General features: G+C 70.4%; 62 protein-coding genes, 2 tRNA genes and 1 pseudogene (2 of these 65 running past the window's edge). 29 read left to right on the forward strand and 36 right to left on the reverse strand.

Features of this window, described 5'->3' with window-relative positions; all coding sequences use genetic code 11:
* From ACMGFI_RS05635 to ACMGFI_RS05660, 6 genes are all read right to left on the reverse strand, one after another.
* Positions 1-163, reverse strand: the beginning of a protein-coding gene (locus ACMGFI_RS05635; RefSeq protein WP_436908027.1) for a cobyrinic acid a,c-diamide synthase. 1,184 nt of this gene lie to the left of the window's left edge; the window shows 163 of its 1,347 coding nt (coding positions 1-163); its start codon is at positions 161-163; its stop codon lies off the left edge, out of view.
* Complete coding sequence (locus tag ACMGFI_RS05640) at positions 160-987, reverse strand: cobalt-precorrin-7 (C(5))-methyltransferase (protein WP_436908028.1); 828 nt, start codon at positions 985-987, stop codon at positions 160-162. Before ACMGFI_RS05640 ends, ACMGFI_RS05635 begins: the two co-directional genes overlap by 4 nt.
* Before the next feature lie 101 nt (positions 988-1,088).
* Positions 1,089-1,238, reverse strand: a complete 150-nt coding sequence (locus ACMGFI_RS05645; RefSeq protein WP_436908030.1) for a hypothetical protein — start codon at positions 1,236-1,238, stop codon at positions 1,089-1,091.
* A gap of 132 nt (positions 1,239-1,370) precedes the next feature.
* Positions 1,371-1,829, reverse strand: a complete 459-nt coding sequence (locus tag ACMGFI_RS05650) for a DUF5518 domain-containing protein (RefSeq protein ID WP_436908032.1) — start codon at positions 1,827-1,829, stop codon at positions 1,371-1,373.
* A gap of 82 nt (positions 1,830-1,911) precedes the next feature.
* The gene (locus tag ACMGFI_RS05655; protein WP_436908033.1) at positions 1,912-3,813 is read right to left on the reverse strand and encodes an excinuclease ABC subunit C; all 1,902 of its coding nucleotides are present in this window, start codon (positions 3,811-3,813) and stop codon (positions 1,912-1,914) included.
* Between the two features lie 66 nt (positions 3,814-3,879).
* On the reverse strand, positions 3,880-4,590 hold the full coding sequence (locus tag ACMGFI_RS05660) for a hypothetical protein (protein WP_436908034.1): 711 nt from the start codon (positions 4,588-4,590) through the stop codon (positions 3,880-3,882).
* Positions 4,591-4,772: 182 nt separating this feature from the next.
* Here ACMGFI_RS05660 and ACMGFI_RS05665 point away from each other — a divergent pair, with 182 nt between their 5' ends.
* From ACMGFI_RS05665 to ACMGFI_RS05685, 5 genes are all read left to right on the forward strand, one after another.
* Positions 4,773-5,447 (forward strand): hypothetical protein, encoded by a 675-nt coding sequence (locus ACMGFI_RS05665; protein ID WP_436908036.1) that lies wholly within the window; start codon positions 4,773-4,775, stop codon positions 5,445-5,447.
* A 70-nt stretch (positions 5,448-5,517) separates the two neighbouring features.
* Positions 5,518-5,784 (forward strand): DUF7967 family protein, encoded by a 267-nt coding sequence (locus ACMGFI_RS05670; protein WP_436908038.1) that lies wholly within the window; start codon positions 5,518-5,520, stop codon positions 5,782-5,784.
* 110 nt (positions 5,785-5,894) lie between these two features.
* Complete coding sequence (locus ACMGFI_RS05675) at positions 5,895-6,929, forward strand: ABC transporter ATP-binding protein (protein WP_436908039.1); 1,035 nt, start codon at positions 5,895-5,897, stop codon at positions 6,927-6,929.
* Positions 6,926-7,975, forward strand: a complete 1,050-nt coding sequence (locus ACMGFI_RS05680) for an ABC transporter permease subunit (RefSeq protein ID WP_436908040.1) — start codon at positions 6,926-6,928, stop codon at positions 7,973-7,975. The genes ACMGFI_RS05675 and ACMGFI_RS05680 overlap by 4 nt, the downstream gene beginning before the upstream one ends.
* A gap of 79 nt (positions 7,976-8,054) precedes the next feature.
* The gene (locus tag ACMGFI_RS05685; protein ID WP_436908041.1) at positions 8,055-8,837 is read left to right on the forward strand and encodes a creatininase family protein; all 783 of its coding nucleotides are present in this window, start codon (positions 8,055-8,057) and stop codon (positions 8,835-8,837) included.
* Positions 8,838-8,864: 27 nt separating this feature from the next.
* On the opposite strand, the gene ACMGFI_RS05690 is transcribed toward ACMGFI_RS05685, so the two are convergent.
* The 3 genes from ACMGFI_RS05690 to ACMGFI_RS05700 all read right to left on the reverse strand — a co-directional run bounded on the left by ACMGFI_RS05690 (position 8,865) and on the right by ACMGFI_RS05700 (position 11,179).
* Positions 8,865-9,356 (reverse strand): DUF5790 family protein, encoded by a 492-nt coding sequence (locus ACMGFI_RS05690; RefSeq protein WP_436908043.1) that lies wholly within the window; start codon positions 9,354-9,356, stop codon positions 8,865-8,867.
* Positions 9,357-9,508: 152 nt separating this feature from the next.
* The gene (locus ACMGFI_RS05695; RefSeq protein ID WP_436908045.1) at positions 9,509-10,732 is read right to left on the reverse strand and encodes a DUF7544 domain-containing protein; all 1,224 of its coding nucleotides are present in this window, start codon (positions 10,730-10,732) and stop codon (positions 9,509-9,511) included.
* A 93-nt stretch (positions 10,733-10,825) separates the two neighbouring features.
* Positions 10,826-11,179 (reverse strand): dihydroneopterin aldolase family protein, encoded by a 354-nt coding sequence (locus ACMGFI_RS05700; RefSeq protein ID WP_436908047.1) that lies wholly within the window; start codon positions 11,177-11,179, stop codon positions 10,826-10,828.
* A gap of 133 nt (positions 11,180-11,312) precedes the next feature.
* Between ACMGFI_RS05700 and azf the strand changes: the two genes are divergently transcribed.
* Positions 11,313-12,092 (forward strand): NAD-dependent glucose-6-phosphate dehydrogenase Azf, encoded by a 780-nt coding sequence (gene azf / locus ACMGFI_RS05705; RefSeq protein WP_436908048.1) that lies wholly within the window; start codon positions 11,313-11,315, stop codon positions 12,090-12,092.
* An 86-nt stretch (positions 12,093-12,178) separates the two neighbouring features.
* Here the strand turns inward: azf and ACMGFI_RS05710 are convergent, their stop codons facing one another.
* The 8 genes from ACMGFI_RS05710 to ACMGFI_RS05745 form a co-directional block, all read right to left on the reverse strand.
* Complete coding sequence (locus tag ACMGFI_RS05710; protein ID WP_167837492.1) at positions 12,179-12,325, reverse strand: DUF7563 family protein; 147 nt, start codon at positions 12,323-12,325, stop codon at positions 12,179-12,181.
* 41 nt (positions 12,326-12,366) lie between these two features.
* Complete coding sequence (locus ACMGFI_RS05715) at positions 12,367-12,573, reverse strand: YgaP-like transmembrane domain (protein ID WP_436908049.1); 207 nt, start codon at positions 12,571-12,573, stop codon at positions 12,367-12,369.
* A gap of 71 nt (positions 12,574-12,644) precedes the next feature.
* On the reverse strand, positions 12,645-13,370 hold the full coding sequence (locus tag ACMGFI_RS05720; RefSeq protein ID WP_436908050.1) for an HVO_2922 family protein: 726 nt from the start codon (positions 13,368-13,370) through the stop codon (positions 12,645-12,647).
* A gap of 81 nt (positions 13,371-13,451) precedes the next feature.
* Positions 13,452-14,072: a DUF309 domain-containing protein gene (locus ACMGFI_RS05725; protein ID WP_436908052.1), complete on the reverse strand. Its 621-nt coding sequence runs from the start codon at positions 14,070-14,072 to the stop codon at positions 13,452-13,454.
* Between the two features lie 32 nt (positions 14,073-14,104).
* Entirely contained in the window at positions 14,105-14,626 is a 522-nt protein-coding gene (locus ACMGFI_RS05730) for a DUF6653 family protein (protein ID WP_436908054.1), read from the reverse strand.
* A 61-nt stretch (positions 14,627-14,687) separates the two neighbouring features.
* Positions 14,688-15,170: a DUF6653 family protein gene (locus ACMGFI_RS05735; protein ID WP_436908055.1), complete on the reverse strand. Its 483-nt coding sequence runs from the start codon at positions 15,168-15,170 to the stop codon at positions 14,688-14,690.
* A 45-nt stretch (positions 15,171-15,215) separates the two neighbouring features.
* Positions 15,216-15,590 (reverse strand): VOC family protein, encoded by a 375-nt coding sequence (locus tag ACMGFI_RS05740; RefSeq protein ID WP_436908057.1) that lies wholly within the window; start codon positions 15,588-15,590, stop codon positions 15,216-15,218.
* Between the two features lie 66 nt (positions 15,591-15,656).
* Positions 15,657-16,004: a cupin domain-containing protein gene (locus ACMGFI_RS05745; RefSeq protein WP_436908058.1), complete on the reverse strand. Its 348-nt coding sequence runs from the start codon at positions 16,002-16,004 to the stop codon at positions 15,657-15,659.
* Between the two features lie 162 nt (positions 16,005-16,166).
* Between ACMGFI_RS05745 and ACMGFI_RS05750 the strand changes: the two genes are divergently transcribed.
* Positions 16,167-16,886, forward strand: coding sequence for a DUF5518 domain-containing protein (locus tag ACMGFI_RS05750; RefSeq protein ID WP_436908060.1), 720 nt, complete (start codon positions 16,167-16,169; stop codon positions 16,884-16,886).
* Between the two features lie 227 nt (positions 16,887-17,113).
* Here the strand turns inward: ACMGFI_RS05750 and ACMGFI_RS05755 are convergent.
* Positions 17,114-17,186, reverse strand: a tRNA-Arg gene (locus tag ACMGFI_RS05755).
* Between the two features lie 113 nt (positions 17,187-17,299).
* Between ACMGFI_RS05755 and ACMGFI_RS05760 the strand changes: the two genes are divergently transcribed.
* Entirely contained in the window at positions 17,300-17,962 is a 663-nt protein-coding gene (locus ACMGFI_RS05760; protein ID WP_436908061.1) for a hypothetical protein, read from the forward strand.
* A 57-nt stretch (positions 17,963-18,019) separates the two neighbouring features.
* Here the strand turns inward: ACMGFI_RS05760 and ligA are convergent, their stop codons facing one another.
* From ligA to ACMGFI_RS05780, 4 genes and pseudogenes are all read right to left on the reverse strand, one after another.
* Positions 18,020-20,113: an NAD-dependent DNA ligase LigA gene (gene ligA / locus ACMGFI_RS05765; RefSeq protein WP_436908064.1), complete on the reverse strand. Its 2,094-nt coding sequence runs from the start codon at positions 20,111-20,113 to the stop codon at positions 18,020-18,022.
* A 64-nt stretch (positions 20,114-20,177) separates the two neighbouring features.
* Positions 20,178-20,438, reverse strand: coding sequence for a DUF7123 family protein (locus ACMGFI_RS05770; protein ID WP_436908065.1), 261 nt, complete (start codon positions 20,436-20,438; stop codon positions 20,178-20,180).
* An 81-nt stretch (positions 20,439-20,519) separates the two neighbouring features.
* Positions 20,520-22,808 carry a nitric-oxide reductase large subunit gene (locus ACMGFI_RS05775; protein ID WP_436908066.1) on the reverse strand — a complete coding sequence of 763 codons (2,289 nt, stop codon included), beginning with the start codon at positions 22,806-22,808 and terminating at the stop codon, positions 20,520-20,522.
* Between the two features lie 159 nt (positions 22,809-22,967).
* Positions 22,968-23,114: pseudogene (locus tag ACMGFI_RS05780) on the reverse strand (alanine--glyoxylate aminotransferase family protein); the annotation flags it as partial.
* Positions 23,115-23,170: 56 nt separating this feature from the next.
* Between ACMGFI_RS05780 and ACMGFI_RS05785 the strand changes: the two are divergent.
* The gene (locus ACMGFI_RS05785) at positions 23,171-23,323 is read left to right on the forward strand and encodes a hypothetical protein (RefSeq protein ID WP_436908068.1); all 153 of its coding nucleotides are present in this window, start codon (positions 23,171-23,173) and stop codon (positions 23,321-23,323) included.
* 53 nt (positions 23,324-23,376) lie between these two features.
* Here ACMGFI_RS05785 and ACMGFI_RS05790 read toward each other — a convergent pair whose 3' ends face one another.
* Genes ACMGFI_RS05790 through ACMGFI_RS05800 form a run of 3 tightly spaced genes read right to left on the reverse strand, consistent with a single transcriptional unit; the run spans position 23,377 to position 25,117 of the window.
* Complete coding sequence (locus ACMGFI_RS05790) at positions 23,377-23,502, reverse strand: hypothetical protein (protein ID WP_436908070.1); 126 nt, start codon at positions 23,500-23,502, stop codon at positions 23,377-23,379.
* A gap of 49 nt (positions 23,503-23,551) precedes the next feature.
* On the reverse strand, positions 23,552-23,983 hold the full coding sequence (locus ACMGFI_RS05795) for a type II toxin-antitoxin system death-on-curing family toxin (protein WP_436908072.1): 432 nt from the start codon (positions 23,981-23,983) through the stop codon (positions 23,552-23,554).
* A 21-nt stretch (positions 23,984-24,004) separates the two neighbouring features.
* Positions 24,005-25,117, reverse strand: coding sequence for a pyridoxal-phosphate-dependent aminotransferase family protein (locus ACMGFI_RS05800; protein WP_436908073.1), 1,113 nt, complete (start codon positions 25,115-25,117; stop codon positions 24,005-24,007).
* A gap of 162 nt (positions 25,118-25,279) precedes the next feature.
* Between ACMGFI_RS05800 and ACMGFI_RS05805 the strand changes: the two genes are divergently transcribed.
* A complete protein-coding gene (locus ACMGFI_RS05805) occupies positions 25,280-25,639 on the forward strand; it encodes a MarR family transcriptional regulator (protein WP_436908075.1) in 360 nt (119 codons plus the stop codon).
* Positions 25,640-25,978 carry a type II toxin-antitoxin system PemK/MazF family toxin gene (locus tag ACMGFI_RS05810; protein WP_436908076.1) on the forward strand — a complete coding sequence of 113 codons (339 nt, stop codon included), beginning with the start codon at positions 25,640-25,642 and terminating at the stop codon, positions 25,976-25,978.
* A 10-nt stretch (positions 25,979-25,988) separates the two neighbouring features.
* On the opposite strand, the gene ACMGFI_RS05815 is transcribed toward ACMGFI_RS05810, so the two are convergent.
* The 4 genes from ACMGFI_RS05815 to ACMGFI_RS05830 form a co-directional block, all read right to left on the reverse strand.
* Positions 25,989-26,387, reverse strand: a complete 399-nt coding sequence (locus ACMGFI_RS05815) for an ArsR/SmtB family transcription factor (protein ID WP_436908077.1) — start codon at positions 26,385-26,387, stop codon at positions 25,989-25,991.
* Between the two features lie 139 nt (positions 26,388-26,526).
* Positions 26,527-26,922 (reverse strand): Hsp20/alpha crystallin family protein, encoded by a 396-nt coding sequence (locus ACMGFI_RS05820; protein ID WP_436908079.1) that lies wholly within the window; start codon positions 26,920-26,922, stop codon positions 26,527-26,529.
* A gap of 154 nt (positions 26,923-27,076) precedes the next feature.
* Positions 27,077-29,059 (reverse strand): MutS-related protein, encoded by a 1,983-nt coding sequence (locus ACMGFI_RS05825; RefSeq protein ID WP_436908080.1) that lies wholly within the window; start codon positions 29,057-29,059, stop codon positions 27,077-27,079.
* A gap of 65 nt (positions 29,060-29,124) precedes the next feature.
* Complete coding sequence (locus ACMGFI_RS05830; RefSeq protein WP_436908082.1) at positions 29,125-30,102, reverse strand: DUF7972 family membrane protein; 978 nt, start codon at positions 30,100-30,102, stop codon at positions 29,125-29,127.
* Between the two features lie 264 nt (positions 30,103-30,366).
* On the opposite strand from ACMGFI_RS05830, the gene larE reads away from it, so the two are divergent.
* From larE to ACMGFI_RS05850, 4 genes are all read left to right on the forward strand, one after another.
* Positions 30,367-31,293: an ATP-dependent sacrificial sulfur transferase LarE gene (gene larE / locus ACMGFI_RS05835; protein ID WP_436908083.1), complete on the forward strand. Its 927-nt coding sequence runs from the start codon at positions 30,367-30,369 to the stop codon at positions 31,291-31,293.
* 637 nt (positions 31,294-31,930) lie between these two features.
* The gene (locus ACMGFI_RS05840) at positions 31,931-32,440 is read left to right on the forward strand and encodes a GNAT family N-acetyltransferase (protein ID WP_436908085.1); all 510 of its coding nucleotides are present in this window, start codon (positions 31,931-31,933) and stop codon (positions 32,438-32,440) included.
* A 57-nt stretch (positions 32,441-32,497) separates the two neighbouring features.
* Positions 32,498-33,409 (forward strand): homing endonuclease associated repeat-containing protein, encoded by a 912-nt coding sequence (locus ACMGFI_RS05845; protein ID WP_436908088.1) that lies wholly within the window; start codon positions 32,498-32,500, stop codon positions 33,407-33,409.
* Positions 33,410-33,482: transfer RNA gene (locus tag ACMGFI_RS05850), tRNA-Gln, on the forward strand.
* A 43-nt stretch (positions 33,483-33,525) separates the two neighbouring features.
* Here the strand turns inward: ACMGFI_RS05850 and ACMGFI_RS05855 are convergent.
* Positions 33,526-34,533 (reverse strand): alcohol dehydrogenase catalytic domain-containing protein, encoded by a 1,008-nt coding sequence (locus tag ACMGFI_RS05855; protein WP_436908090.1) that lies wholly within the window; start codon positions 34,531-34,533, stop codon positions 33,526-33,528.
* A 90-nt stretch (positions 34,534-34,623) separates the two neighbouring features.
* On the reverse strand, positions 34,624-36,828 hold the full coding sequence (locus tag ACMGFI_RS05860; RefSeq protein WP_436908092.1) for a twin-arginine translocase subunit TatC: 2,205 nt from the start codon (positions 36,826-36,828) through the stop codon (positions 34,624-34,626).
* A gap of 159 nt (positions 36,829-36,987) precedes the next feature.
* Between ACMGFI_RS05860 and tatC the strand changes: the two genes are divergently transcribed.
* The 3 genes from tatC (at position 36,988) to ACMGFI_RS05875 (ending at position 39,790) form a co-directional block, all read left to right on the forward strand.
* A complete protein-coding gene (tatC, locus tag ACMGFI_RS05865) occupies positions 36,988-38,742 on the forward strand; it encodes a twin-arginine translocase subunit TatC (RefSeq protein ID WP_436908094.1) in 1,755 nt (584 codons plus the stop codon).
* 79 nt (positions 38,743-38,821) lie between these two features.
* Positions 38,822-39,439 carry a histidine phosphatase family protein gene (locus ACMGFI_RS05870; RefSeq protein ID WP_436908096.1) on the forward strand — a complete coding sequence of 206 codons (618 nt, stop codon included), beginning with the start codon at positions 38,822-38,824 and terminating at the stop codon, positions 39,437-39,439.
* An 87-nt stretch (positions 39,440-39,526) separates the two neighbouring features.
* Entirely contained in the window at positions 39,527-39,790 is a 264-nt protein-coding gene (locus tag ACMGFI_RS05875; protein ID WP_436908097.1) for a hypothetical protein, read from the forward strand.
* Between the two features lie 81 nt (positions 39,791-39,871).
* On the opposite strand, the gene ACMGFI_RS05880 is transcribed toward ACMGFI_RS05875, so the two are convergent.
* Positions 39,872-40,918, reverse strand: coding sequence for a DUF5787 family protein (locus ACMGFI_RS05880; protein WP_436908099.1), 1,047 nt, complete (start codon positions 40,916-40,918; stop codon positions 39,872-39,874).
* 267 nt (positions 40,919-41,185) lie between these two features.
* On the opposite strand from ACMGFI_RS05880, the gene ACMGFI_RS05885 reads away from it, so the two are divergent.
* The 5 genes from ACMGFI_RS05885 to ACMGFI_RS05905 are packed head-to-tail and all read left to right on the forward strand — an operon-like array spanning position 41,186 to position 44,518.
* On the forward strand, positions 41,186-41,806 hold the full coding sequence (locus ACMGFI_RS05885) for a DUF7287 family protein (protein WP_436908100.1): 621 nt from the start codon (positions 41,186-41,188) through the stop codon (positions 41,804-41,806).
* Complete coding sequence (locus tag ACMGFI_RS05890; protein WP_436908102.1) at positions 41,787-42,383, forward strand: DUF7288 family protein; 597 nt, start codon at positions 41,787-41,789, stop codon at positions 42,381-42,383. The genes ACMGFI_RS05885 and ACMGFI_RS05890 overlap by 20 nt, the downstream gene beginning before the upstream one ends.
* A complete protein-coding gene (locus ACMGFI_RS05895; RefSeq protein WP_436908104.1) occupies positions 42,371-43,291 on the forward strand; it encodes a DUF7261 family protein in 921 nt (306 codons plus the stop codon). The genes ACMGFI_RS05890 and ACMGFI_RS05895 overlap by 13 nt, the downstream gene beginning before the upstream one ends.
* Entirely contained in the window at positions 43,288-43,764 is a 477-nt protein-coding gene (locus ACMGFI_RS05900) for a DUF7266 family protein (RefSeq protein WP_436908105.1), read from the forward strand. Before ACMGFI_RS05895 ends, ACMGFI_RS05900 begins: the two co-directional genes overlap by 4 nt.
* Positions 43,757-44,518, forward strand: coding sequence for a DUF7289 family protein (locus tag ACMGFI_RS05905; protein ID WP_436908106.1), 762 nt, complete (start codon positions 43,757-43,759; stop codon positions 44,516-44,518). The genes ACMGFI_RS05900 and ACMGFI_RS05905 overlap by 8 nt, the downstream gene beginning before the upstream one ends.
* A 1-nt stretch (position 44,519) precedes the next feature.
* Here the strand turns inward: ACMGFI_RS05905 and ACMGFI_RS05910 are convergent, their stop codons facing one another.
* Positions 44,520-46,763, reverse strand: coding sequence for a DUF7289 family protein (locus tag ACMGFI_RS05910; RefSeq protein WP_436908108.1), 2,244 nt, complete (start codon positions 46,761-46,763; stop codon positions 44,520-44,522).
* 150 nt (positions 46,764-46,913) lie between these two features.
* Positions 46,914-47,819 carry a DUF7351 domain-containing protein gene (locus tag ACMGFI_RS05915; RefSeq protein WP_436908109.1) on the reverse strand — a complete coding sequence of 302 codons (906 nt, stop codon included), beginning with the start codon at positions 47,817-47,819 and terminating at the stop codon, positions 46,914-46,916.
* 140 nt (positions 47,820-47,959) lie between these two features.
* On the opposite strand from ACMGFI_RS05915, the gene ACMGFI_RS05920 reads away from it, so the two are divergent.
* From ACMGFI_RS05920 to ACMGFI_RS05945, 6 genes are all read left to right on the forward strand, one after another.
* The gene (locus tag ACMGFI_RS05920; protein ID WP_436908112.1) at positions 47,960-48,379 is read left to right on the forward strand and encodes a response regulator; all 420 of its coding nucleotides are present in this window, start codon (positions 47,960-47,962) and stop codon (positions 48,377-48,379) included.
* A 108-nt stretch (positions 48,380-48,487) separates the two neighbouring features.
* A complete protein-coding gene (locus ACMGFI_RS05925) occupies positions 48,488-49,720 on the forward strand; it encodes a translation initiation factor IF-2 subunit gamma (protein ID WP_436908114.1) in 1,233 nt (410 codons plus the stop codon).
* Positions 49,717-50,097 (forward strand): PIN domain-containing protein, encoded by a 381-nt coding sequence (locus tag ACMGFI_RS05930; protein ID WP_436908117.1) that lies wholly within the window; start codon positions 49,717-49,719, stop codon positions 50,095-50,097. Before ACMGFI_RS05925 ends, ACMGFI_RS05930 begins: the two co-directional genes overlap by 4 nt.
* A 1-nt stretch (position 50,098) precedes the next feature.
* Positions 50,099-50,677: a DNA-directed RNA polymerase gene (locus ACMGFI_RS05935; protein WP_436908118.1), complete on the forward strand. Its 579-nt coding sequence runs from the start codon at positions 50,099-50,101 to the stop codon at positions 50,675-50,677.
* Entirely contained in the window at positions 50,674-50,874 is a 201-nt protein-coding gene (gene spt4, locus ACMGFI_RS05940) for a transcription elongation factor subunit Spt4 (RefSeq protein ID WP_436908843.1), read from the forward strand. Before ACMGFI_RS05935 ends, spt4 begins: the two co-directional genes overlap by 4 nt.
* A gap of 1 nt (position 50,875) precedes the next feature.
* The gene (locus ACMGFI_RS05945) at positions 50,876-51,427 is read left to right on the forward strand and encodes a GTP-dependent dephospho-CoA kinase family protein (RefSeq protein WP_436908119.1); all 552 of its coding nucleotides are present in this window, start codon (positions 50,876-50,878) and stop codon (positions 51,425-51,427) included.
* A gap of 93 nt (positions 51,428-51,520) precedes the next feature.
* On the opposite strand, the gene ACMGFI_RS05950 is transcribed toward ACMGFI_RS05945, so the two are convergent.
* Entirely contained in the window at positions 51,521-52,066 is a 546-nt protein-coding gene (locus ACMGFI_RS05950) for a dihydrofolate reductase (RefSeq protein WP_436908120.1), read from the reverse strand.
* A gap of 13 nt (positions 52,067-52,079) precedes the next feature.
* Positions 52,080-52,791: the 3' portion of a thymidylate synthase gene (thyA, locus tag ACMGFI_RS05955; protein WP_436908122.1), read on the reverse strand. 287 nt of this gene lie beyond the right edge of the window; the window shows 712 of its 999 coding nt (coding positions 288-999); its start codon lies off the right edge, out of view; it ends in the stop codon at positions 52,080-52,082.

The following is a 52,791-nucleotide window of genomic DNA, read 5'->3' on the forward strand; positions in this document are numbered from 1 at the left end:
GGCGGCCCGCGACCCGCTCGTGGTGGCTCGGGTCGATGAAGTCGGGGCCGGCCTTGGCGGGCTGCACGTCGAGGCCCTCGCGGTCGAGCGCGCGAATCGCGGCGAGCGTCGCAATCGTCTTCCCGACGCCGGAGCTCGTCCCGCCGAGGACGACCCCCTTCACGCGTTGCTCCCTCCAGTTCGCCTCGAACCGGGACTGTCGGCCCGCACGACCAGCACCGACAGGTCGGAGAACGGCGTGTCGTCGGGGCCGTCCCCGCCCGCGTGGGTCGCCAGTTCGCCGAGCGTGGTCCGGGTCACCGCCTCGTCGTCGTGGGTGAGGTGCTCGTAGACCAGCGCGGTCAGCGACTCGCTCGCGCCGACGTCGAGCAGGTCGGCCGCGATGTCGCCCGGCATCAGGTCGTAGGGCCGCGGGAGGACGAGCAGGTGGCGGTCGCCGGCGTCGGCCCGCAGTCGCTCGCGGTCGGCGGTCAACTCGCCCCGTTTGTGCAGGGTGACGAACGTCGAATCCTCCATCGGGGTGCGGGCGCGGCTCGCCGCCAGCTGGAGCGAGGAGACCCCCGGCACGACGCGGACCGGACGGTCGACGGCCCGCTCGACGCGGCCGAGGAACTGGTAGCCCGAGAAGTTCGGGTCGCCCATCAGCACCGCGGCCCCTGCGACGCCGTCGGCGACCCGGTCGGCGAACGCCGCCAGGGTTTCGTCTTGGTCGTCGTACCCGCAGGCGAAGAGCTCCCCGTCGGTCCGGTCGCGCACGTAGTCGACGACCGTCTCGAAGCCGACCACTGCGTCGGCCTCCCGGAGCGCCCGCTCGCCGCGCGGGGTGAGGTACTCGGGATTACCGGGGCCGATCCCGACGGCGTAGACGGGGGCGGCGGCGTCCGTTCGATCGGCGTCGGCGGGCCGTTCCGGCGCCGCGGCGGCGACGGCTTCGGGCGGGCGGTCGTCGGTGGGCGGGCGGTCGTCGTCGGAAGGTGCGTCGGTCACGATGTCGGATCCCACGGCGGGCGGCCCGTTGACTGTTCCGGACGAGCCGGACGACGCGGTCGGTCGGCCCGGCCGGTCAACCGACTCGCGGAGCGGGACCGTCAGTAGATCCGCCGCGTCACGAAAACGAGGATCCCGAGGGCGAGCAGGCCGATCCCCCAGTAGACGGAGGGGTACGGGAGGTATTCGAGCAGGAGCGTGACGACGCCGGACGTGATGAGCGACCACCCGATGGTCGTTCGGTACGCCATGGGCGGCCGCTCGGCCCTCGCGCCGAAAGTTACCCGGCGGTTTCGAGGGTAGCGCGAGCTTACCGGCCGATCCGGGCTGCCGCGCGGGGGCGGCTACCGCCGACGCGCTCGTCCGCGGACACGATCTCCGGGTCACCCGCTCGCGGCGACGGTCCGTTCCTGTCCGGATTTCCTGCAGAGCCAGGCGCCGAGGAGGCCGCCGAAGAGGCCCGGGATCGCCGCAACACCGAGGACGACGGCACTGAAGACGACGAACAGCAGGCCCGTCGCGGGCGTAAACGACCACGCGTCGGCGAAACTCTCGGCGCTGGTGAGTATCGTGGGGGCGATCCAGACGTAGCCGGCGAGGCCGCCGATCACGCCGGCTCTGAGACTCGCGGCGCTCACGTCGGCCGAGTACCGGCGGGCGAGGAAGCCGGCGATCAGGCCGCCGACGACGACCATGTTGAACGAGAAGTGGTCGTTCGCCCCGGAACGCCAGTAGGCGGCGAGCGTGAGCGGCATCGACAACACGCCGCCGACCAGGGCGTACTGCCAGGTCCGCGGGAGCGAACCGGGGAGGGGACCTGAACCGGGACCAGTTCGGGACATGGGCGTTCGGTTGACAGTATCGTGCGCGCCGTAATAAATCACGTGTCGCCCGACAGTCCGAACGGAGACGGCTCGACGGCGCCTACAACCGCTCGGCGAGCGTCGCGGCGGTCTTGGCGCCCACGCCGTCGACGCGCTCCAGCTCCTCGCGGGAGGCCGAGCGGACGTTCTCGACGCTGCCGAACCGCCGGAGGAGCCGCTTGCGCGTCTCGGGACCGACCCCGTCGATGTCGTCGAGCACCGTCGACACGTCGTCCCGCAGGGTCTGGTGGTACTGGACGGCGAAGCGGTGGGCCTCGTCGCGGGCGCGCTGGAGGAGGTGCAGGTGGCCGGCGTCGTCCGGCCAGTCGTACACGCCCGTCGGCGTCACCACGAGTTCCTCGTCCTTCGCGAGTGCGACCGCGGGCACGTCCCAGCCCGCCGCGTCGAGGGCGTCCCGCGCCGCGCCGAGTTGCCCCTCGCCGCCGTCGATGAGCAGGAGGTCCGGGTCGGGCCGCTCGTCGCGGCCGGAGACCGCCCGGTCCGCGCGCCACCGCACCAGCGACCGCATGTTCGCGTAGTCGTCGTTCTCGTCGTCGAGCTTCTTCCGGCGGTAGTCGGATTTCTCGGGCTCGCCGTCGACGAAGGTCACGTCGCTGCCCACCGCCGACTTGCCCTGTGCGTGGCTCACGTCGAACCCCTCGATGCGCTCGACCCGCGAGTCGAGGCTGAGCGCGTCCGCGAGCGCCCGCCCCTCGTCGTCGCGGCGGTCCCTGCGGCGGGCGTTTTTCAGCGCCAGGTCGACCAGCGTCGCCTCCCGCCCGGCGCCGGGCACCCGCAGTGCGACGCCCTCCCGTTCGAGCCAGCCCTCCAGGTCGGCGTCGTCGGGGTGGTCCGAGCAGAGGACCGCGTCGGGCAGTTCGCGCTCGGCGTAGAACTGCGCGATGAAGGCGGCCAGCACCGCGCCCGCCCGCTCGCCCTCGGGCGCGTCGAGCGTGTGGCGCTCGCGGTCGACCAGCTTGCCGTCCTCGCTGTGGAGCCGCGCGACGGTCGCCCGCTCGCCCTCGACGGCGACGCCGAGCACGTCGACCGCCCGCTCGCGCTCGGAGTCCTCGTGGCTGTCCTCGCTGGCGACGGCGTCGCCCGCCTCGCCGTGGATCGCCTCGACCGCGTCCAGCCGGTCGCGGAGGTTCGCCGCCCGCTCGAAGTGCTGGTCGCCCGCCGCCGCTTCCATCTCCCGGCGGATCGGGTCCGCGAGCGCGCCGGTCTCGCCCTCGAAGAACCGCTCGACCGCCTCCGCGTCGGCCAAATAGCCCTTGCGGTCCACGTCCGTCTCGGGGACGCAGGGCGCCGAGCAGAGGCCGATGTCGTGGTCGAGACAGGGACGGTCGCGGTTTTCGAACTCGTGGTCCGAACACCCCCGCAGCCCGTAGGTCTCGCGGACGGCCTTGACGACCGTCTCCAGCCGTCCCTTGTCGGTAAAGGGGCCGAAGACGGTCGCGCCGGGGTCGGGGTCGCGGGTGATCTCGACCCGGGGGAACTCGTGGGCAGTCAGCTGGACCAGCGGGTAGGACTTGTCGTCTTTCAGCCGGACGTTGTACCGGGGCCGGTGGCGCTTGATGAGGTTCGCTTCGAGCAGCAGGGCCTGGGTCTCCGTGTCGGTGACCGCCACCTCGACGGACTCGGCCTCGGCGACCATCCGCCGGATGCGCTCGCTGCGCGGATCGGCGTACGACCGAACCCGGTCGCGCAGGTCCACCGCCTTCCCGACGTAGAGGACCCGCTCGTAGGAGTCGGTCTCGGCGAGGTCGGTGTCGGCCTCCCCGGAGCCAGCCCCCGTCGAGTCGCCGCCCGCCGGACCGTCGCTGGACGGCGGTCCGCGGTCACCCGCACCGTCGTCACCGCCGCTCGCGCTCCGGCCGCGTGACTCCCGGGCGAGGAACTGGTAGACGCCGGGCTCGGCGGGCAGGTCGCCGGCCCGGTCCCGGACCGCGTCGGGATCCATCTCCAGAGGGTAGCGACTCGGCGGGTTTGAACCCTGCGTCCGCGCGCCGTCGGTCGCCCGTCGCTGTCACTCTCGTCGGTCGCCCGCCGCGGAGTCCCCCGCCAGCGGGTCGTCGCCGGGCGGCGGTCCGCGGTCGTCCGCGCCGGCGTCGCCGCCTCCGAACAGGACGGCTTCCAGATCGGCGACGGCGCCGTCTATCGTGTCGCCGTCGGCCGGCACGCGGATCGGGTCGCCGTCGCCGACCACGGCGACCTCCAGCACGCGGTCGCGGGTCAGCAGGTAGACGGCGAGGACGGAGACGGCGAACAGGACCAGGAGCGCGCCGATCATGCGCGCGAACTCGTCGGTCCTGGCGAGCAGCGAGAGGGCTCGCCGGAGTATGGAGAGCAGCCCCCCCATCCCGAGCCGGCCGGCGCCCGCGCCGGCGAAGGCGTCGGTCGGGACGAACGACCCGAAGTCGACGAAGACGCCGACTGCCAGCAGGACGGCGCCGTAGACGCCGAGGCGGGCGCCGAGCCGGAGGAGGTTGGCCTCGCCCGCGTGGCCGGCGCGCACGTCCGCGACGTTCGGGAGGTCGACCTCGCGGTAGTTCTTCCCGTCGTCCCCCGGGGTGAAGGCCAGCAGCCGGTGGGTGGTGACGACGACGCGGTCGCCGTCGGACAGATCGACCCGCTCGCGAACCGACTCCCCGTCGTACAGCAGGTCCTCGGCCGACCCGGTCCACGCGGACCCACCCGTCCCCCCGAGGCCGCCGAGCAACCCGCGGAGTCGGGACATACCTCCCCGTGTCGCGCGACGGTTCTTGAAACTGTGGCCCGGAGTATCTCGCGTGATATCGGCGGGCTCGCCGACGGCGCCGGACGCGACCGCGCCGAAAGCGCGGGTTTCGAGCCGAAAATCTCTGATTTCGGCCGAACAGGCACGGCATTACTACGTGGGAGACCGCGCGAGCGCGACGTATGTTCGACGCCCTCCGGTCCGAGCGGGCGGCGGCGGCCTGTCGGTGGGCGCTGGTCGGCGCCGTCACCGGCGTCGAGGCGGCGGCGCTGTCGGTGTGGCTGGCGCTGCTCGCCGACGCCAGTCCCGTCTCGCGCGAGGCGGCCGTCGGCGTCGTCGCGCTCGCCGCCGCCCTCCTCGTCGGTCACTTCCTGGTCGACCTGGCGGTCAACGGCCCCGCGGTCGGCTTCCCGCTCGGGCGGACGCTCGCGGTCAGCGTCACCGAGACAGCGCTGTGGACGGGCTGGCTGGCCGCCGTCGCCGCGCTCGGCGGACCCCGCGGCGCGTTCGTCGGCGGCGTCGCCTTCGGCGTCGCGCTCGCCGTCCAGCACACCGCCGAGGTCGACGCCCTGCGCGGCGCGCCGCTGGGCTCGCGGCTGGTCGACGTTCGGGCCGTCGGCTACAGCCTCGTCACCGCCGCCGGGGCGACCGCCTGGCTCGCCCTGGAGACGGGACTCGCGAGCGCCGGCCCGCTCGCCGACCTCGCCGCGGCCGCCGGGCTCGCGCCCGGGACGGTCGGGTTCGCGGCGCTCGTCGCCGCGCTGGTCGTCGAGCACGCCGTCGGCGTCGCGATCGCGCGCCGCGAGTGCGCCGAGCGGACGGCGCCGGCCTGGTTCCGCCGGCGCTCGTGGACCTGACGCCCGCGCGGACGCCGAGCGGGTCGACCGATCCGCTGGGTACAAACCCGCGCGCGCTCCAGTGGGAGGCATGAGCGACGACACGGTCAGGTGCTGGCTGGTCGACCGGGTCTCCCGCGACGAGAACCTCGTCACGCTGGTGTACGCGACCCCCGACGGGGAGCGCCAGCTCACCAAACAGCTGTCCTTCCAGCTGCTGTCGCGCAAGCCCACCACGGCGGCCGTCGACGTCGACCCCGAGAAGCTGGAGCCGACCGCCGACCCCGACGAGCGGGAGCGCTACGCGACCCAGGCCCAGTCGATGGCCGACGAGCACGACCCCGACGACGAGGTCTGAGCGCGGTCGCCGGCGGTCGCGGTCCGACCCGGACCAGGACTGGCGGCTCGCCGGCGGCCCCGGCCCGGTGTGTATGAAAACCTAAATCGGAGGGCGCGAAAGGCCCGCCCATGCCAGCGATCGAACTCGACGGGCTGACCAAGCGGTTCGACGACGTCACCGCCCTGCGGGGGGTCGACATGACCGTCGAGGACGGGGAAGTCTTCGGCTTTCTGGGTCCGAACGGCGCCGGCAAGACGACGACGATCGACATCCTCCTCGATTTCGTCCGGCCGACCGCCGGCTCCGCCGAGGTGCTCGGCCTCGACGCCCGCGAGGAGTCGGAGGCCATCCGGGAGCGACTGGGGGTACTCCCGGAGGGCTACGACCTCTACGACCGGCTGACCGGCCGCCACCACATCGAGTTCGTCGCCGAGGCCAAACGCGCCGACCCCGACCCCGAGGCCATCGCCGAGCGGGTCGGCCTCGACCGCGAGGACCTAGACCGGAAGGTCGAGGGCTACTCCCGCGGGATGGCCCAGCGGCTCGCGCTGGGGATGGCGCTGGTGGGCCAGCCGGACCTGCTGATCCTCGACGAACCGTCCTCGGGGCTGGACCCCAACGGCGCGCGCCTGATGCGCCAGATCGTCCGCGAAGAGAACGAGCGCGGCGCGACCGTCTTCTTCTCCAGTCACATCCTCGGGCAGGTCGAGTCGGTCTGCGACCGCGTCGCCATCCTCCAGGACGGCGCGGTGGTCGCCGTCGACACCGTCGAGGGGCTCCGGGAGGCGACCGACACCGGGACGCGGCTGGTCGTCAGCGTCGACCCCGACGAGGTCGGAGCGGCCGCCGACGCCGCCCGCGAGGTCGACGCCGTCGAGAGCGCGACCGTCGAGGGCGACGACCTCGTCGTGTCCGTCGACAGCGACGCGAAGATGGCGGTCCTGACGGCTATCGAGGACGCCGGCGTCGCGGTCGACGACTTCGAGACCGAGGAGGCGTCGCTGGAGGACCTGTTCGCTGCCTACACCGACGAGGGGCCCGCGCCCGGGGCGACCGCCGGCGAGGAATCGGAGACCGGGGCGGTCGAGGCCGGGACCGCCGACGGCGGCGGTGCCGGGGCCGACGACGGTGCCGGTAGCGACGACGGAGGTGACGAGCGATGAGCACCGATACCGGGGGGAGCGACGCCGCGTCGGGCGACCCGGGCGGGAGCGGCCTCGACGGCGCGCTCCGCGAGGCCTTCGACTGGTACCCCGTCGCGAAGAAGGAGTTCCGCGACGCCATCCGCTCGAAGGGGCTGTGGGTCCTCTCCTTCCTCTTCACCGCTCTGTTCCTGGTCCCCGGGGTGCAGGTGTTGCTGTTCAACGAGAACATCGGCCCGGCCACCCGGGACATCGGGATGCAGTACTTCATCTCCTCGTCGTACCTGAACATCGTCACGCTGCTGGTACCGATCGTCGTCATCTTCGCCGGCTACGCGGCGGTCTCCGACGAACGCACCAGCGGGTCGCTGAAGGTGCTCCTCTCGCTCCCCTTCTCCCGCCGCGACGTGATCGTCGGGAAGGTCGTCGGCCGGAGCGCCGTCGTCGGCGTCCCGCTGCTGGCGGCGCTCGGGCTCACCGGCCTCTTCTTCGCGCTCTCGCAGTTCACCTTCAAGTTCGACGTGTTCGCGTGGTTCGTCCTGTTCACCGTCGCGTTCACCCTGGTCTTCACCGCGTTCGTCGTCTCCATCTCCGGCGCGATGTCGACGAACCTCCGGTCGCTGGCGGGCGCCGGGATCGCCTACTTCTATCTCTCCTTTGGCTGGAACGCGCTCGCGAACTCGCTGGGCGACGTGCTGGCCGACTACGCCGGTATCGAGGGAGCGGTGCGCTGGCAGCTCGTCCTGTTCGTGAAGCTGTTGAGCCCGACCCAGGCGTACAAGACGCTCACCAACTCGATGCTCGGCGAGGGGGCCGGCGCCGCGACGACCGCCCGCTACGGGCTGTTCCAGCAGAGCCCGGAGGCCATGGCGACCATCTGCGGCGACGTGCTCAACGGGAGCCCCTCGGTCCGACAGACGATGTTCGGCAACCGGACCGTCTGCGAGGCGGGCGGCTCCGGAGTCCCCCTGTACTTCTCGGACCCGGCCGTCTTCGCCAGCTTCCTCCTCTGGATCGGGCTGGCCGCCGCGGTCAGCTACTACACGTTCGACCGCGTCGACCTGTAGCCGGTTCGGCGGCTCCCGCCGAACCTGACGGCTCCGACGCGGCCGTATCGCTTAACCGTCGCCGCCGCGAGCGGCCGGTATGCACCTCTCGGCATCGACCTGGCCCGAGGCCGACGCCGTCGAGACGGATCTGGCCCTCCTGCCGGTCGGCAGCACCGAACAGCACGGCCCCCACGCACCGCTCGGGACGGACGCGCTGACCGCCGAGGCCGTCGCCGAGGCCGGCGTCGAAGCGTACGACGGCGAGGTCGTCGTCGCCCCCGCCGTTCCGGTCGGCGTCGCCGAGGAACACCGCGATTTCGCCGGGACGCTGTGGGTGAGCGAGGACACCTTCCGCGACTACGTCCGCGAGACGGTCGGGAGCCTCGCCCACCACGGCTGGGACCGCGTCGTCGTGGTCAACGGCCACGGCGGCAACGTCGCGCCGCTCCGGGAGGTCTGCGGGCGGATCAGCCGCCACGACGACGCCTACGCCGTCCCCTTTACCTGGTTCGACGCCGTCGACCTCGACCGCGACTGGACCGGCGACCCCGACGCGCCGCCCGTCGACCTCGACGCGATCGGGATGGGCCACGGCGGCCCCGTCGAGACTGCGCTCGTGCGCGCGGTGAATCCGGATCTGATCCGCGAGGGGCGTCTCGACGACGCGGCGGCGGGCGCCGCCGACGGCTGGGGCGAGTGGGTGAGCGGGACGAACCTCGCCTACGACTCGGCGGAGTTCTCGGAGAACGGTGCGGTGGGCGACCCCCGCGAGGGGAGCGAGGCGCTCGGCGAGTGGCTACGCGAGCGCGCGGCCGAGCGGCTGGCGACGCTACTGGACGCGGTCGCGGCGCGGGACGTGTCGCGACCGGATCGGGACTGACCGGGCGGTCCTCGCCCGACTCGTCGCTCAGGCCTCCGCCTCCTCGGCGTCCGCGTCGGCGTCGGTCTCCGCTTCGTCGTCGCTCTCCCCGGCCCCGTCGTCGGTTTCCGCGTCGCCGGCCTCCTCGTCGCCGGCCTCGAACTCCTCCAGCGCGCTGCGGAGCTGCGGGACGGTACTGGCGAGGTCGCTGACCCCCTCGTGGGCCTCGGTCACGTCGTCGATCAGCTCCTCGACGGTCTCGATCTCCTCGGCGAGGTCGTCGGCGTCCTCGAAGGCGTCGGCGCGCTCGCCCATCGTGTACCACTTCTTGGCGTCGACGAGGTGGTCCTCGGCGTCCTCCACGTCCAGCGCCGACCGGAGCGCGTTCAGGACGCCCAGCGTGTTGTCCGCCTCGACCTCCCAGACCGCGTCGGCCTCGGGCAGCGCCGCGCGGGCCTCGTCGAGGCTCGCCTCCACGTCCTCGCGCATCTCGCTGGCCGCGTCCTCGAACAGGTCGTCGTCGAAGGTCGCCTGGCTCATGTCTCCCCCTTCGGCCCCGTCCCGTTTAAAAACACGCCTGGAACTGAAAGTGAAACTCGACCGTAGCGGCGTCGATCGGTGCGATACCGACGGACCGTCCGATCAGTTACGGTCCGCCGGTGTCGATCCCGGCGAGGCGGGCGCCGTCACCGTCAGTCGTCGCTTCCGTCGCGGTCCTCGCGGTCGACGTTCCAATCGTCCTCGGCGCCGGCCTCACCGTCGTTCGCGTCGGTGTTGCCGTCGCCCGCGTCCGTCTCGCCGCCGGTACTCCCGTCCCTGCCGGGCGCCGAGCCGTCGGGGCCGTCCGCCGCGGCGTGGGCGGTCCCGTTCCCGGTATCGTTGTCGTCGCCGTCGCCGCCGTCGGTCCTGACGGCCGCGCGGGCGGTGGGGATCACGTCGAAGTCGGGTTCGACGTCGCCGAGGACGAACAGGGCGTAGTAGCGCAGGAACGTCTGGAAGGGGACCTGGATCAACAGCCCGCCGACGAACACGAGCAGGCCGTACAGGAGCACGAGCACGAGGATCACCGCCCCGGCGGCGGTCCCGCCGCCGGCCATCGCGAGGGCGAACCCGAGCGGCGCCCCGACGACCAGGAACGGGATGGCGAGCGCGATCAGCAGCAACACGAGCAGGAACCCCACGGCCATCGAGACGCCGATCCCGAGCAGGAAGGAGAGGAGGAGGTAGGCGAGAAACTCCAGGGGCTCGTCGGTCAGCGTCCCCCAGAAGCGCCGCCAGGCCGAGAGGACGCCCCGGTCCTCCGCGAGCATCACCGGGACGACGAAGACGGTCGTGAAGCCCAGCAGTACGCCGAGGACGAGGGCGCCGACGCCCAGCACCGGGATCGCGAGGAACACGACGGCCAGGATCGTCCCGTCGCTCCAGGCGGTCGGCGGCCACCCGCCCAGCGCCGCGCCGACCCCGAGCAGTATCGCCGCGGCTGCCGCGATCGACGCGACCCAAACGGTCAGCCGGAAGCCGAACAGCCGGAGGCCGCGTCGCCAGTACCGCCGGACCGACCGGCGCAGCCGGACCTCCTCGTCGCGCAGCGCGGCGACGAAGGCGAACTCCATCGTCGCCCCGACGACCGAGTACAGCAGGAAGGCGACGACCCCGACGGCGACGATCCCGAGTATCAGCGCGACCAGTTCGGGCGTCAACTCGGGCGTGATGTCGGGCGCGCCGGGGCCCGGTTCGGGGGTGTCGGTGTCGCCACCGAAGTTCGTGGTCGGGGCGCCGGGGAAGGTGAGGCCGGCGCCGCCGACGAAGAACATCACCACTGCGAGCCGGAACCACCGCACGCGGTCGACCGGCGCGAGGAACCGCTTGGTCGCCGAGATGGCGTCCGTGATATCGTCCAGGGCGACGAGGGACATACCGGGTCGGTTGTCCGCCCAGTCACATATCTCCCGTGGTCGGTTTGGCTCTCCACGAGTCCCCGGATCCCTTCACTCGGGTGCCGCCGACGGTCAGGACTCGGGGGCCACGTCGACGACGCGCATGAGCGGGTAGCCGTCCTGCACGTCCATCCGCGTCCGGACCGCGGTGCCCTCGTAGTCGATGGTCATCTCGACCTCCACGAACCGGCCGGTCAGCTCCGTGTAGTCGGCCGCGGAGTCGGCCAGCTCGGTCTCCAGTTCGTCGACCAGCACGTCGACGGTGACCGACTCGCAATAGGGCTGGTTCTCGATGGCCTCCTCCATCGCGCGAGCGAGGCTGTCGGCGCTCGCGGGGCTGACGGGCGTGCCGGCGAACTGGTGGTACAGCGACCCGAACTTGATGCCCGCCTCGAAGCAGGCCGTCTGGGCCTCGGTGGCGTCCATACCGGCCGCTGGGTCGCCCGGGAGTAATTCCCTTCGGAGCGTGGGTAGTCGCCTCGGGCGCATCTGTCGGGGTCGTGACACTCCCAGGGGGAACCGTACGTTACTTACTGGCCGGTCGCAAGGCTACACCTGAATGGACGAGCCGGTCTTACTCACAGGCGCAGGGGGTCGCGTCGGGCGGGCGGTGCTGGAGGGGCTCGCCGACGAGTACGAGTGGAAGCTGCTCCTCCACAGTCCGCCCGACGAGGAGCCCGACCACGAGTACCTCGTCGGCGACGTGACCGACGGGGAGACCGTCGCCGAGGCCATGGACGGCGTCGGGGCCGTCATCCACCTCGCCGGCGACCCGCGGCCGAGCGCGCCGTGGGACTCCGTGCTGGCGAACAACATCGACGGCACCGAGAAGATGTACGAGGCCGCCGTCGCCGAGGGCGTCGAGAAGTTCGTCTTCGCCTCCTCGAACCACGCCGTCGGCGCCTACGAGACCGACGAGCGCACCCCCGACATGTACCGCAGCGACGACGAGTTCCGCCTCGACGGCACCGAGTTCCCCCGCCCCGGCAACCACTACGGCGTCTCCAAGGCCGCCGGCGAGATCCTCGGCCGCTACTACCACGACGAGCACGGCATCTCGGTCTGCAACGTCCGCATCGGCAACCTCACGCGCGGCCACCCGCCGATCGACTACGAGCGCGGCCAGGCGATGTGGCTCTCCTACCCCGACTGCGCCCGCATCCACCGCTGCGCCCTGGAGGCCGACTACGACTTCGAGATCGTCTACGGCATCTCCGACAACGACCGCAAGTACTACTCGCTGGAGCGCGCCCGCGAGGCGCTGGGCTACGACCCCCAGGACAACTCCGCCGAGTGGGACGGCGACGACCACGTCGCCGACTACGAGCGCGACGCGTAGCGACGGTCTGCGGGCGGGAGACCGCCGACTACTCGGACCGAAGAGTTCCCGACGCGGGTCCGCGGTCGGCGACCGCGGAGTGGCGGTCAGTTCCGTTTGGTTCGCACGTCGCCCTTGTCGCGGGTCTTGTCCTCGCAGTTCGGGCAGACGCGGGGCTGGTCCATCCCGTTCGGCGCGAACACGCGAACGTACGATTTCGTCACGACGGCGTCGCAGTTCCGGCAAGTGGGCACACCGGTACGAGTGCGAACAGACTGATAACGCTTGTTTTCGGTCACTCGGTGGTCGTGTCGATCCCGAGCGCCCGGTTCAGCCCGCAGAAGCAGGTCACCGCGTTGATCCCCAGACCGAGCGCGGCGACGCCCAGCAGGAGGCCACGCGAGCGCCTGCCGCTCGCGAGCGCCTTCACCGCGACGACGGTCAGCAGTACTGCGACGATCCCGCGGGCGATGCGGTCGCGTCCGCCGACGTTGGATTCCATACGCGACCGTAGGGGCGCCACCGTCTCAAAGCCACCGGCGGGAGTCCGTCCCGACCGTAGAGCGGCGCCGCTCAGTCCTCGACGACATCGGCGTCGGGCGCGTTAGCCATTACGCTACGCATCCCCTTCTCGGCGTTGTGCCTGCGGGTGTAGCCCTCGCCGCTGGACGCGATGACGTTGCCGTTGCGGTGGACGAGCCGCCAGCGCCACTCGTCGGCCCGGTCGCGGAACAGCTCGAAGCGGGCCTGGCTCACGACCGGCGCCGCGGCCGCGACGGGCGACTCGACTTCCTCGCCGTCGGAGACGGGCTCGTCCAGCTCGTCCTCGTCCCCGGTGTCCGCCTCGTCTCCGTCCCCAGTCTCGCTCTCCTCGCCGGTGTCGACCCCTGCCGCGGCGACCGTCGCCGTCTCCACCGCCGGGCGGTCGTCGTCCGCTCCGTCCTCCGGGTCGGACTCCGACTCGTCCGTGTCGCCGGCGTCACCGGCCGCGACGGCCTCGGGCGTCGCGGGCTCGTCGTCGGGCCCCCACTCCAGTTCGACCTCGATCTCGACCTCGTCGTCCTCGCGCTCGTACTCGACCTCGAACTCGAAGCTGTCGGGGACCGCCACGGCGAGCGCGTCCTCGCCCTCGCCGAGCGCCACCGCGCCGGCGTCGACCCCGTCCGCGAGGCCCCGGAGGACCGCGGCCGCCTCGGCCCGCGTGGCTGTCCGCTCGCTCTCGAACGCCTCACCGGCGTCGTCCGGTTCGTCTACGGACTCCTCGCCTGACGGCTCGTCGGTCGCATGGTCGTCGGACATGGGTCAAGGTAGGGCGTCCGCGCGGAAAACAGTTGACCGCGAACGGTCGCGGGTGGCGTCGACCGGGGAGGGTGCGGCAGTTCACCCCTCGTCGAACAGCCCGTCCACGTCGGACTCGCGGTGCTCCCGGCGGTCGACGTGCTCGGAGAGTCGCTGGGCGACGATCGCCCGGCTGTCCGGATCGCGGACGAAGTCCAGCAGGAAGGTGACGAACCGGCTGCCCTCCTCGCCCGCTTCGAGGTCTGCGCGGGCGTACTCGACCGCGCGCTCGATGGCGTCCTCGTCGTACCCCAGGTCCTCGGCGAGCACCTCGGCGGCGACGGCCGCCCCCTCGAAGTCCAGGTCGGCGAGCGCGAGCGGTTCGCCCTTGTAGGTGAGCGCCGGGGCCGGCGCTCGCTCGATGCGTTCCGGGTCCCGGGCGAGGTCGGCGAGGGACTCGCGGACGCGGCCGACGTTCACGCCGCGGTAGTCTGCGGGGAGGTCCGCAAGGTACTCGCCCGCGCTCTCTGCGAGGCCGACGGCGCCCGACCAGTTGCGCTCGCGGGCGTGGTGGACGGCCGCGGTGAACTGGATGAGCCCGTGGAGAAAGCGCTCGTCGTCGCCCTCGTCGAGGGCGAGCCACCGCTGTTCCCAGGCGTCGTGGGCCGCGTGGTAGTGGCCGGCGTTGTAGACGGCGACGCCCGCCTGCAACTGCGCGTCCATGGGAACGGGTCGGGTCGCCGGGGCGAAAACACCTACGGGCCGGCGTCGTCGGGGGCATCTCCCGCCGCGTCGCCGTCCGTGCCGTCGGTGTCGACGCCCCCCATCGCGGCCGTCCGGATGTCGCCCTCGGTTTCGGCCTCGTAGTGGCGGACGAGGGCGTTGACGAAGGCGAACTTCAGCGCCATCGAGAGGGCGGTCAACACGGCGGTCGACCGCGGCTTGCGGCGGTAGGCGGCGTACAGCGCGCCGATAGTCACCGGGAGCGTCGCGGCGTCGAGCGACCGGAGGACGGCGCCGTGTTTGCCGTGGTCGACCCAGTAGCGCTCGGCCTGGATCACGTCGCTGGTCCAGGCCTGGGCGTCGTCGGGCTGGGGGAGCACGACCGGGTTGACTGCGATGGCCGCGACCGCCGCGACCAGCAGGCGCCTGCGCCGCGTCAGGACGGCGTACACCAGCACCGGGAACGCGAACACGCGCGTCCACCCGCTCCAGGGGTTGGCGTGGCGCTCCCAGAGGAACTCTGCGACCCGTTCCGATGGCACTGTGGTCGACACGCGAGTGACTTGGTAGCAGACCGCAATAAGCGTGGGGTCCGACGCGGCGACGGCGCAACTGTCAGTCGCGGTCGCCGCCCTCTGGGTCGGCCGAGTCGCCGTGCTCGGCGGTGAGTCCATCCAGTTCGCCCTCGTAGCGCCGGACCAGCGCGTCGACGAACGCGAGTTTCAGCGTCATCGCCAGCGCGCCCGCGACCGTGGCGCCGCCCACGTCGCGGCGATAGGCGGCGTAGACCGCGTACAGTGTCGCCACTCCGTTCCCGACGTTGAGCAACTGGAGCGCGCCCAGGTCGTCGCCGCTCGCCCGCCAGCGCCGCTCGGCGAGGACGACCTTCGTCATCCACGCGTCGGCGTCGTCCGGTTTCGGGAAGAGAACCGGGTTGAACAGGGTGAACGCGACCGTCGCCGCGAGCAGCCGCCACCGTCGGTGATACACCGCGTACAGCAGCGCAGGCAGCGTCAGCGTCCGCGACCACCCGCTCCAGGGATTGGCGTGGCGTTCCCAGAACGTCCGCTCGGCCCGCCCGCGTATCGACTCGTCCATACCGTGAGTTCGCGGGCGGGCCCGAAAAGGGGCGGGCCGCGCCGGCTACAGGTCCTCGACGAGTTCGATCCCCCAGCCCTCCGGACCGGTGATAAAGGCGACGCGGGAGTCGAACTCGTCCATCGTGATCGGTCCGTCGTCGACCCGGTCGTCGTCCAGGGATTCGACCGCGGCGTCCACGTCGTCGACCGTGAGCGCGACGTGCTCGAAGTCGCCCGTCTCGACGGGCCCGTCGGCCGCGACTAGCTGGAGCGCGGCGGGGTCGTCGGTGTCCTCGTCGGCGGGGTCGCCCACGAAGACGTTCCGGGTGCCGTCGTCGGTCTCGAACTCCCGCAGGACCTCGTAGCCCAGCAGGTCCGCGTAGAAGTCGACGTTCGTCTCCACGTCCTCAACGCGCAGCGCGGTGTGTCGGAGTGTCATCGAGCGATCCGTCGGAGAGCGAGGGGTTAAACGCTCCGCGACGGACCGGATCGTCCGGGAAAACACCTACTCCTCGCGGTCGGTCCAGAAGTCGAACGAGCGCCCGGGGACGAAGATATCGAGGCCGACGGCGGTCTCGTCGCCCTCGTTCGCCACGCGGTGGGACTCCCAGGGGTCGAGCCGCACCGAATCGTACCGTTCGAGGCGCTCGCTGGCCTCGTCGGTGTGGACGGTGAGTTCGCCGTCGAGAACGAGACACACCTGGCCGTTCTCGTGGTCGTGCATCGGCGACGAGTGGCCGGGCGGCTTCTCGAACCATTCGAGGCTCACGTCGTCGTCGCCCGCCAGCGCGACGCGGCGCCACCCCTCGTCGGGTTCGTACGTCTCCGCATCGTCGAAGCTGACTCGCTCCATACCCCGAAGTCGGCCGCCCGCGACTAATCTCTGGGGCAATCGGCCTCCCCGACCGCGTCGGTTCCCCGGTGCGGCTACTCGAACCACTTAAATGATTCGCCCCACTGCCGGCCGTGAAGCGCGGCTGTGGGGTATACCCTCTTTGCACTGCTATCGGGAGGTATGACGGACGTAGATACCGTCCACGACACGGACAGGCACTCGAACGACGGACCGACGGAGGGGCGCGACCCCGTGCCGGCGGTGGCCGACTGGCTGCTGGGGCTCGTCGCCGGCGCGATCGGACTCGTCCTGTCGGCGGTCGGTGTCGGACTGTACGCCCGCGTCGACCGGGCCTTCCTCACCGACTTCGTCACCAGCGAGGAGGTGGAGGTGAACGGGATCACGCCGGCGGAGGCCATCACCGCCGGGGTGCCGTTCGTCGACTGGCTCGCGGCCGGCCTCGTCGTGACCGGGCTCGTGCTGGTCGGCGCCGCCGCGGCGTTCGTCGTCGCGCGCCGGCGCACCCGCCGCCGGGTCGACCGCGAGGGCGGCACGACCGCGACCTTCCGGGCCTGTGCCGTCTACGGCGCTGCGGTGACGGCCCTGGTCTCGTTCGTCCCGGGGTCGGCCATCGCTGGCGGCGGCACCGCAGCGTACCTCCTCGGTGACGACGACGCCGGCGTGCGCGTCGGCGCCGCCGCCGGCCTGGTCGGGTGGGCGCTGACGGCCCCGCTGCTCGTCTTCGTCGCCGGCGGGTTCCTCGCCGGCGCCGACGCGATCGGCCAACTGGCGGGCGGCGCCGTCCTCGTCGCCGTCATCGTCGCCGGCGAACTCCTGGCGCTGGCGATCAACGCCGCGCTCGGCGGCGTCGGCGGCTGGCTGGCTACCGAACTCGTCTGACGCCGCGACTCGGCGGACGGACGCACCACTCGGGGAGTTGCGTCGGGAAGGAAACGTCCGAGCGGAGATTCGAACTCGCCGAGACGTTCCGGGCGTGCGGCCTCACTCCGTTCGGCCGTTCCGGGACTGCGACTCGCCTGCACAAATCTCCTCGGGGCGTTTCCTCGCGCCACGGTGACGGGCACACGCTACGCTATGCGGTGCTCGTCGGGAAGGGCCGCGAGAAACGTCCGAGCGGAGATTCGAACTCCGGTCCCTGGCTCCGCAAGCCAAGAGGATAGTCCACTACCCTACCCGGACTCACTCCTACGTACCGCGGTTGATTGTAAAGGGGTTACGATCCGTCCGGGCAGTGTCAAAGGGTCGCTTGACCGTCGACAAGGCCCTTTATCGGGACGCACCTCCCTCCGGTCGTGAAGCGACGCGCCCTCCTCCGCGGCCTCGGCGCCGCGGGCACGCTCGCCCTGACCGGCTGCCTGTCCGACGGATCGGACGGAGAACCGACCGATACCGACGGACCGGCCGATACGGCCACTCCGACCGACACGTCGGCCGGCGGTCCCCCGGACACCGACCGGCCGACGGCGACGCCGACCGACCGGGCCGGCGACACCGTGACCGAACCCGACCCCGACGGGACCGACGACCCGAGCGCCACGCCGAGCGACGCGCCGGCCGAGACGGCGAGCGAAACCCCCGACGGCGAGCCGTCGGCGACGCCCGGCGGCGTGGCGGACTCGTCGCTCGAAGTCACCGACAGCGGCTGTGGCACCCAGGCCGACGAGGCGTCGGTCGACTTCGACGGGAGCGACGGGACGGTCACCGTGACCGGGACCATCTGGGGGTCGGACGCCTGCTACACGGCGGTCCTGTCGGACGTGCGTCTCGACGGCGACGCGGCGACCGTCGTCGTCGGCTCGGAGTCTGACGCCGGCACGGACACGATGTGCGCCCAGTGCATCACGGAGATCGACTACGAGGCGACGGTCGCGTTCGACGGCGCGCTCCCCCGGGAGGTCACCGTGGTCCACGCCCACGACGGCGAGGACACGCGCGTCACGTCGACGACGCGATAGCAAAGCGGGAGGCGGCATCGAGCGCGACTCCGGGAGCGGCGGACCCCCGTCGCGCCGTTACCCCTCGGCCTCGACGCCGTACTCGCGCAGTTTCGACTCGAACGCCTCGACGCCGTCGAGGGTCGGCACGTCGTGGTCGGCGGCGTCGTCGCGCTTGGTCTGCCCGGGGTCCTCGCCGGCGACGAGGAAGTCGGTGTTGCTGGAGACGCTGCTCGTCGCGGAGCCGCCCGCCCGCTCGACCAGATCCTGCGCCTCGCCGCGGGTGTAGCCGTCCAGCGAGCCGGTGAAGACGAACGTGAGTCCGTCCAGCGCGTCGCCGGTCTCCGTCTCGGCTTCCTGCGGGTCGACGTGTTCGAGCAGGCGGTCGAGCACGTCGCGGTTGGCCTCGCTGTGGAAGAAGTCCCGGATCTCGTGAGCGACGGTCGGCCCCACGTCCTCGACGGCCTGCAGGTCGTCCTCGGAGGCCTCGCGGACCGCCTCGAAGCTACCGAAGTGGCGGGCGAGCGACGCTGCGACGGTTTCGCCCACTTCGGGGATGCCGATGGCGGTGAGGAAGTCGGCCAGCGGCGGTTCGCGGGCGTCGTCGAGTTCGCCGACCAGGTTCTCGGCGCTTTTCGCCCCCCACCCCTCCAGGTCGGTCAGGTCGTCGACGCTCAGCTCGTAGAGGTCGGCCACGTCGTCGACGAGGCCGGCGTCGAGCAACTGCTGGACGCGCTCCTCGCCGACGCCCTCGATATCGAGGCCCTTCCGGGAGGCGTAGTGCTGGACCGACCGCTCGCGCTGGGCGCGACAGCCCAGCCCGCCCGAGCAGAAGGCCATCGGGCCGTCGCGCTCGACGGCGCTACCGCAGACCGGGCACGTCTCGGGGAACTCGAAGTGGCCGCCGCCGGCGGGGTCGGTGACCTCGGCGACCTCGGGGATCACGTCGCCCGCGCGGCGGACGCGCACCTCGTCGCCGACGCCGACGCCCAGCCGCTCGATCTCGGCGGGGTTGTGCAGGGAGGCCCTGGAGACGGTGACGCCGCCCACCTCGACGGGATCCAGCAGCGCGACGGGGGTCAGCCGGCCGGTCCGTCCGACCTGGACGACCACGTCGCGGACCGTCGTGTGCTCGCTGCGGGCGGGGAACTTGTAGGCGAACGCCCAGCGGGGCGCCCGCGAGGTGGTCCCCAGTTCGTCGCAGGCGTCGGTGTCGTTCACCGAGATCACGACGCCGTCGATCTCGTAGTCCAACTCGTCCCGTTCGTCCAGGCGGGCGTCGCGGTAGTCGAGGGCGGCCTCGATGTCGTCGACGAGTTCGGTCTTCTCGCAGACGCGGAGCCCCCACTCGGGGAGGGTCTCGTGCATCTCCCAGCGGGTGTCGAACTCGGCGCCCGCCAGCACGTCGAAGAAGAATATCGAGAGGGGGCGCTCCGCCGTCACGGAGGGGTCCAGTTGCCGGAGCGTCCCGGCGGCGGCGTTGCGGGGGTTGGCGAACGGGTCGTCGCCCCGCTCGACGAGTTCGCGGTTGTACGCCTGGAAGGCGGGTTTGGGCATGTACACCTCGCCCCGCACCGCGAGGAAGTCGGGGTGGTCGCCCCGCAGGCGCTGGGGGACGCTGGGGATGGTACGGACGTTCTCGGTCACGTCGTCGCCGACCTCGCCGTCGCCGCGGGTCGCCGCCCGCCGGAAGACGCCGTCCTCGTAGACGACCTCCACCGAGAGGCCGTCGAACTTCGGCTCGCAGTAGTACGCGAGTTCCCCGTCCCAGTCGGCCGATTCGAGCCCCTCGCGGACGCGCCGGTCGAACTCCCGCACGTCCTCGGCGTCGCCGCCCTGGTCGATGGAACGCATCGGCGCGACGTGCTCCACGTCGGGGAGTTCGTCCCGCGGCGCGCCACCCACCCGCTGGGTCGGGCTGTCCGCGGTCTGCAGGTCGAACGCCTCCTCCAGGTCGCGCAGCCGCGAGAAGAGGGCGTCGTACGTCCGGTCGTCGATAGCGGGGTCGTTCTCGACGTAGTAGCGGTGGTCGTGGTAGCGGATCGCCCCGCGCAACTGCTCGGCCTGGGCCTCGGCGTCGGACTCCGACAGGTCCTCGACCGGGTCGAAGTCGGTCGACGGCTCGGCGAGATAGGGGTCGTCGGCTGACGGGTCGGCCGCGTCGTCGCTCATTGCCCGACTCTCGCGGCGGCACCCTCTTTGCAGGTTCGGTGCCGGACCGGGGCCGTCCCGCCGCTCACTCGGGGGCGCTCACTTTCCAGGTCGTACTGGACGAGCGGCCCCACTGTTCGATCGTCACGTCGTCGGCCCGGTCGGCGAGGATGCCCATGTTGATCCCGACCTCCTTGCTGGAGAGGTCGAGCTCCTCGGCGACGTACTTGGCCTTCAGGTAGGCGGTCCCGTCGACGCGCTCCAGCAGGTACGCGAGCAGTCGCGACTGGGTCTCCGACAGCGACGGTCGCGCGAGCGGTCGGTCCCGGCGGGCAGGCGTCGGCATAGCCGGGGATCCGCGGCCGACCACTATCGTTATGCAGTCGATTCACTCGTTCCGGTCGCGAGAATCGGCGTTATACGCCGCCTAGTCGTCGCCCAGCACGCCCTCGGCGACAGCCATGTCCTCCACGTCGGGGTCGTCCTCCGTCGCCCGGAGGACGAACCGCTTGCGCACCAGGTCGGCGGCGTACAGTGCGGTCCCGGCGATGATCATCGTGTCGCCGGGCAGCCGCGCCCAGAACAGGGTCTGGATAATGGGTCGTTCGTAGAACGCGAGGCTGCGGCCGGCGTCGTAGCTGGCGGTGAAGATGGCCTCCAGCTGGAGGAATCCCACGGGCAGGACGGAGACGAACACCATCAGCGCGAGGCCGACGTTCCACAGCCAGAACGCGCCGCGCAGCCAGGAGCCGTCCCAGCGCTCGGGCTCGATGGCGATGCGCAACATGTAGGTGACCATCCCCAGCGCGAGGAAGCCGAAGGCGCCGAACATCGCCGCGTGGGCGTGGCCGACCGTGAGGTAGGTGCCGTGCTCGTAGTAGTTGATCAGCGGGAGGTTGATGAAGAAACCCAGCACCCCCGCGCCGACGAAGTTCCAGAACCCGCTGGCGACGATGAACAGGAAGGGGAGCCGGTAGGGGAACGGGTCGCTCCCGGAGTGCATCGCGCGGTACTGGCCGATGGCCTCGTAGAGGATGAACACCAGCGGGATCAGTTCCAGCGTCGAGAAGACGCTCCCGATGGGCACCCACAGGTCGGGCATCCCGATCCACCAGTAGTGATGCGAGACGCCGATGACACCGGTCGACATCACGAGCAGCGCCTGGAGCATGACCGCCTTCTCGGCGCTCCTGCGCGTCAGGAGGTTCATCGACACCAGCGTCAGGCCGACGATGGCGACGATGAAGAACTCGAAGGCCCCCTCGACCCACATGTGGACGACCCACCAGCGCCAGAACTCCGTGACGGCGATGTTGGTCTCGGGGGTGAACAGGAACCCCGCCGTGAACAGCAGGGCGATGGAGCCGCCGGCGTAGAGGATCATGTGGGCGAGCCCGTAGACCGGTTCGCTGTCGAGCATGGGCTTGAGCCCGCGGATCGAGAGGGCGGCCCAGGCGAGGAACCCGGCGAGTAGCCCCGCCTGCCAGACCTTCCCCACTTCGAGGTACTCCAGGCCCTCGTTGCCGATCAGCCACCACAGCGCGCCGTCGAGGTAGCCCTGCGCGCCGAGCCAGATGCCCGCCATGCCGCCGACGGTGACGACGACGACCGCGCCCAGCAGGGCGTTGACGAACGTCGACTGTCGCTTGGGTTCGTGGCCCGTAAGGAGGGGCGGGAGGAACAGGCCCGCGCCCAGCCACGTCGCCGCGATCCAGAGGATCCCCAGGTCGATGTGCCAGGTCTTCGCGAGGGCGAAGGGCAGCAACTGGAGGATGTGGACGCCGAAGACCTCCTCGATGCCGAAGAAGCCGGCGCGTTCGATGTAGAAGTGCGCCAGGAGGCCGCCGAGCAACACCTGCGCGAGGAACAGCCCCGCCGCGACCGGGACGAACCGCAGGGCCGCGCGCTGGCTCGGGAAGACGCTCACGTCGCCGGGTTCGGGGACGGAGATGCCCTCGGCGGAGGGCTCGGGGAGCCGGACCGACTTGTAGAGCCAGATGCCGGCGCCGGCGCCGCCGACGAGCAGGACCATCGCGATGACGCTCCAGGTCATCGCGGCGGCGGTGGCGTCGTTGCCGGCGGCGGGCTGGTAGGGCCAGTCGTTCGTGTAGGAGTGGTCGCCCGCCGGCCGGTCGGTGTGGGAGAACCACGCCGTCCACAGCGCGAAGTCGGCGAACTGTCGGGCCTCGGTCTCGTCGTCGATCATGTTCGCGGGCACGCCGCGGGCGTGGTCGCCCTCGTGGTAGCGCTCGACGTATTCCTCCCGGACCTGCTCGTGGGCGTACACCTCGGCGGCGGAGTACTCGATGGCGCCGCCCCCGTAGGACTCGTCGAGATCCTGCTCGACGTCGTCGCTGACGGCGGCCTGCTCAGCGGAGTCGAGTTCGTCGTACTCGCTCCCGTAGCGCTCGCGGGCGTAGTAGTCCCGCATGTGTTCGACTTTCAGGTCGAGCGTGTCGGCGGTGTAGTCGGCGCCGTAGTAGGCGCCGTTGCCGAGGATAGAGCCGTGGTTCATCAGCCCGTCGCGCTGGAAGGCCTTCTTGCCTTCGCGGATGTCGGTGCCCGTCATCACCGTCTCCCCGTCGGGACCGACGACCTCCTCGGGGATCGGCGGCGCCTCCTGGTAGGCCAGCCAGGCGCCGCCGGCCATCACCACCAGGTTGAACACGAAGACGGCTGCCAGTATCTTCGCTATCGTCGAACGCTTGACTTCCATGTGCGAGCGTCCGCCCTCCGCACTTACGTGTCTCTCTCCGGCTCCCGGCGGTCGGCAACGGGGGCGAACGTGTTCGCCCGCCCGAGGTCGCTACGGCCGTGATCCGGTCGCAGTCCCGCGAAAATTGTGGTCAGCTGGGTCGTCGCTCGGCGCCTCCCCTCAGAGGTCGGCCGCGTCCTCGATGGCGTCGGTGAGTTCCCGGATGCTCTCCAGGTCGTGCTCGCCCATGTGGCAGATGGGGACGGTCCGCTCGCCGAGTTGCGAGCCGTAGCCGTTCGAGAACACGAAGTCGTACTCCTCGAAGACGCCGCTGTCTCGACCCCACCGGCAGGCTTTTGCGAACGACCGTGCGAGCGATACGTATGAGTCTCACTACGGACGACATCGAGGCGTTCGTGGCGACGGACCCGGAGGACGACGAGAACGTTCCGCTCGGGGACGCGCTGGAGGAACTGGCCGCCGACGTCGAGGTCGATGCCGTCGAGGCGGTTCGAGACGCCCGCGGACAGCTATGACGCCCCCTCTCGAGACGAACTTCGGGGCCCAGTGGCGACGATATCGGCCGAAACTACTCGTCTTCGAGCTTCTCGTAGATCTCGCGGTGGCGCTCGAAGTCGCGCTCGAAGAGGCGTCGGACGAGGGCCTCCCGATCCGTCGAGTCGTCGTCCGCGGCCGGTCGATCCTCTGTGGCCATCTATGGGTCCGTTCGCGTTTCGTCTGTAAAACCGTTCCGCCGGGGCCGGTCAATCACGGTCGGTGTGGTCGTCGGAGGACGGATCCTCCGAGGGAGGGTCGGCGTGGCGCCGCAAGTACGCGACTACCTCCTCGACGTCGACCGCCCGCTCGTCGGTCGCGAACGATTTGAGGATGTCGCGGACCTCGTCGTCGTAGTCCAGGTCGTAGCCGTTCAGTCCGTAGAAAACGACGACAGACGCGAGCGCCGTCCGCTTGTTCCCGTCGACGAACGGATGATTCGCCACGAGTAGCCGCATGAGATGCGCGGCCGTCTCGTGTATCGACTCCGGCGCGTTCCCGTAGTGCCCGTCTTCGACGAACGAGAGCGCGTACGCGATGTCCCCGCGCCGCGCGACGCCTTCGGATGTCTCGTCGCTCCGTTCGACGATCTGCTCGTGTATCGAGAGCACGTCGTCGACCGTCGGATACGACAGGGACACTGTCTGCGGTCCTGCGCGCAGTCAGAGATCCGCCACGTCCTCGATGGCGTCGGTGAGTTCCCGGATGCTCTCCAGATCGTGTTCGCCCATGTGGCCGATGCGGAACGTCTGCTCGCCCAGTTGCGAGCCGTAGCCGTTCGAGAAGACGAAGTCGTACTCCTCGGAGACGGCGTCGATGGTCGCGGCCACGTCGATGTCCCGGGTGTTCTCGATGCAGGAGACGGTCTGGGAGCGGTAGCCCTCCTCGGCGAAGAGATCGAAGTGCTCGCGCGCCCAGTCGTGGACGTACTCGGTCATCTCCCGGTGGCGCTCGTCGCGGGCCTCGTGGCCCTCCTCCAGCATGTGTTTCATCTGCTTGCGGTAGGCGAGCATGACCGGGATGGCGGGCGTCGAGTGGGTCTGCCCCTTCCGGTCGTAGTAGTCGAGCGTGCGCTGGAAGCCGCCGTACCACGACGCGGAGTCCTTGTCGAGTTCCCGCTCGTAGGCCGCGTCGCTGACGACGCAGACCGCCAGGCCCGGCGGCATCGCGAACGCCTTCTGCGTGGAGGCAAAGATCACGTCGATGTCGTGTTCGTCGATGTCGACGTAGTCGCCGCCCAGCGCGGAGACGGCGTCGACGACGAAGTAGGTGTCCGGGTACTCCGCGACCACGTCGCCGATCTCCTCGATGGGGTTGCGGACCCCCGTCGAGGACTCGTTCATGACGGTGGCGACCACGTCGTAGTGCTTGTCCGTCGATTCGAGGTGCTCGCGGATGTCCTCGGGCTTGATGGCCTCGCCCCAGTCGTACTCCAGGCGGTCGACGTTCTTGCCGAGCCGCTCGGCGACGTTGGCGTGGCGCTCGCTGAAGCTCCCGCAGGTGGGGACGAGGATGTTCTCGTCGACGAGGTTCAGCGTCGAGGCCTCCCAGAACTCGGTGCCGGAGGCGGTGAGGATGACGACCTCGTTGTCGGTGCCGAGGAACTCCTTGGTGTCCTCGACGATGGTCGTGTAGAGGTCGGTCATCCGGTCCATCCGGTGGCCGAACATCGGCTGGGCCATCTCCTCGATGACGTCCTCGCGCACTTCGGTCGGCCCCGGGATGTACAGCCGCTTGTCGTCGTAGTCGCCCGTGTATTCCTGTTTCTTGGACACTGGAACCACCGTCTGTTACCGAGAGGGTCGGAGCGAGGCGGTATGGTAGTTTTGATGCCGGGGCGACACCGTCGACGCAGTCGACACAGTTCGGGAGCGACGCGTCACAGTCCAGTCGCCGCCGGAGTTATTACGTAGAGTTACGTAGTTACACCGGTTACAATGCCCATCGACGTCGACGAGTTCGAGGAGGCGCCGGAGGCCGAACTCCGGGCCACCAGCGGCCCGACCAACGCGGAGCGAGTGCTAGCGTTCCTCGGCGAACACGACGACCAGGCGTTCACGCCGAAGGAGATCAGGGGGGCGACGGACGTTCCGCGCGGGAGTATCGGGGTCGTGCTGAGCCGGCTGGAGGACCGGGGGCTCGTCCGCCACCGGGGGGAGTACTGGGCGATCGCGCCCGATGCAGACGTCGACACCGCACTCACGAGCGCACACGTCGCCCGCGCCGCGAGCGACCGGCTGGGGGCCGAAGACCCGTCGGAGTGGGGTCCCGGTGTCGACGACACGGAGGGGAGGTAGATGCCCTCCCGCGGTGAGGTCTGGTGGGGTCCCGCGCCGCACAAGGACACCCCCGCGTATCGGCCGTGGTTGATCCTCAGCACCGACGACCACCCGTTCGCCGGCGAGGAATGTATCTGCGCCGCGATGACCACACAGGACCACGACGATGGGATCGCCGTCCCCGACGACGCGTGGGTCGCCGGCGGATCCGAGAAGCGAGCGTACGTCTCGCCGTGGTACGTCGCCACGGTGAAACACGCGGCGTTCGACCGCCAGCAGGGAACGCTCGCCGAGTCGCTCGTCGGCCGGGCAGCGGCCGCACTGCACGGGTACGCGCCCGGCTCCGCCACGGCCTGAATATCGCCACTCACCCGCGCCACGGCGCCGAGAGGTGGACGTGGAACAGTTTCTCGCACCCGCTCTCGCCGCAGACCGGACACTCGTCGGTTGCGGCGGCGTCCGCTTCCGAACCGCCGGCGTCCGCGCTGTGGTCCCCGGCCACGTCGCCCGCCTCGCCAGTCACCGCGATCACCCGACTCCCAGCCGGCCCGAGTTCGTAGCCGTCGGCCGTCTCGCGGACGAAGTACTCGCAGAGGCGGCGCAGGTGGTAGCTGAACCGGCCCGAGTCGGTCACGCCGCACCGCTCGCGCAGGCGGGTGAACGTCAGCGGCTCGTCGGCGTCGGCCAGGGTCCGCAGGATCGCGAGTCGCGTCTCGTCGCCCAGCAGTTCGAACGCCTCCGCCGGGTCGTCGACCGAACGGGTCATCGGCGGGAGTGCGGCCGGCTGGCTCCTGTACTTTGTGGCGACTCGTCGGACGGTGGCGGACCGGCGAGCGCCGGCTCGGGAACGTGGAGGGAGAAGCGAGCGACTACCGCCGCGATGGCGGCGGCGGACGACCGGGGCCTCAGGACAGGTCGATGTTCGCGGAGTCGTCGGCGCGGTCGAAGGTCACTTCGAGGATCCCGTTGTTGTACGACGCCGAGGCGGAGTGTTCGTCGACGCGGGCCGGCAGGCGGACCCGCTCGTGGTACTCGCGGGCGTCGCCGGTCGCGTCGAGGGTGAGCACTTCGCCGTCGCAGCGCAGGTCGATGTCGCGCTTGTCGACGCCGGGGATGTCCGCGACCACCCGCAGCGAGTCGTCCTCCTCGTAGACGTCGAGGTGTACGTCCGCGCCCGACGGGTCCGAGGCACCGGGGTCGGCGCCGCCGCGGGCGCGGGCGTCGTCCATCACGTCGTTCATCATCCGCTCTATCTCCCGGAAGAACTCGTCGAAGGGGTCGTCGCGGTCGTCGCGTCGCATACGGGACGGTATGTGGATCGGCGGCAAAAGCTTTCGGCTCGCGGAGCCGCGCCAGCGCGCGACGAGATGCGAGTCGAACGAGCGGCTCTGTCCGAGTTGTCCCGGAGTCGAGTGACCGCGACCGCACGGCCCGATTTCGGTCGGCGCACGCCGCTCAGTCGAACTTCTCGAGCAGTTCCACGTAGAAGCCGTCGCGCTCGTCGGCGAGTTTCTCGACGATGAGCTCGGGTGTCGAGCGGGCGAGCACGTCCTTCACCGGCGAGCGGTCGACGACGAGTTCGCCGTCGACCAGCCCCTCGGCCTCGATGCCGTCGACGGCCAGGTCGGTGCGGGCGGCGTCCCGGATCTCGCGGGCGAGGTGGGTGACGAAGACGGCGGTGGCGTCGGTGGCGTCGAACGCCTCGAGGATGCCGGCCATGATCTTCGCGCTCGCGCCGGGTTCGGTGATGCTCTCCAGTTCGTCGACGAGGACGACCACGTCGCCGCCCTCGCCCGACCGGACCGCCTCGACCAGGCTCCCGAACTCCCTGAGCGTGGACTCGAAGGCGCCCGCGTCCAGCGTCCCCTGGGTCTTGGCGTGGTAGTGTAGCTCCTCGACGTGCTCGACGCGGGCGCGGTCGGCCGGGACCGGCAGGCCCATGTGCGCGAGCGTGACGGTCAGCGCGACCAGGTCGAGCACGGAGGTCTTCCCGCCGCTGTTGACGCCCGTCAGGAGCGCGACGCCCTCGACCCGGTAGTCGACGGGGTCGACCGCCTCGTAGGGCACGTCCAGGAGCGGCGAGCGGCCGCCCTCGATTTCGACCCCCTCGCCGCCGATCTCGGGCAGCGTGGCGTCGTAGGCCTCGGCGAAGCGGGCGATGGCGAGTTCCACGTCGAGTTCGAGCGCGGCCTCGGCCAGCGCCTCGGCGTCCGCGCGGGCGTCGGCCAGGTCGGTCGCCACCTCGCGCTTGAGGCGGGTGGCGCGGCGGTCGCGGGCGGTCGTGAGTCCCTCGCGGAGCCGCGAGACCACCTCCTCGTCGCGTTCGACGGGAAACGTGGGCTGGTCGGGGAACGCCCGGCGGGCCATATCGGCGTAGTCGTCGAGTTCGAGGGCGTCGACGAGGTGGTCGCGGGCGTCGTCGACCGCCGCGGCGTACTCGTCGGCGAGCTCGCGCTGTAGCAGGGAGTCGACGCCGGCGCCCTGCTCGACCAGCGAGAGCAGGTCCGCGCCCTCGATGGTCACGTCCCGCTCCTCGATGGCCGCCCGGAGCCGGTCGTTGGCGACGCTCTCGGCGGTCGAGACGGCGGCGTCGAGGTCGTCGACCGCGGTCTGCAACTGCCGGAGGCGGTCGTCGTCGGCGACGTTGCCCTCGTCGTCGATGCGGGCGAGCGCGTCGGCCAGCTCGTCCAGGTCGCAGGGCGGGTCCAGGTCCGCGACGCGGTGGACCTCGATGGCGGCCCGGAGGCGATTCCGGTTGTGGGCGAAGAAGGCGAGGGTGCGCTCGGGGACGACGGTGGCCGGGTCATCAAGCGCGTCGGGTTCGACGCGCACGTCGCCCTCGACCTCGACGCCGGTGAACGCGTCGTCGAGGGCGACGACGGTGGCGTACCCCCGGGCGAGGTCCGCGAGGCCGCGGGCGTCGTCGACGATCTCGACGGTGACCTCGGGCAGGGCCTCCTGGGCGCGGGCGTAAGTCTCGGCGTCGGTGGTGGCGAGACAGCGGTCGCGGACCCGGACGCTCGGCGGCGACTCCAGCGGTTCGACCCCGGCCAGCGCGCCGCGGATCTCGTCGTCGGGTTCCCGCTCCATCGCCCGGGCGGCGAACTCGCGGGCCTCGTCGACCCGCGACCGGGAGGGCGAGGGGTAGAACGTCTCCAGGCGGCGCTCGGCGTAGCGGGTGACGGCGTGGTCGGCGACGAGATCGAGGGCGTCGCGGTAGATCTCCTGGGCGCGCGAGGTGGCGGCGAACCCGCCGGGGTCGCCGTGTTCGCGGCGGATGGCGGCGCGGGCGATGCGGGCTGCCCGGCCGTCGCTGATGCCCGGCGCGCGGGCCAGCGCGGCCACGTCCCCGTCGCGCAGCGCCCGCTCGGGGTCGTCGAGTTCCGACAGCGCCTCGGCCGTCTTCTCGCCGACCCCGGGGATCGTCTCGATGTCCATCTACCCGCCACATTACCACCGGCGGAGAAAAATCCCGCGGCCGTCCGGCGACCCGCCGGCTGAAGCTACTCGTTCCAGGGCCAGTCCTCGGGCGGCGCGAACGGCGCGACCGACACCGTGTAGCGCATCACCGTCGACACGCGGAGCAGCCGAACCACCAGCAGCACTAGCGGGCAGAGCACGACCGCCACGGCGGCGCTGATCACCCACGGGAGCCACGCCTCGGGGAGCGTCGCCCCGTTCGACCGGTAGAGTAGCGGGACGTACAGCGCGACGAGCAGGGTGGGGACGCTGACGTAGATGATCTCCCGCGAGAGCTTCGCGAGTTCCTGCTGGAGCGCGAGCGTCTTGAAGTACTGTCGCCCGACGGAGAGGTGGCCGAGGAGCGCCTCCACGTCGGCGAAGTCGGTCGTCAGGTCCTCGGGGAGGGCAGCGCCGTCCGCGACGGCCAGCGTCTCGTTCCGGAACCGCGCGTAGTCCGATCCCGCCGTCGCCGCGATGACGTCCACGGGTTGCATGTCTTCCGAGACGCGTTCGATCTCGCCGGCGAAGTCGTCGAGACGGTCGGCGAGCTCGGCGACGTCGTCGGCCGCCGCCCCGGCCCCATCGCGCCTCTCCCGAAGCGACGCCGCCCGCTGGCCGAGCGCCGCTCCGATGGCGGAGACGAACTCGGACGCCCGGACAGGCGCTCGTCCGGAGGCGCTCAGTTCGGAGACCGCGTCGTGGAACTCGGCGCCCTTCTCGTAGCGGCTCCGCAGCGAGTCGGGCTGGCCGAACACCTGCGAGGAGATGAGCTGGTTGACCGTCAGCGTCAGCGTGATCAGCGTGAACACGCCGGCGGTGACGCCGCTGCCGAACACCGTCGGCACGCTGCTTGACGGCCCAACCGCGAGCAGCCCGCCCGCGACGAGGGCGCGCGTCAGCACGAAGATTCCGGCACACACCAGGGCCGTGATCAGCAGACGGTTCCCGTCCAAGAAGAGCCAGTGACGGACCCTGCCTGCGTCGCTCTCCGACGTGTCGGCCGAGTCCCTACCGGCCATCGCGCAGTCCGTCACCGCAACCCGTCTCCGTCGCACTCGACGCCGCAGCGCCGGGCCCTCCGCGCCGCCTGCGACCGCCAGCGGGACGCACGGGGGCCCGACTGCGAGAACAGTCGACCATACCGAACGGTCGGCGGCCCCCGGGAAAGAGCCGCGGCAGGCACCTGCGGGGGTCGTCGCGGCGGCGCTCCCGTCCCGAATCTGTTCGCCCGGCCCGCGCGGTCGAACAACGGGCTTTTGCCCGTTCACGCCGAATCGCCGGCGATGAGCACTCCGGTCGCCGACAAGCTCGCCGCCGCGCGCGCCGACCTGGCCGACCGCGACGGCGTCCTCGTCGCCTTTTCAGGCGGTGTGGACTCCAGCGCCGTCGCCGCCATCGCCCACGACGCGCTGGGCGACGACGCCGTCGCCTGCACGGCCAAAAGCGAGACCCTGCCCGACGCCGAGCTCGACGACGCCCGCCGCGTCGCCGAGGAGATCGGCATCCGCCACGAGATCGTCGAGTTCTCCGAGCTCGACAGCCAGGCGTTCGTCGAGAACGGCGACGACCGCTGTTACCACTGCCGCACCATGCGGCTCGGCGCGATGTTCGACCACGCCGCGGAACTGGGCATCGGCGTGGTCTGCGACGGGACCAACGCCTCCGACCCCGGCGAGGGCCACCGCCCCGGCCTGCAGGCGGTCGAGGAACTCGACGCCTACTCCCCCCTGCTGGAGCACGGCATCGTCAAGTCCGAGGTCCGGGAGATCGCCGACGACTACGGCCTCTCCGTCGCGGACAAGCCCTCGATGGCCTGCCTCTCCTCGCGGATCCCCACGGGGCTGGAGGTCACCGAGGAGCGGCTCTCGCGCATCGAGCAGGCCGAGACCGTCCTGCGGACCTGGGGCTTCGAGCAGTTCCGCGTGCGCGACCACGACGGCATCGCCCGCATCGAGGTCGGCGAGGACGAACTGGAGGAGGCGCTGGACCCGGAGTTCGTCCGCGCTGCACGCCAGTACATCGGCGAACTCGGCTTCGACCACGTCACGCTCGACCTCGACGGCTACCGCACCGGCAGCGTCAGCCCCGCCGACGAGGCGGACGAGGAGACCGACGGGACGACCGAGCGCGGCGAACAGGCGGACGGCGGCGGCGACCCCGTCGTCGAGGACGTGTTCGGCACCGACTACCCGACCGCCGACGAGATCTGAGACCGGCTTTCTACGCGGCGCGCGCTGGAGCGCGCTTTCATGCGCGCGACCGTAGCCGTGCGAGGTCTTCTCGAACTCCTGAGAGAAGGCTCGTCAGAGCTTGCCTCTGACGGTGGATGAGAAGCGCAGCTTGCGAGCATCGCAATCGGCTGGGGAGGTGTGTGGCCGTCTGCGGTGCTGTGCGGTCCCTGGTGGACTGAAAGGGCGAGGCGCGCTCGCGCTTGTTCAGTCGTCTGAGCGGGCAACTATCCGCGCGGGCCGTGCGGAGAGCGCGGATATCCCGCTTGGTTCGAGAGAGCGAAGCTCTCTCGTCATCCCGAAAATCTCCGATTTTCGGAGACAGCGACCGCGAGCGCGCCGAGGGCTTTCAGCGCTCACCGTCGAGTGCAGTCGATCCAACTCCGAGCGAGCGCGCCGAGGGCTTTCAGCGCTCACCGTCGAGTGCTGTCGAGTCAGTTCAGAGCGAGCGCGCCGAGGGCGTTCAGCGCCTGCTGTTCCCTGCGGTCAAACCAACTGCTAGCGAGCGGACCGAGGGCGTTCAGCGCTCGCCGTTGCCGGCTGTCGAATCAACGCCGAGCGAGCGGCAGTCGTTGCCGTCCCCAGTGACACTTTCCCGGACGCGACCCACCGATAGACCGTGTCCGACCTCACGATCCGCGACTACGAACCCGACGACGCCGAGGCGGTCTGGGACCTCCACGAGCGGGCGCTCCGCGACATCGGCGCCTACGACGAGGAGTACGCCCACCTCGACGCCGACCTCCGGGCGGTCGAATCCGAGTACCTCGACGCCGGCGGGGAGTTCCTGGTGGGAGAGATCGGCGGGACCGACGGCTCCGGCGGCGAGATCGTCGCCATGGGCGCGCTCCAGCCCTCGCCCGAGGTCGACCACCACGAGACGGACCCCGACGCGGCGGTCGTCCGGCGGATGCGCGTCGACCCCGCCCACCAGCGACGGGGTTTCGGGAGCCGGATCCTCCGGGAACTCGAAGCTCGTGCGCGAGAGTCGGGCTTCGACCGGCTGGTGCTGGACACGACGCCGGACCAGGAGAGCGCGGTCGCCCTCTACGAGTCGTTCGGCTACGCTGAGACGCGTCGGGAGTCGACGCCGGTCGGGGAGATGATCTTCTACGAACGGGAACTGTAGTCGACCCCTCGCTGTCCCGTAGATACTTGAGGGGAAACGAAGCCAAGCGGACGTGCTATGGGGAGAACGGAGCAGGAGTGTCTCGACGCACTCCGGGAAGCCGCGGAGCAGTTGGGGGAGTCGCCGTCGAAGGCGCAGTACGAGGAACTGGGGGTGACACCCGCAGCGTCGACGATCCTTCGGGTCGTCGGCGGGTGGAACGAAGCGAAGAAACGGGCGGGGTTATCGACGAACGCGTCGCGCGGGTCCCGGGTCGCGCCGAAACCCGAGGGGGTCGAGCTTCCCGACGGTGAGACGTGGGAGGAGCTCTCGCAGGACCAGCGATGGCACTACCGGAACGCGGAGCACAACACCGAGCGAACGTTGCGACGGCGGGGACGGCTCCGCGCGTGGGCCAACGAACGGAAGCGCGAGCGGGGCTGTGCCGACTGCGGCGAGTCCGATCCGGCCTGTCTGGACTTTCACCACCTGGACGGCGAGACGAAAGCGATGGCCGTCACCGATATGATAACGCACGGTCACAGCCGGGAAGCGCTCCGTGAGGAGTTCGAGAACTGCGAAGTGCTCTGCGCGAACTGTCACCGGAAGCGTCACGGCCGACAGCCGGCGGTCGTCGACCGCGACGGCGGGCCGCAGTCGAAACGCGAACGCCTGCGAGCGTGGTCGTACGAGTACCGTCGCGGCCGCGGCTGTCGTCGCTGTTCCGAGGACGACCCCTCGTGCCTCCAGTTCCACCATTCGGACCCGGACGAGAAGTCCGCGGGCGTCGGGCAACTGATCTCCGACGGCGCCGACGAGAGCGAAGTGCGCGCGGAAGTCGACCGATGTGTCGTTCTCTGCGCGAACTGCCACCGCCGCGAACACTTCGACCCCCCCACCGACGACGGGAGCGAAACTGACCGAACCACGGTAACACGGCACGTTCGAGTCCGCAACACTGAAATACGGGACCGAAGTATACTCGGGTGAAGTCCTGTGGTGTAGTGGCCAATCATGTAGCCTTCTGGGGGCTACGACGGAGGTTCGAATCCTCCCAGGACTATATTTTCTGACGCCTTGTCCGTGAACGGCAGTTCCGTCCGCCGCTACGGAGTCACCACCAGTTTCCCGACGCTCTCCCCGTCCTGCATCGCAGCGAACGCGTCGCCGGTCTCGGCCAGCGGGTAGGTCTCGTCGATCACCGGGTCGAAGGCGCCGTCGGCGACGAGATCGACCAGCCGTTCGAGGTCGGGCTGGGTGCCCATCGTGGAGCCGACGATCCGCTTGTGTTGCAGGAACAGGTCGGCCACGTCGAATTCGGAGGTGCCGCCGGCGGTGCGGCCGCAGACGACCATCGTGCCGCCGCGGCGGAGCACCGACTGGCCCAGCTTCGAGTACTCGCCGCCGAGGTGGTTGACGACGGCGTCGACCGGCTCGTCGACTGCGGCCTCGATCTCGGCGGTGTCGGCGGATTCGATCCCGCGGTCCAGCCCGACCTCGCGGACGCGGCCGAGTTTGGCCGCCGAGCGGGAAGTCCCGACGGTCTCGATCCCGAGGGCGTCGCAGAGCTGGACGGTCGCGACGCCGACGCCGCCGGTCGCGCCGGGGACGAACACGCGGTCGCCGGCGTCCACGTCGGCGCGTTGCAACATCCGGTAGGCGGTCACGTACGCCGTGGGGAGCGCCGCGGCCGTGGTCGCGTCGACGCCGTCGGGGAGGGCGACGAGCCGGTCGGCCGTCACCCGGGCCCGTTCGGCCAGCCCGCCGTGGTACAGCGAGAAGTTCTCGCACAGGTTCTCGGGCCCCTCGCGGCAGAACCGGCAGCTCCCGCAGATCTCGTTGGGACAGAGGACGACCCGGTCGCCGGGTTCGACGCCGGTCACGTCGGGGCCCACTTCGCGGACGGTCCCGGCCACGTCGAGCCCGGAGACGAAGGGGAGGTCGTCGGCGTCGACCATCGCGGAGTCGCCCTCCAGGATCCACAGGTCGTGGCGGTTGATCGAGCAGGCCTCGACGTCGACGACGGCCTCGCCCCGTCCGGGTTCGGGGTCCGGTCGGTCGACGACGGCGACGCCGTCCGGTCCGACGAGGTCGGTGAAGGCTGCGGCTTCCATGGGTCCGGATCCGCGGCGGACGGTCAAGAGTGCGGCGTCCCCGGCGAATCCGTGGTCGGCCCGCCGGGCGGCTTCCTGCGCGGGTCGCCGCTAGTCGGCGGCTTCGCCCTCGCGGTTCGGCGTGCGGCGGCCGCCGAGGGTGTACACCCACAGGAGTCCCAGGCCGGCCATGTAGGCGACGGCGACCGGGATGGCGAACACGAGCATCGTCAGCAGGCTGGAGGGCGTGATGAACGCGGCGAAGACGACGATGGCCATGACGACGGTGCGCCAGCGGTCGAACATCGTCTGGAAGGGGACCAGCCCGCCGCGGTGGAACAGGAACATGGTCACCGGCACCTCGACGAGCAGGCCGAAGCCGACGGTCGTCAGCACGACCAGCCAGCCGAAGTTGTTGATCCGGTAGTAGATGACCATGCTGGACTCGATGGCGTCGGCGGCCAGCCAGGAGATGATCGCCGGCGCGACGTAGAGGAAGCCGACGACCGACCCGCCGACGATGCCGACCAGCAGCGTCACCGCCCACACGCCGAGCAGCCGGCGGTCGCCGCCGACGAGCCCCCGTTCCTTCAGCCGCGGCCAGGCGTAGTAGAGGATCAGCGGCAGCGTCGCCACCAGGCCCAAAAGCGTCGCGAACTTGATCTCGAAGATGAGCGCCTCGGCGGGGTGGAGCGTCACGATGTCGGCCTGGGCGATCTGGCCCTCGGGCATCCGCCCGAAGAAGATCTGTCGGAGCGTCCCGATCCCCCCCTGGTAGAGGAAGACGAAGGTCACGGCCATGACGACCCCGAACAGGCCGACGATGCGGAACGCGCGGGAGGTGAGACTCTCCAGGATGAACGCGATGTCGTAGTAGTAGCCGCCGATGTCGTCCTCGGTGGTCTCCTCCTCGGTAAAGGAGTCGACGACGCCCGCCGTCGTCGAGGTGAGGAGGCCGCCCTCCTCGTCGGCGGTCGCACCGTCACCGGCCGCTTCGCCGCCGGCCCCCTCGCCGCTCTCCGCGGCCGCGGCCTCGGCGCGGGCCTCCTGGGCCTCCTGGACCTCGTCGAAGCGGTCGAGGATGGCCTGGGCCTTGTCCGGGTCCCCCTGCTCTTCCATGGCCTCCCGGGCGAGCTCGGTCGCCTCGCCCTCGTCCATCGCCTCGAAGCGCTCGGGCGGCGCGGCGGGGATGGCCGCCGCCGACAGCTCGAGCAGGTCGATGTCGGTCGGCGAGCCGGTCGGCTCCGTCGGGTCCCGCGCCGCGTCGAGCTCCCTGATGGAGAAGTAGAAGATCGCGACGCCGAAGGCGACGGCGGCGACGACCAGCGCGGCGATCGCGGCGACGACCTGGGTGTCGAGGCCGGTCAGTTCCGTCAGCGTCGGGAACGGGCCGACGCGGTCCGAAATCGAGGTGACGAGGTCGTTTATCGCGGCGACGCCGTAGCGGGCGACGAAGAGGTAGCCGGCGGCGCCGGCCAGGAGGGCGACCGCGAGGAGCTTGTTCCAGTAGCGGCGGGCGACCATCCCGGCGGAGACCTCGTCGGCCGACCGCCGAAGCAGTTCCGCGAAGCGGGCGAGCGCGAGGCTGAACCCGTAGAGGCCGATCAGCGGGAGCGCCCACATGATCTGGGTGAGCGGGTCCGGCGGCGAGAAGAACGCGCCGAAGACGAAGATGCCCAGCACGGCGTAGCGCCAGCGGTCGCGCATCGACTGGTAGCTCAGCACGCGCAGGTAGGCGAGCGAGCTCATCGCCAGCGGGAGCTGCGCCGCGAGGCCGAACGAGAAGCCGAGGAAGGCGATGAACTGCGTCCACTTGACGATCGACCACGCGGGCTCGAAGCCGGCGTTGGCGGCGTTGCCGGCCAGGAACCCGAGCATGAGCGGGAAGAACAGGTAGTAGGCGTAGGCGAGGCCGGCCGCGAACAGGACCACAGAGAGCAGGGCCGGGACGACGAGTTTCCACCGGGGCACGTCCTCGGCGGGCCACCAGCCCCGCGCTCGCAGGGCGTCGCGGCCGAAGTAGACGACGACGGGGAGCGCCATCAGGATCCCGATGAACAGCCCGATCTTCGCCTGCAGTAAGATCACGTCGAACGGCGTCGTGGCGACGATGCGGATGTGCTCGTTCTGGTTGAGGTCGGCCTTGAGCGCGTCCCAGACGTAGAGCCGCAGGGCGTAGAACGTCCCCATGAAGCCGATCACGAAGACCATGAAGGCCTTCTGGAGGTCCTCGCGGGCGCTGCCGATCATGGACCCGAGGGTCGCGCGACCCTGTGCGACGGTCCGCTTGGTGTCCTCGTCGATCGCGGCAGCCATCTCGGGGAGTGGTAACCGAGTGACTGTTATCAATCTATTCATCACGGGAGCGCGCGAGCGCCGAGGCGGCCGTCGAGCCGCCCGAGCGGCCCCGCTTCCCGCGTCGGCGGGGCGAGCGAAAAGAAGGCTTACAATAGGGGAGCGCAAACCCGGCCACGAATGACTGACGAGCGGTCCGGCGACGGCGACGACGAGGGGGGAGCCGCCGGTCCGCCCGACGAGGAACGGGGGGGCGACGACTCGCCCGACGAGTCCGCGGGACCGCCCGAGGAACCGATCCCCGGCGGCCCGGACGACCCCGACCGCTCCGACCCGGCCGACGAGCGCCGGCCCGACGCCAACCCCTCCCCGGCCCCGGACAACCTCCCCGACGACTCGGGAGACCCCGACGACCCCGAGGGTGGCGTCCCGGACGACATCGGCCGCCCCGGCGTCGACGACGACGAGGCCCCGGGCGACCCGGCGGAGTGGATCGACGACGATGACGACTCCGGCGACGGTGCCGCAGACGACGCCGACGACGGGGCGGCGCCCTCGGCGGACCCGACCGACGCGGCGCCGGTCAACACCGTCGAGGAGGGCGCCGCGGCCGACGGCGGCGACGCCACCGAGTTCGGCGGCGACATCAACCCCCACGCGAACCCCTCCTCGGGCGGACCGGCGGAGGGCGCACCGGCCGCGCCCGCCGGCGAGGGGGGACTGGGCGGCGCCCCCGACGACGAGGAGATGCCGCTGGCCCGGCACATCGAGGAGATGGTCCGCCGACTCGGGGTGGTCGTCGTCGCGATGGCGCTGGTCAGCGGGCTCACGTTCCCGTTCGCCGACCGCCTGATCAACTTCCTGTGGTACTCCTTCCTGTCGGGGTCGCCGGAGGTCTGCCCGACGACCGCACCCACCGCCGACGCGGCGTGTCCGTACCTGTTCCACCCGCTCGCGCTGATGTTCGCCCGGCTGAAGGTCGCCTCGCTGGTCGGGTTCGTCGTCGCCCTGCCCGTCACCGTCTACGAGTCGTACCTGTTCATGCGCCCCGGGCTGTACCCCCGCGAACGCCGCTACTACCTCGCCTCCGTCCCGACGAGCCTCGTCCTCGCCGGCGTGGGCATCCTCTTCGCGTACCTGCTCGTGCTCCCGACGCTGTTCGTCTACTTCACCGGCTACACCGCCCAGGCCGCCGAGGTGACCTTCAGCCTCACCGAGACGTTCAACCTCATCGTGATGATGCTCGGGTTCTTCGCCCTGGTCTTCCAGATCCCGCTGCTCATCATGCTCGCGGTGATGATGGGCGTCACCTCGCGGCGCTGGCTAGCGGCCCGCCGCATCTACTTCTGGGGCGGGTTCGCCACCGTCGCCTTCCTCTTCAGCCCGGACCCGACCGGGATGGCCCCCATCCTCGTCGCAGCGACGATGATCGTCCTCTTCGAGGGCACCCTGTTACTGCTGTACTGGACCGGCGAGGCAGCGGCGGTCACGGCCGAGGACCTGGCAGCCCGGCGGCCGTTCGTCTGGTCCGGCGCGGCCCTCGTCGGCTACGTCGTCTCGACCGCGCCGCTCCCGGGGAGCTACTACGACCAGTTGCCCGCCGCGGTCACGTCGGCGCTGGCCGACTTCGGGGTCACCCGGCTGACGCCGCTGTTCGTCGGCCTCGGGCTCATCGCCGTCTACGAGGCGGTCCTCTACGTCGACCGGAACGTGGGCGGCCGCTCGGACGCCTACGGCTACCTCGCGCGGGCCCGGGTCGGCGTCTGGCCGCTGTCGCTGTTCGTCGGCTACCTCGGCAGCCCCGACCCCGCCCTGCTCCGGCGGATCGACGCGGTCGACCTCTCGACGGTCGAGTCGGCCGGCGTCGCCGTCGGGTTGATCGTCACCTACGAGTTCGTCCTCGTGGTCCTCGACTGGTACGAGAACCGGGGGTGACCGGCGAGTATGGTGACCGGCCGGGACCGTGATCGACCGGAAACGGCGACCGGACGGGGAGAATGACGGGGCGGATACCATGACCGCGCGGGTGTTGCTGGTCCGCCACGGCGAGACGACGTGGAACCGCGACGGCCGGATCCAGGGGTGGGCCGACGCGACGCTGACGGAGACGGGCCGCGAGCAGGCCCGTGCAGTCGGAGAACACCTGGCCGACGCTGGCATCGACCGGCTCGTGGTCTCGGACCTGAAGCGGACGCTCGAGACCGCCGCGGAGCTCCGGGCGGCCGGCGTCGCGGCCGAGCCCGAGCGGGCCCGCGCCTGGCGCGAGCGGGACTTCGGCGAACTCCAGGGGCTGACCCGGACCGCCATCGCGAGCCGCCACCCCGAGTACCACCGCGACGGGTCGCTACTCGCGGTGCGGTCCGTGGAGGGCGGCGAGTCCCTGCCGGCGTTCGAGACGCGCGTCCGCGAGGGGTGGGAACAGCTCGTCGACGGGCTGGCGGCCAGCGAGACGGCGGCGGTCGTCACCCACGGCGGCCCCATCCGCGCGGCCCTGTCGGCGGTGACCGACCGCGATCTGACGTCGCTCGCCCCGGAGTTCTCCCCCTCGAACTGCGGCGTGACCGAGATCGCCGTCGAGGGGACTGGGTGTTCGGTGGTCGACCGCGACGGCACCGACCACCTGCCGGAGTAGGGCGCCCGCGAGACCGGTCAACCCGCGCCGCCGCCGACCTCCGGAGCCACCCCCACAGCTATGCGCTTCGAGTCCGTGCCCCGGGGTATGAACATGGAGTCGGACGACATCGCCGTCGAGCGCCCCGTCCTCGCGACGGTCGTCGTCGCGGCCGTCGCCACGGTGGCTTACGTCGGGGTGCAACTCGTCTCCGACGGCGGCGTCGCGCCCGCCGAGACGGCGTCGTTCGTCCTGATCTTCACGCTCGTGTACGTCGCCGGCGCCCGCTACCTGCGCGAGCGGACCGCCGACGCCGACGGAGCCGACGACGCGTCCGGCGACAACGCCGCGTCCGGCGACGCGACCGAGTGATCCATACGGTCGGTTGTAACTGTGTACCGTCGGTTCGCCGGACTGCCCGGCGAACCCGGAAACGACTTACAACCGACCGTATCACAGGAACTGGTCGAGCCCGGCCTGCCGGCGGTCGACGCCCGCCGGGTCCGGTTCCCAGGCGCTGCGCCGGGCGCGGACCGCGTCCGGGTCGACCGCCGCGGACCCGTCCGCTCGGTCCCCGTCCGCCCCGTTCCCGTCCGCGTCCTCGCCGTCGCGCCCCTCGCCCGCCGCGTCGAGCGGTTCGTACCCCGGACACGACGGCCCGCAGTCGGCGACCGGGCGGACGAGTTCCTCGCCCCACGCGCACCACGGCAGCCCCGCGTCGGCGTGCTCGGCGGGTTCGGCCTCCCCGGGCCGACACTGCCGGCAGTCGGGCAACTCGTAGGTCCGCCAGCCCTTGCCGTAGGCCCGCTCGGCGATCCGGCGGCGCTGGCGGCGCTTCTCGGCGGCGGTGACCGGACGCACCTCCGCGCGGCCGGGCTCGCGGTCGAGCAGTTCGATCCCCGGGCCGTCGGTGTCGAGCGACTCGGGCTCGCGGACCACCTCGCGCTCGCCCGTCTCGGGGTCGAACCGCCAGACCCCCACGGGGTCGGGCAGGCGGTTGAGGTGCGCGCCGGTGACGTACGTCTCCGTCGCCAGGACCACCTCGTCGAACAGCCCCAGCGAGGCGTCGATCCGCAACTGGTCCCGCAGGTCCCCCGGCCGGTCGAGGTCGGGCTTGTTCTCGATGCCCACCAGCGAGTCGAACCACTCCTCGGGGTAGCGGACGGTCCCCCGGACGGCCGCGCTCGCGCCCGTCCGTTCGCGCTCGAAGAAGCCCAGTTCGACCGCCCGCTCCGCGACCGCGCGGGCGCGCTCGGGGTGGCAGTCGAACGCCTCGGCGACCGGGCGGGCGGTGCCCGGGCCGACCGCGCTCTCGATCGCCAGCGGCGGGATCGTCTGCGGCGTGATCGCCGCTCGGCGGTCGAACTCGGGGCCGGGCTCGACCAGGCACACGTCGACGACCCGGCGGCCGCGGACGGCGGCGCCGAGCTGGCGTCCCACGATCCGGTCCGGGCGTTCGAGGTGCGCACACAGCGCGAGTTCGAACGCGAACTCCTGCACACCCCGAGGTCGGCGCGAGCGGACATAAGCCCGCGGTCGAGCGACCGGCCGACCGTGCGGTCCCATCGGTGCGTCCGACCGTCGACGGAGTCGACTCACAGCCGGAGTATCCGGCAACCACACCCACGGATGGCGCAAGTTTTATCTAAACGTGTTATGCTATGTCAGGTACAACAGGGGTGGCGACGCGGGCTCCGCGGGGGAGATCGACCGCGGACGCGGATCGGGGGTCCGCGTTCCCGGTCGTCGCCCAGGGACACGGGACCGATGAAACGGGACACGCACCGGGTCGGCGTCGGCGACCGCGGCCAGTCAGTCTTCGACTTCTCGATCGGCGTGAGCCTATTTCTGATCGTCGTACTGGGGGTGCTCGTGTTCGTGCCGACGGCGTTCGGGAGTTTCACGTCTGGTGCTGGCGGAGGGGCCGGCGACGGGCTCGCGGCCGACAGAGCGGCGACGTACCTCTCGGAATCCGCACTCAGTGACAGCAGCGCGTCGGACGGGTTAGACACCGACTGCACGCTTCTGTTTTTCACCGGCCGGATGGACGACCCCGATCTGGCGGCAACGCCGAGTGACTGTGGGCTGGAACAGGCCGCTTCGCTCGCGAGCAACACCAGTCTCGACGCGAGCAGGCGGGGAGTAAACGTCACCGTTGAACGCCGAAAGCCGACGGATCCCGGCCGTAAACAGCTCTGCTGGAATACCGACGGCGGGCTCGGCGCGAGCCCACTCGTCCCGGTCGATAACCCGGCTTGCGACCCGACGGCGACGGACATCAGGCTCACTGCCGGACCGAGCGCGGCGAACAATCAGGAGTACGCGACGGCCGAGCGCTACGTGTCTCTCGGCCGGGAGGGAGTGTATCTTGTCGTTCGAGTGTGGTGACGCGAGCGCCGACCGCGGGCAGGCGTTCACGCTGGAAAGCGTTCTCGCGGCGTTGGTCGTGGTGGCCGGACTCGTCTTCGCGCTCCAGGCGGTCACGGTAACCCCGTCGACGACGGGTTCGACCGCCCAGCCGGTCGATCACGCCAGGCTCGACAGCGTTCTCTCCGAGTCCGCCGAGAACGGGGCGCTCAGACGCGCGGTGCTGGCGTGGGACGGCGGGTTCGCCGGAGCGGCGGGGGAGGACTACTTCGTCGGGACGTTCCCGAGCAACGAGTTCGGACGGGCGCTCGATCAGGCGGTCGGGCCGACGGTCGTCGTAAACGTCGTCGTCCACTACCCTGCAGGTTCCGGAACGACCGAGCGCCAGCGGATGGTGTACAACGGAGTGCCCGGTGACAACGCCGTTCGATCCGAGGCAGTCGTCACCGTCTTCGACGAGGACCATCGCTACGATGCCACGGGCAACAGGAAATCTGAGACTCTCGAATCCGAGGGGCTCTACCCCGGTATCAGCCAGCGGTCCGGGTCGGACGTGTACGCGCTCCTGAGAGTCGAGGTGGTTGCGTGGCGGACCTGAACGGGGTGGACCGCGGGCAGTTGCTCCTCTCGGGGGCGTTCGTCCTGGCGGTCGCGCTCATCGGACTGACGATCGTGTTGACGTCGGGCGGATACACGACGACGCTCACGACACAGGACACCTCGGTCGAACGCGGGACCGACGCGATCGCGACCAGGGAGTCGGTGTCCGCCGACCTCGAACGGTACCTGAGAGACGTCAACGAGGAACCCGCCGCAACGACGACTCGCTCGGCGCGCAAAGACAGTTTCCGGGACCTGGTGTCGCAGCTCGGCCCGTGGCTGAACGAGCGATACGCGGAACACGGTCAGCTGGTCGATATCGGTCCCGAGTCCGCCGTCTCGTTCGAGCGGGGCTATCAGATCGAACTCGCGACCGATGGCCCGTTCGACAGACTGGACAGTGATAGTAGCGGGTCGGAAACGCTGGTCAGCGACGCCAAAGCGCGGAATGTAACCTTCGTGTTCAGCGACGTTCCGACCGGCTCGTCGTCGTTCGACGTGACGTTCGACTCCGGGAGTCGGGAGTGGCTGCTGACGGTGACTACGGCGGGTGGCGGAAGCGAGTGGGATGTCACCGTCGATCAGGACGGGACGAGCTACGCTCGGACGTGTACCGTCACCGGCTCGCCCTCGGAGATGACCGTGGACGTGGACGGAGCGACCATCGACGGCGACCACTGTTCGGCGCTCGAAGCCATCGAGTTTGAGGCGGACAGCTACGCGGTCACTATCAGTGGAGACCTCTCGGGAACCAGCGGGCAGCTGTGGCTAACCGGCGAGGGCGCGACACCCGACACTAGCTACGACGACAGCATCATCTACAGCGCGCGAGTGCCGTTCACGTATCAGTCGGCGACGGTCGATTACCGCACCGAGTTACGGATCGCACCGGGGGAGATACGATGATTCGCCGTGACGAGCGAGCGCTCTCTTCGGCGCTTTCGTACGCACTGATCGTCGTTCTGACGGTGTCACTGACTGCAGGGCTGGTGTTCGGGACGAGTTCGATGATCGGCGAACAGCGCGAGCAGGTCGCCCGCGACCAGGTCGACGCGGTCGGCGAACGGCTGGCGTCGACGATCATGACCGTGGACCGGCTGAACGCGACCGAACCACGCCCCGCGTCCGCCGCCGTGATCCGGGAGTTCCCCCGCCGTCTCGGCGGGGTCCAGTACCGCATCAAGACGGTCGAGACGGACTCGAACCGCTGGCGACTGTACGTCGAGACTCGAGACATCGCAATCAACCAGTCGTTCACGGTCAGACTCCGGTCGGGAGCGGCCCTCGAAGACACGACAATCAACGGCGGGCCATTGCGCGTCTACTACGACAGGGCCCCGGACCCGGACGACGACAGAGTGAGGCTAGAGAATGCGTGACAACGCACCGCGCGGACAGAGTGAGGTTATCGGCTTCGTGATCGTCTTCTCGGCCATCCTCGCGGCGACGCTCGTCGTCGGCGTCTTCGGCCTCAACGCGCTCGACAGCGTCCAGGAGTCCACTGTCGCCAACAACGGCGAGATCGCTATGCGGGCGGTCGGCGACGACATCGAATCGATCTACTACGGCTCCGCCGAAACCTCGACCACCGAACTCACGCTCAACGCCGCTACCCTCGAAGTCGGCGACCCGACGCGGGTGGAGGTGTCGGTCGTCTCGACAAGCACCGAGAGCTGGGAGTGGAAGCTCTATCCGCTCGTCTACCGGAGCGACGCGGCCTCGATCTACTACGAGAACTCGCTGGTCGTCCGGCAGCAACGGAGCGGGAGTGTCGCGGTGAGCGGCTCGCTGTTCCGGCTGGACGACGAGCGTGCCGTGATCCCGGTCGTCCGGACGAACGCGACGACGAACGCCACCGTGAGCGGCGGAACTAACCAGATCCGGGCGATGGAGAACGGAACAGAGCAGGTCGTGCGAACGAACGAGGACCCGTCGGTCACCGAACTCGACGTGACGATAACGATGCGTGACGTTCCGGGTCGGACCGAGGTGTGGGAGGCGGCGTTGCGGGACGCCTACGGGGGCAGTGGGTCGCTGTCGTGTGCGAACCCGGAAGCCGACGAGGTCGCCTGTTCGTTCGAGACGGAGAGGGTCGTCGTGTCGAGCGTGACCGTTGAGTACGGGTTCGGGTAGGTCAGTCGTCGACGGTCGCAGTCTGGTGTCGGAGGTAGACGAAGTCGACCGTAGCGGGGCCGCCCGACCCGCCGCCGTAGACCCTGGTCGAACCGAGGTTCTCGTCGTAGTGGACCTGAGCGTCGTTGGACATCTGCGTCACCTCGCCGATGAGACTCCCGAAGATCTCGACCCGGTTCACGACCTGGATCTCGGCGCCGTCGGTACTGGACCCCCCGGGACCGAACAGGACGCCGGTGTACACGGCGTCGTTGCTGAACTGGACCTGCGCGTCGGGCCGCAAGTACATCCAGAACAACGGCGCTCGGTCGGCCTCGGGACTCGTCCGGATCTCGGCCGTGTTGACCATCGAGAGCGCGTTGCCGCCGGACGCGCCGACGTAGACGTTCGCCCGATTAGAACCCTCGATAACGATCTCGGCGTCGTTGTCCATCTGGATGTTCCCGTCGACGTAGACGTTGACTTCTCCGCCCGTAGTGTCCAGCCTGAGCGTGTCTCCGCTCCCCATGTCGATGTCGTCGACGTAGTAGTCGCCCGCCGGCAACACACAGGTGGGGTCACAGGAACCCAGGTCGGTCCCGCTGATAGCCGAGACATCCCCGTTGTCGTTGGTCGCGCTGTAGCTCGACTCCTTGTCGAGGATCGTGCTCTCGGCCGACTCGTAGTCCGGGACCGACGGGTCCAGCGGCGTCTCGAACGTCTTCGCCGCGAGGCGGCTGGAGACGGTACCCGGCTCGCCGTCGCGCACGTTCCCGGCCACGTCGGCGTCTTCCGGACCGTTGTGGACGGTGCCGCCCGCGATCACGTCACCGTTGATGTCGACGGTATCACCACCGAGGTCCACGTCCTCGTCGACGACGACATCGCCCTGGATGGTCACTCCGCCGGAGTAGTCTTCGCCGATCTTGGCGTCGCCGTCCTCGACGTAGACGTTCCCGTCGATCGTGTCGACGCTCGACAGTTGTTCGATGTCGCCGTTGCGGACGTACACGTCGCCCTCGACCACCGGGTCGGAACTGTATCCGATCTCGAGGTTGCCCTCGACGAACACGTCCTGTCGGAACGCCGGCTGTCCCGAACTCATCTGCAGCGAGTAGTCGTTCCCGCTCGCTCCGCCGACGAGTACGTCGCCCTCGAATTCGGGCTCGTTGACGACCGTCAGGTCGTCTTTCGTCGAGAAGACGCTGTGGAAGGTCGGCTGGCTGTTTATCTGCGTCGGACCGCCCGCGTTCTGACCCAGCACGACGTTCCCGGTCACCTCGACCTCGTTCGTGATGTCCGGGGCGCCGCTCTCAGCGTGGACGTCGCCCCGGACGGTGAAGTCGTTGGTCGGGTCGAACGTCTCGGTCGTCAGCACGTCGCCGTTCTCGTTGTGCGGCGAGCCGGCGTAGTCGGGCGAGAGGTAACTGTCGGTGGTCACCGTGTTGGTCAGCGCCGAGGAGGGACCGTCCGAGTACGCCGCCGAGGAGACGGTCCCGCCGACGTTCGGTGATTCGACGGTGACCGTGACCGTCTCCGTGGCGGGGTCGACGGTGACAGACTCCGGACCCAGTTCCGACTGGAGATGTTCGCCCCAGGCCCGGTAAAACGTGCTCTCGATCGCGATGTCGATGGTCGTCCCGCTCGGCATCCGGTTCGACATCCCGACCGAAGAGAGCAGGTCTCGCTGGTCGACCGTCTCGACCCGGAACTCGCCGCCGCCGGTCGTCCCCTCGATAGTGGTTATCGGGAACGTGAGCGTGCTGGCCTCCTCGTTCGACCGATAGCTGATCCCGGGCCGCGAAACGGCGACGCTCCCGTTCCCGGTCTTTCGCCAGACACCCCCGCCCTGGTAGGCCACGGTCTGTCCGTCGCGTTCGTACCTGGCGGTTCCGAGCCAGAACTCCTCGGTCGTGTCCGAACCGGACGGCGGGTCGACTGTCACGGTGACTCTACCCGCCCGGGCCGGCTCCCCGGTTGATTCGCTCACCACCTGGAAGTTACCCTGCAGGTCCGGGGCCTCCACCTGCGCCTGGCTCGATCCCCCTCGAGCCATCTGCTCGATCGTGGTGTCGAGCGACTGCATCGACTGGACGGCGGCCGTCGACGATGCGTCCCCCTGCCCCTGATTCAGCGCCGCCGTTCCCGCGACGACTACCGTCGTCGCCCCCGCGATGACCATCGTAGCGAGTAACACGACGGCCAGGACGTCCGACTGTGCACGCCCACGTCTCCGGCCGCCCCCGCGGCATACACCCCTCTGCATCGTTGTGTCTCTGGTTGGTGAAACGTACACATACGCCGAGATAATCCTTTCGACAGTTCGGGGGCACGAGAGGCCGGACGGGACCGACCGATCGCTCGCGGGACCGCCCCCGCGGGCCGGGTTGCACTGATGCCGGTTGCCGGCTCCCGGCTACACCTCACACGAGCGACACTCGCTGTCGACCACGTCGAGGTCGCCGTCCAGCGTGACCGTCAGCCGGTCGTCGGCCAGGGGTATCTCGACGGCGACCCGCCAGGGGTCGACCGACTCGACGGTCGTGTACTCGTCGTCGACACACCACGGGAGCGTCCAGTACGGCCGGTCCGAGAGGTCGATGCCGTGGTCCTCGTAGAACGCCGAGACGACGGACTCGTCGAGCAGGACGAGCCCGACCGGCGAACACAGCTCGTTGCGACAGCGCTCGCAGACGTGTTCGGCGCGCAGGGCGACGTCGAGACAGCAGTCGCCGCCGCGGACGATCTCGGTGTGGATGCGCCCGGCACACGAGGGACAGACGCCGTCCGCCGCCAGGCAGTGGAGGTGGCGGACCCGCTCGTCGAAGGCGGTGGCGACCTCCTCGTTCGAGCGGTCGACCAGGCCGCCGGGCGGGAACTCGTACTCGCCGTGGGACTTGCCGCAGTCGACGCAGTCGATCCGGAACTGCTCGTCGGCGTAGCGGGCCTCGAGGGCGCCGCCACAGCGGGTGCAGGCGCCCTCGACTTCGAACGGTTCCACGTCGGGCCGGCGGGTGAACGTGCCGGCGCGGACCGCGCGGACGACCTGGGCGCCGGCGTGGCGCAGGTCGTAGCCCGCCTCGCGCTTGGCGACGAACTGGTCGGTGAGCTGCTGGAGGTGGTAGTTGAACTGCGCGCTGTCGCGCATCGCCACCTCGTCGTGCAGCGCCGAGAAGCTCACCGGCCGGTCGTCGGCCCGCCACAGCGCCTCCAGGATCTCCAGTCTGGTGTCGTTGGCGACGACGCCGAACGCCTCCGCCGGGTCCACGCCGGCGGCCTCGCTCTCGCCGTCCTCGCCGGGGCCCTCGCTAGCTCCGCTCATGCCCGATCGATCGACGGGAACCACCTAAAGGGTTCCCTGAAGCGGGTTTTTGTATCGAACCCGTCACTTGTCTGACGGCGGTTTCAGCGCGAGAAAACGCCCGGGGATCGTTAACACGGATCGGAGTTAACTGCGGAGTAATGTGTGCATCGCGTGATTCGACCACCCTCCATCGGTCGACGGGATGCTGTGAGACGTACACGGTGCTGGTCGTCGACGACGACCCGGACCTGACGGCGCTGGCGAGCGCCTACCTGGGTCGACTCGACGACGTGTCGGTCCGGACGGCGACCGACGCGGACGACGCCCTGGCCCGGGTCGACGACTCGGTCGACTGCGTGGTGAGCGACTACGAGATGCCCGGCACGGACGGGCTGGCGCTGCTCGACGCCGTCAGCGCGGCCCGGCCGGAGGTGGACCTGGTCCTCTTCTCCGGGTCCGCGGACGAGAGTCTCGCCGGGCGCGCCCGCGAGCGGGACGCGCGGTTCGTCCGGAAGGGGGCGTCGAACGAGGGGTTCGACGGCCTGGTCGATGCCGTCGAGAGCGCGCTCGACGACTGAGGCGTCGACGTCGCCGGCCGACGGCGGCCGATCCCCGGGGGTGGCCGGACACGGAACAGTAGGTTTATCAGTCGCAGAGGGCGAAGATTCCCCAAGATTACTCCCGAGATGACGACGAACACACAACCGGAGGTGAACATCGGACTCGTCGGTCACGTCGACCACGGCAAGACGACGCTGGTGCAAGCCCTCTCTGGCGAGTGGACGGACCAGCACTCCGAGGAGATGAAACGCGGCATCTCCATCCGCCTCGGCTACGCCGACGCGACCTTCCGGCAGTGTCCGGAGGGGGAGGCCCCCGACGCCTACACCGTCGACGAGACCTGCGGCGAGCACGACGCGGAGACGGACGTGTTGCGCACGGTCTCGTTCGTGGACGCGCCGGGTCACGAGACGCTGATGGCGACGATGCTCTCCGGTGCGGCGATCATGGACGGCGCGGTGCTGGTGGTCAGCGCCAGCGAGCCCGTCCCGCAGGCACAGACCGAGGAGCACCTGATGGCGCTGGACATCATCGGCATCGACAACATCGTCGTCGCCCAGAACAAGATCGACCTGGTCGACGCCGAGCAGGCCCGCGAGAACTACGAGCAGATCCAGGAGTTCGTCGAGGGCACCGTCGCCGAGGACGCGCCCATCGTCCCCATCAGCGCCGGCCAGGGCGTCAACATGGAACTGCTCATCGACGCCATCGAGCGGGAGATCCCGACCCCCGAGCGGGACCCCGGGGCCGACGCGGAGATGCTCGTCGCCCGCAGTTTCGACATCAACCGCCCGGGCACCACCTGGGACTCGCTGCTCGGTGGCGTGCTCGGCGGCTCGCTCGTCCAGGGCGAACTCGAGGCCGACGACGAGATCGAACTGCGCCCCGGCCGCGAGGTCGAGGAGGAGGGACAGACCGAGTGGCGGCCCGTCGAGACGACCGTCAGGTCGCTCCAGGCCGGCGGCGAGACCGTCGAGACGGCGACGCCGGGCGGCCTGCTCGGCGTCGGGACCGGACTCGACCCCTCGATCACGAAGGGCGACGCCCTCGCCGGGCAGGTCGCGGGCCCGCCCGGGACGCTGCCGCCGGTCCACGAGCAGTTCACGATGGACGTGGACCTGCTGGACCGGATCGTCGGCGAGAACGCCGGCGACGTCGAGGAGATCTCGACGGGCGAGCCGCTGATGATGACCATCGGCACGGCCACGACGGTCGGCTCGGTCACCAGCGCCCGCGAGGGCGAGTGCGAGGTCGCGCTCCAGCGCCCGGTCTGCGCCCGCGAGGGCGCGAAGATCGCCATCAACCGACGGCTCGGCGGCCGCTGGCGGCTCATCGGCATCGGCACGCTCCGGGAATGAGCGTCGTCATGGACACGAACGCACTGATGATGCCCGTCGAATGCGACGTTCGCGTCTTCGAGGAGATCGAGCGGTTGCTCGGGGACGACGAACTGCTGGTCCCCGAGGCGGTCCGCGACGAACTCGCGAAGCTCGCCGACGGGCAGGGGAAAGAGGCGGCCGCGGCCAGCGTCGGGCTGGACCTGGCGGCCGACCGCTGCGAGCCGGTCGGCCACGAGGAGCCCTACGCCGACGACGCGGTGGTCGAGGTCGCCGGGCGGGAGGAGGTTTCGCACGCGGTCACGAACGACGGTCCGCTCAAGCGCCGGCTGCTCGACGCCGGCGTTCCGGTAGTTAGTTTACGGGCCGGGAACAAACTCGCAGTCACTCAACCATAGTATGTACAAACGGGTTACACTACGCGACACGGTCGAAGTGCCGCCGGAACACCTGGCGGACGTGACGCCGGGGCTGGTCAAACGGCTCCTGCAGGACAAGCTCGAGGGACGGATGGACGAGGACGTGGGCTCGGTCGTCTCGGTGATCGACGTCCACGACATCGGCGAGGGGGCGGTCGTCCCCGGGCAGGAAGGGGTCTACTTCACCGCCGAGTTCGACGCGCTGACGTTCGACCCGCAGATGCAGGAGGTCGTCGACGGCGAGGTCGTCGAGGTCGTCAACTTCGGCGCCTTCGTCGGGATCGGCCCCGTCGACGGCCTGCTGCACGTCTCGCAGATCTCCGACGAGTACCTCGCCTACGACGAGGAGGGACAGATGCTCTCCTCGCGGGACTCCAACCGCACGCTCGGGGTCGGCGACGCCGTCCGGGCGCGCATCGTCACCAAGAGCATCGACGAGCGCAACCCCCGGGACTCGAAGATCGGCCTCACGGCCAAGCAGGTCGGCCTCGGCAAGCACGGCTGGCTCGAGGCGGAGCGCCAGGAACGGGAAGCCGCCGCGGAAGCGGGTGAGGACTGATGGCCGACAGGTTAGTCTGTCGCGAGTGCCACCGCGTGCAGGACTCCGAGGAGGCCGAGACCTGCGTCTCCTGCGGGTCGTCGTCGCTGACGGAGGACTGGGCGGGGTTCGTCGTCATCAGCCACCCCGACCGCTCGGAGATCGCCGAGGAGATGGGCGTCACCGAGCCCGGCCGCTACGCGCTGAAGGTCCGCTAGCGTGACCGTCGTCCTCGAACTCCAGCCCGCGCTCCGCCCGGAGCTCAAAGACCCGTTCGGCCCCGTCTCGACCGACACGGCCGCCGTTCTCGACGCCGCCGGCGACCCCCTCGTCACCGTCGGCGACATCGTCACCTACCACACCCTCGACGCGGGCCGCGTCCCCGACCTGGCCTTCGTCGACGAGCGCACCGAGCGCGCCGCCGTCGACGACGAGGTCAGCGACGGGATCGCGGACGACCGCTTCGACCGCGTCCGCGCCGTCGAGAACCCGCCGGGGACGCTCACCGCCGCGCTGCTGGACGCGCTGGTCGACGCGCTCGCGACCGGTGAGAAGACGCTCGTCCGCGTCGACGGCGAGGAGGACCTGGCCGCCCTCCCCGCCATCGCCGCCGCGCCGGCGGGCGCCAGCGTCTGCTACGGCCAGCCCGGCGAGGGCGTCGTCCACGTCACCGCCGACGCCGACACCCGCGAGCGCGTCGTCGCCCTCATGGAGCGGATGGACGGGGACACCGCCCGCGCGTTCGACGCGCTCGGCCTCGACGCCGAGTGAGCGGCTGTTTGCATCTCGCTTTTCGATTCGCCCCCAGTTTCGTGTGGAACCCCGGTAGCGTGCGCCTTCGTCGAACGCACCTGTCGGCGACCGCTACGCTCGTTCGTACGTCACGAACGACAGTTCCCCCTCGTTCTCGCGGTCGACCTCGACCCACGCCTCCGGGTCCCACTCCGGAAACCGGGTGTCCCCGTCCGGTTCGCCCGGGACCTCCGTCAGCACCAACCGGTCGGCCCGGTCCAGGAACGCCTCGTAGACGGTCGCGCCGCCGGCGACGAACGCCGTCTCCACGCCGGCTTCCGCAGCAGCCGCCGCGGCGACCTGGGCCGCCGCGTCGACGCCCGCGACCTGCCGGACTTCGTCGGGCGCGTCGACGCCCGACCGCGTCAACACGACGTTCGTCCGCCCGGGCAACGGCCCGCCCAGTTGCCCCGCGATCGACTCGTAGGTGACCCGGCCCATGATCACCGGGTGGCCCATCGTCGTCTCCTTGAAGTGGGTCAGGTCCGCGGGGTAGTGCCACGGCATCTCACCGTCATTGCCGATGACGCCGTTCTCCGCGACGGCGGCGATGAGGGCGATCTCCACCGCCGACCCGTCCCGCTCGGCGTCCGTCTCGTCCCGCTCGGCGTCCGCCATCACTCGCCCCCCATCACTCCGCGACTGCGAAGTCCAATCCCGGGGCGGGGTCGTAGTCCCGCACCTCGATGTCCTCGAACTCGAGGTCGTCGATGGGCTTGTCCGCGACCTCGATGGTCGGCCGCTCGCGCGGTTCGCGCGTAAGCTGTTCCAGCAGGTTCGGCACGTGGTCGGCGTTCTCCTCGCCGGGTTCCGCGGGCGCCTCCGTCAGGATCCAGTCGCGCACGCCGGCGTAGCCCGCGTGGTCCTCCACGGCGGCCATCCGCTCGCGCAGTTGTTCGCGGTTGTCCCCGTACCACTCGCCGCGGGCCCCTTCGCCGCAGTAGGCGTGGGCGTCGACGACCGAGTGCGAGAAGCTCCCGACCTCGAAGCCCGTCCGCTGTGCGACGATGTGAGTCACCAGCGAGTAGGCGGCGATGTTGAACGGGATGCCCAGCGCGATGTCGCCCGAACGCTGGGTGAGATGGAGGTTCAGGCGGTCGCCCTGGACGTTGAAGACGAAGGTGTAGTGACACGGCGGGAGGGTGCTGACCGCGGCGTTGGCGGGGTGCCAGGCGTTGACGACGATGCGCCGCGAGTTGGGGTTCTCCCGCAGCGTGTCCAGCACGTACTGGAACTGGTCGAACGTGCGCTCGTCGTCGTTCATCCAGCGGTGAGCGTCGTCGGGCCAGGACTCGCCCTCCAGCCCGTCCTCGGGGACGGGGTAGCGCCGCCAGAAGCGACCG

Origin of the sequence: Halosimplex marinum, assembly GCF_051414075.1 — an archaeon.
Taxonomy (GTDB): domain Archaea; phylum Halobacteriota; class Halobacteria; order Halobacteriales; family Haloarculaceae; genus Halosimplex; species Halosimplex marinum.

Excerpts from the sequence above, each read along its gene's own strand:
- ACMGFI_RS05915 (WP_436908109.1), bottom strand. The coding sequence starts at position 47,819 with ATGAGCGGAGCTAGCGAGGGCCCCGGCGAGGACGGCGAGAGCGAGGCC.
- ACMGFI_RS05660 (WP_436908034.1), bottom strand. The coding sequence starts at position 4,590 with ATGTCCCGACTCCGCGGGTTGCTCGGCGGCCTCGGGGGGACGGGTGGG.
- ACMGFI_RS05805 (WP_436908075.1), top strand. The coding sequence starts at position 25,280 with ATGCCCATCGACGTCGACGAGTTCGAGGAGGCGCCGGAGGCCGAACTC.
- ACMGFI_RS05810 (WP_436908076.1), top strand. The coding sequence starts at position 25,640 with ATGCCCTCCCGCGGTGAGGTCTGGTGGGGTCCCGCGCCGCACAAGGAC.
- ACMGFI_RS05860 (WP_436908092.1), bottom strand. The coding sequence starts at position 36,828 with ATGGCTGCCGCGATCGACGAGGACACCAAGCGGACCGTCGCACAGGGT.
- ACMGFI_RS05700 (WP_436908047.1), bottom strand. The coding sequence starts at position 11,179 with ATGGACGCCACCGAGGCCCAGACGGCCTGCTTCGAGGCGGGCATCAAG.
- ACMGFI_RS05740 (WP_436908057.1), bottom strand. The coding sequence starts at position 15,590 with ATGACACTCCGACACACCGCGCTGCGCGTTGAGGACGTGGAGACGAAC.
- ACMGFI_RS05845 (WP_436908088.1), top strand. The coding sequence starts at position 32,498 with ATGGGGAGAACGGAGCAGGAGTGTCTCGACGCACTCCGGGAAGCCGCG.
- ACMGFI_RS05885 (WP_436908100.1), top strand. The coding sequence starts at position 41,186 with ATGAAACGGGACACGCACCGGGTCGGCGTCGGCGACCGCGGCCAGTCA.
- ACMGFI_RS05825 (WP_436908080.1), bottom strand. The coding sequence starts at position 29,059 with ATGGACATCGAGACGATCCCCGGGGTCGGCGAGAAGACGGCCGAGGCG.
- ACMGFI_RS05745 (WP_436908058.1), bottom strand. The coding sequence starts at position 16,004 with ATGGAGCGAGTCAGCTTCGACGATGCGGAGACGTACGAACCCGACGAG.
- ACMGFI_RS05770 (WP_436908065.1), bottom strand. The coding sequence starts at position 20,438 with ATGCCGACGCCTGCCCGCCGGGACCGACCGCTCGCGCGACCGTCGCTG.
- ACMGFI_RS05775 (WP_436908066.1), bottom strand. The coding sequence starts at position 22,808 with ATGGAAGTCAAGCGTTCGACGATAGCGAAGATACTGGCAGCCGTCTTC.
- ACMGFI_RS05750 (WP_436908060.1), top strand. The coding sequence starts at position 16,167 with ATGACGGACGTAGATACCGTCCACGACACGGACAGGCACTCGAACGAC.
- ACMGFI_RS05910 (WP_436908108.1), bottom strand. The coding sequence starts at position 46,763 with ATGCAGAGGGGTGTATGCCGCGGGGGCGGCCGGAGACGTGGGCGTGCA.
- ACMGFI_RS05790 (WP_436908070.1), bottom strand. The coding sequence starts at position 23,502 with ATGGCCACAGAGGATCGACCGGCCGCGGACGACGACTCGACGGATCGG.
- ACMGFI_RS05830 (WP_436908082.1), bottom strand. The coding sequence starts at position 30,102 with ATGGCCGGTAGGGACTCGGCCGACACGTCGGAGAGCGACGCAGGCAGG.
- ACMGFI_RS05720 (WP_436908050.1), bottom strand. The coding sequence starts at position 13,370 with ATGTCCGACGACCATGCGACCGACGAGCCGTCAGGCGAGGAGTCCGTA.
- ACMGFI_RS05645 (WP_436908030.1), bottom strand. The coding sequence starts at position 1,238 with ATGGCGTACCGAACGACCATCGGGTGGTCGCTCATCACGTCCGGCGTC.
- ACMGFI_RS05685 (WP_436908041.1), top strand. The coding sequence starts at position 8,055 with ATGCACCTCTCGGCATCGACCTGGCCCGAGGCCGACGCCGTCGAGACG.
- ACMGFI_RS05690 (WP_436908043.1), bottom strand. The coding sequence starts at position 9,356 with ATGAGCCAGGCGACCTTCGACGACGACCTGTTCGAGGACGCGGCCAGC.
- ACMGFI_RS05820 (WP_436908079.1), bottom strand. The coding sequence starts at position 26,922 with ATGCGACGCGACGACCGCGACGACCCCTTCGACGAGTTCTTCCGGGAG.
- ACMGFI_RS05715 (WP_436908049.1), bottom strand. The coding sequence starts at position 12,573 with ATGGAATCCAACGTCGGCGGACGCGACCGCATCGCCCGCGGGATCGTC.
- ACMGFI_RS05665 (WP_436908036.1), top strand. The coding sequence starts at position 4,773 with ATGTTCGACGCCCTCCGGTCCGAGCGGGCGGCGGCGGCCTGTCGGTGG.
- ACMGFI_RS05735 (WP_436908055.1), bottom strand. The coding sequence starts at position 15,170 with ATGGACGAGTCGATACGCGGGCGGGCCGAGCGGACGTTCTGGGAACGC.
- ACMGFI_RS05900 (WP_436908105.1), top strand. The coding sequence starts at position 43,288 with ATGATTCGCCGTGACGAGCGAGCGCTCTCTTCGGCGCTTTCGTACGCA.
- ligA (WP_436908064.1), bottom strand. The coding sequence starts at position 20,113 with ATGAGCGACGACGCGGCCGACCCGTCAGCCGACGACCCCTATCTCGCC.
- ACMGFI_RS05905 (WP_436908106.1), top strand. The coding sequence starts at position 43,757 with ATGCGTGACAACGCACCGCGCGGACAGAGTGAGGTTATCGGCTTCGTG.
- ACMGFI_RS05855 (WP_436908090.1), bottom strand. The coding sequence starts at position 34,533 with ATGGAAGCCGCAGCCTTCACCGACCTCGTCGGACCGGACGGCGTCGCC.
- tatC (WP_436908094.1), top strand. The coding sequence starts at position 36,988 with ATGACTGACGAGCGGTCCGGCGACGGCGACGACGAGGGGGGAGCCGCC.
- ACMGFI_RS05675 (WP_436908039.1), top strand. The coding sequence starts at position 5,895 with ATGCCAGCGATCGAACTCGACGGGCTGACCAAGCGGTTCGACGACGTC.
- ACMGFI_RS05725 (WP_436908052.1), bottom strand. The coding sequence starts at position 14,072 with ATGGACGCGCAGTTGCAGGCGGGCGTCGCCGTCTACAACGCCGGCCAC.
- ACMGFI_RS05680 (WP_436908040.1), top strand. The coding sequence starts at position 6,926 with ATGAGCACCGATACCGGGGGGAGCGACGCCGCGTCGGGCGACCCGGGC.
- ACMGFI_RS05815 (WP_436908077.1), bottom strand. The coding sequence starts at position 26,387 with ATGACCCGTTCGGTCGACGACCCGGCGGAGGCGTTCGAACTGCTGGGC.
- ACMGFI_RS05875 (WP_436908097.1), top strand. The coding sequence starts at position 39,527 with ATGAACATGGAGTCGGACGACATCGCCGTCGAGCGCCCCGTCCTCGCG.
- azf (WP_436908048.1), top strand. The coding sequence starts at position 11,313 with ATGGACGAGCCGGTCTTACTCACAGGCGCAGGGGGTCGCGTCGGGCGG.
- ACMGFI_RS05650 (WP_436908032.1), bottom strand. The coding sequence starts at position 1,829 with ATGTCCCGAACTGGTCCCGGTTCAGGTCCCCTCCCCGGTTCGCTCCCG.
- ACMGFI_RS05930 (WP_436908117.1), top strand. The coding sequence starts at position 49,717 with ATGAGCGTCGTCATGGACACGAACGCACTGATGATGCCCGTCGAATGC.
- larE (WP_436908083.1), top strand. The coding sequence starts at position 30,367 with ATGAGCACTCCGGTCGCCGACAAGCTCGCCGCCGCGCGCGCCGACCTG.
- ACMGFI_RS05655 (WP_436908033.1), bottom strand. The coding sequence starts at position 3,813 with ATGGATCCCGACGCGGTCCGGGACCGGGCCGGCGACCTGCCCGCCGAG.
- ACMGFI_RS05920 (WP_436908112.1), top strand. The coding sequence starts at position 47,960 with ATGTGTGCATCGCGTGATTCGACCACCCTCCATCGGTCGACGGGATGC.
- ACMGFI_RS05670 (WP_436908038.1), top strand. The coding sequence starts at position 5,518 with ATGAGCGACGACACGGTCAGGTGCTGGCTGGTCGACCGGGTCTCCCGC.
- ACMGFI_RS05925 (WP_436908114.1), top strand. The coding sequence starts at position 48,488 with ATGACGACGAACACACAACCGGAGGTGAACATCGGACTCGTCGGTCAC.
- ACMGFI_RS05695 (WP_436908045.1), bottom strand. The coding sequence starts at position 10,732 with ATGTCCCTCGTCGCCCTGGACGATATCACGGACGCCATCTCGGCGACC.
- ACMGFI_RS05950 (WP_436908120.1), bottom strand. The coding sequence starts at position 52,066 with ATGGCGGACGCCGAGCGGGACGAGACGGACGCCGAGCGGGACGGGTCG.
- ACMGFI_RS05785 (WP_436908068.1), top strand. The coding sequence starts at position 23,171 with ATGAGTCTCACTACGGACGACATCGAGGCGTTCGTGGCGACGGACCCG.
- ACMGFI_RS05935 (WP_436908118.1), top strand. The coding sequence starts at position 50,099 with ATGTACAAACGGGTTACACTACGCGACACGGTCGAAGTGCCGCCGGAA.
- ACMGFI_RS05870 (WP_436908096.1), top strand. The coding sequence starts at position 38,822 with ATGACCGCGCGGGTGTTGCTGGTCCGCCACGGCGAGACGACGTGGAAC.